General features: G+C 67.4%; 53 protein-coding genes (2 of these 53 cut by a window edge). 26 read left to right on the top strand and 27 right to left on the bottom strand.

Going from position 1 to position 56,416, the window contains the following annotated elements:
* From ACU18_RS03895 to ACU18_RS03915, 5 genes are all read right to left on the bottom strand, one after another.
* Nucleotides 1-1,015, bottom strand: partial view of an MFS transporter gene (locus ACU18_RS03895; protein WP_050684228.1) — the 5' portion only. Its footprint begins 329 nt before the window's first position; only the first 1,015 of its 1,344 coding nucleotides appear in the window; it begins with the start codon at nt 1,013-1,015; the stop codon falls past the left edge of the window.
* Between the two features lie 433 nt (nt 1,016-1,448).
* Nucleotides 1,449-1,751 (bottom strand): winged helix-turn-helix transcriptional regulator, encoded by a 303-nt coding sequence (locus tag ACU18_RS03900; RefSeq protein WP_050684229.1) that lies wholly within the window; start codon nt 1,749-1,751, stop codon nt 1,449-1,451.
* Entirely contained in the window at nt 1,748-2,152 is a 405-nt protein-coding gene (locus ACU18_RS03905; protein ID WP_050684230.1) for a VOC family protein, read from the bottom strand. Before ACU18_RS03905 ends, ACU18_RS03900 begins: the two co-directional genes overlap by 4 nt.
* 317 nt (nt 2,153-2,469) lie before the next feature.
* Entirely contained in the window at nt 2,470-2,964 is a 495-nt protein-coding gene (locus tag ACU18_RS03910) for a hypothetical protein (protein WP_050684231.1), read from the bottom strand.
* A 22-nt stretch (nt 2,965-2,986) separates the two neighbouring features.
* Complete coding sequence (locus tag ACU18_RS03915) at nt 2,987-3,817, bottom strand: IclR family transcriptional regulator (RefSeq protein WP_082178172.1); 831 nt, start codon at nt 3,815-3,817, stop codon at nt 2,987-2,989.
* A gap of 133 nt (nt 3,818-3,950) precedes the next feature.
* Between ACU18_RS03915 and ACU18_RS03920 the strand changes: the two genes are divergently transcribed.
* From ACU18_RS03920 to ACU18_RS03945, 6 genes are all read left to right on the top strand, one after another.
* A complete protein-coding gene (locus tag ACU18_RS03920) occupies nt 3,951-6,389 on the top strand; it encodes a beta-glucosidase family protein (protein ID WP_050684232.1) in 2,439 nt (812 codons plus the stop codon).
* Between the two features lie 148 nt (nt 6,390-6,537).
* A complete protein-coding gene (locus ACU18_RS03925; protein WP_050684233.1) occupies nt 6,538-7,539 on the top strand; it encodes an alpha/beta hydrolase in 1,002 nt (333 codons plus the stop codon).
* Nucleotides 7,536-8,489, top strand: a complete 954-nt coding sequence (locus ACU18_RS03930; RefSeq protein WP_050684234.1) for an alpha/beta hydrolase fold domain-containing protein — start codon at nt 7,536-7,538, stop codon at nt 8,487-8,489. The genes ACU18_RS03925 and ACU18_RS03930 overlap by 4 nt, the downstream gene beginning before the upstream one ends.
* Nucleotides 8,486-9,991 (top strand): glycoside hydrolase family 43 protein, encoded by a 1,506-nt coding sequence (locus tag ACU18_RS03935; RefSeq protein WP_050684235.1) that lies wholly within the window; start codon nt 8,486-8,488, stop codon nt 9,989-9,991. Before ACU18_RS03930 ends, ACU18_RS03935 begins: the two co-directional genes overlap by 4 nt.
* Nucleotides 9,992-10,111: 120 nt before the next feature.
* Nucleotides 10,112-11,110, top strand: coding sequence for a bile acid:sodium symporter family protein (locus ACU18_RS03940; protein ID WP_050684236.1), 999 nt, complete (start codon nt 10,112-10,114; stop codon nt 11,108-11,110).
* Nucleotides 11,111-11,644: 534 nt separating this feature from the next.
* Complete coding sequence (locus ACU18_RS03945; RefSeq protein ID WP_050684237.1) at nt 11,645-12,493, top strand: LysM peptidoglycan-binding domain-containing protein; 849 nt, start codon at nt 11,645-11,647, stop codon at nt 12,491-12,493.
* Nucleotides 12,494-12,567: 74 nt separating this feature from the next.
* On the opposite strand, the gene ACU18_RS03950 is transcribed toward ACU18_RS03945, so the two are convergent.
* The gene (locus tag ACU18_RS03950) at nt 12,568-12,750 is read right to left on the bottom strand and encodes a hypothetical protein (protein WP_050684238.1); all 183 of its coding nucleotides are present in this window, start codon (nt 12,748-12,750) and stop codon (nt 12,568-12,570) included.
* A 165-nt stretch (nt 12,751-12,915) separates the two neighbouring features.
* On the opposite strand from ACU18_RS03950, the gene ACU18_RS03955 reads away from it, so the two are divergent.
* From ACU18_RS03955 to ACU18_RS03965, 3 genes are all read left to right on the top strand, one after another.
* Complete coding sequence (locus tag ACU18_RS03955) at nt 12,916-13,299, top strand: hypothetical protein (protein WP_050684239.1); 384 nt, start codon at nt 12,916-12,918, stop codon at nt 13,297-13,299.
* 345 nt (nt 13,300-13,644) lie between these two features.
* On the top strand, nt 13,645-14,127 hold the full coding sequence (locus ACU18_RS03960; RefSeq protein WP_157407555.1) for an HIT family protein: 483 nt from the start codon (nt 13,645-13,647) through the stop codon (nt 14,125-14,127).
* A gap of 100 nt (nt 14,128-14,227) precedes the next feature.
* Complete coding sequence (locus ACU18_RS03965; RefSeq protein WP_050684241.1) at nt 14,228-14,965, top strand: nucleotidyltransferase domain-containing protein; 738 nt, start codon at nt 14,228-14,230, stop codon at nt 14,963-14,965.
* Between the two features lie 71 nt (nt 14,966-15,036).
* On the opposite strand, the gene ACU18_RS03970 is transcribed toward ACU18_RS03965, so the two are convergent.
* The gene (locus ACU18_RS03970; protein WP_082178174.1) at nt 15,037-15,714 is read right to left on the bottom strand and encodes an ASCH domain-containing protein; all 678 of its coding nucleotides are present in this window, start codon (nt 15,712-15,714) and stop codon (nt 15,037-15,039) included.
* A gap of 390 nt (nt 15,715-16,104) precedes the next feature.
* Here ACU18_RS03970 and ACU18_RS03975 point away from each other — a divergent pair, with 390 nt between their 5' ends.
* The 4 genes from ACU18_RS03975 to ACU18_RS03990 are packed head-to-tail and all read left to right on the top strand — an operon-like array spanning nt 16,105 to nt 20,860.
* Nucleotides 16,105-16,968 (top strand): alpha/beta hydrolase, encoded by an 864-nt coding sequence (locus ACU18_RS03975; protein WP_050684242.1) that lies wholly within the window; start codon nt 16,105-16,107, stop codon nt 16,966-16,968.
* 46 nt (nt 16,969-17,014) lie between these two features.
* Nucleotides 17,015-17,887, top strand: a complete 873-nt coding sequence (locus tag ACU18_RS03980; protein ID WP_050684243.1) for a fumarylacetoacetate hydrolase family protein — start codon at nt 17,015-17,017, stop codon at nt 17,885-17,887.
* Nucleotides 17,887-19,644 carry an FAD-dependent monooxygenase gene (locus tag ACU18_RS03985; protein ID WP_197273509.1) on the top strand — a complete coding sequence of 586 codons (1,758 nt, stop codon included), beginning with the start codon at nt 17,887-17,889 and terminating at the stop codon, nt 19,642-19,644. Before ACU18_RS03980 ends, ACU18_RS03985 begins: the two co-directional genes overlap by 1 nt.
* Nucleotides 19,622-20,860, top strand: coding sequence for a DUF3500 domain-containing protein (locus ACU18_RS03990; RefSeq protein WP_050684244.1), 1,239 nt, complete (start codon nt 19,622-19,624; stop codon nt 20,858-20,860). The genes ACU18_RS03985 and ACU18_RS03990 overlap by 23 nt, the downstream gene beginning before the upstream one ends.
* A gap of 86 nt (nt 20,861-20,946) precedes the next feature.
* Here the strand turns inward: ACU18_RS03990 and ACU18_RS03995 are convergent, their stop codons facing one another.
* The gene (locus ACU18_RS03995) at nt 20,947-22,014 is read right to left on the bottom strand and encodes a quercetin 2,3-dioxygenase (RefSeq protein ID WP_050684245.1); all 1,068 of its coding nucleotides are present in this window, start codon (nt 22,012-22,014) and stop codon (nt 20,947-20,949) included.
* Between the two features lie 127 nt (nt 22,015-22,141).
* Nucleotides 22,142-22,441, bottom strand: coding sequence for a DUF4193 domain-containing protein (locus ACU18_RS04000; RefSeq protein ID WP_050684246.1), 300 nt, complete (start codon nt 22,439-22,441; stop codon nt 22,142-22,144).
* Between the two features lie 147 nt (nt 22,442-22,588).
* Between ACU18_RS04000 and ACU18_RS04005 the strand changes: the two genes are divergently transcribed.
* From ACU18_RS04005 to ACU18_RS04015, 3 genes are read left to right on the top strand one after another with little or no spacing between them, the layout of a single operon-like run.
* A complete protein-coding gene (locus ACU18_RS04005) occupies nt 22,589-23,185 on the top strand; it encodes a TetR/AcrR family transcriptional regulator (RefSeq protein ID WP_050684247.1) in 597 nt (198 codons plus the stop codon).
* Entirely contained in the window at nt 23,182-24,165 is a 984-nt protein-coding gene (locus ACU18_RS04010; RefSeq protein ID WP_197273510.1) for a DMT family transporter, read from the top strand. Before ACU18_RS04005 ends, ACU18_RS04010 begins: the two co-directional genes overlap by 4 nt.
* Before the next feature lie 9 nt (nt 24,166-24,174).
* Nucleotides 24,175-24,474, top strand: a complete 300-nt coding sequence (locus ACU18_RS04015; protein ID WP_050684248.1) for a hypothetical protein — start codon at nt 24,175-24,177, stop codon at nt 24,472-24,474.
* Between the two features lie 21 nt (nt 24,475-24,495).
* Here the strand turns inward: ACU18_RS04015 and ACU18_RS04020 are convergent, their stop codons facing one another.
* Entirely contained in the window at nt 24,496-25,539 is a 1,044-nt protein-coding gene (locus ACU18_RS04020) for an aldo/keto reductase (protein ID WP_050684249.1), read from the bottom strand.
* Nucleotides 25,540-25,947: 408 nt separating this feature from the next.
* Here ACU18_RS04020 and malQ point away from each other — a divergent pair, with 408 nt between their 5' ends.
* On the top strand, nt 25,948-28,191 hold the full coding sequence (gene malQ / locus ACU18_RS04025) for a 4-alpha-glucanotransferase (RefSeq protein WP_082178175.1): 2,244 nt from the start codon (nt 25,948-25,950) through the stop codon (nt 28,189-28,191).
* Here malQ and ACU18_RS04030 read toward each other — a convergent pair.
* A complete protein-coding gene (locus tag ACU18_RS04030) occupies nt 28,188-29,243 on the bottom strand; it encodes a lactonase family protein (protein WP_050684250.1) in 1,056 nt (351 codons plus the stop codon). The genes malQ and ACU18_RS04030 overlap by 4 nt on opposite strands.
* 80 nt (nt 29,244-29,323) lie before the next feature.
* On the opposite strand from ACU18_RS04030, the gene ACU18_RS04035 reads away from it, so the two are divergent.
* The 4 genes from ACU18_RS04035 (at nt 29,324) to ACU18_RS04050 (ending at nt 33,590) form a co-directional block, all read left to right on the top strand.
* Entirely contained in the window at nt 29,324-30,145 is an 822-nt protein-coding gene (locus tag ACU18_RS04035; RefSeq protein WP_050684251.1) for a putative protein N(5)-glutamine methyltransferase, read from the top strand.
* A gap of 52 nt (nt 30,146-30,197) precedes the next feature.
* The gene (locus ACU18_RS04040; protein WP_050684252.1) at nt 30,198-30,875 is read left to right on the top strand and encodes a response regulator transcription factor; all 678 of its coding nucleotides are present in this window, start codon (nt 30,198-30,200) and stop codon (nt 30,873-30,875) included.
* Nucleotides 30,872-32,290: a HAMP domain-containing sensor histidine kinase gene (locus ACU18_RS04045; RefSeq protein ID WP_050684253.1), complete on the top strand. Its 1,419-nt coding sequence runs from the start codon at nt 30,872-30,874 to the stop codon at nt 32,288-32,290. Before ACU18_RS04040 ends, ACU18_RS04045 begins: the two co-directional genes overlap by 4 nt.
* 70 nt (nt 32,291-32,360) lie before the next feature.
* Entirely contained in the window at nt 32,361-33,590 is a 1,230-nt protein-coding gene (locus ACU18_RS04050; RefSeq protein ID WP_050684254.1) for an LCP family protein, read from the top strand.
* A 46-nt stretch (nt 33,591-33,636) separates the two neighbouring features.
* On the opposite strand, the gene ACU18_RS04055 is transcribed toward ACU18_RS04050, so the two are convergent.
* Nucleotides 33,637-34,611, bottom strand: coding sequence for an NAD(P)-dependent alcohol dehydrogenase (locus ACU18_RS04055; RefSeq protein WP_050684255.1), 975 nt, complete (start codon nt 34,609-34,611; stop codon nt 33,637-33,639).
* Between the two features lie 85 nt (nt 34,612-34,696).
* On the opposite strand from ACU18_RS04055, the gene ACU18_RS04060 reads away from it, so the two are divergent.
* The gene (locus ACU18_RS04060; protein WP_082178177.1) at nt 34,697-35,209 is read left to right on the top strand and encodes a GNAT family N-acetyltransferase; all 513 of its coding nucleotides are present in this window, start codon (nt 34,697-34,699) and stop codon (nt 35,207-35,209) included.
* Nucleotides 35,210-35,311: 102 nt separating this feature from the next.
* On the opposite strand, the gene ACU18_RS04065 is transcribed toward ACU18_RS04060, so the two are convergent.
* From ACU18_RS04065 to ACU18_RS04105, 9 genes are all read right to left on the bottom strand, one after another.
* The gene (locus ACU18_RS04065; RefSeq protein ID WP_050684257.1) at nt 35,312-35,770 is read right to left on the bottom strand and encodes a hypothetical protein; all 459 of its coding nucleotides are present in this window, start codon (nt 35,768-35,770) and stop codon (nt 35,312-35,314) included.
* 115 nt (nt 35,771-35,885) lie between these two features.
* Nucleotides 35,886-36,152 carry a GlsB/YeaQ/YmgE family stress response membrane protein gene (locus ACU18_RS04070; RefSeq protein ID WP_050684258.1) on the bottom strand — a complete coding sequence of 89 codons (267 nt, stop codon included), beginning with the start codon at nt 36,150-36,152 and terminating at the stop codon, nt 35,886-35,888.
* A 134-nt stretch (nt 36,153-36,286) separates the two neighbouring features.
* A complete protein-coding gene (locus ACU18_RS04075) occupies nt 36,287-37,120 on the bottom strand; it encodes an aldo/keto reductase (RefSeq protein WP_050684259.1) in 834 nt (277 codons plus the stop codon).
* Between the two features lie 24 nt (nt 37,121-37,144).
* Nucleotides 37,145-39,697 carry a rhamnogalacturonan lyase gene (locus tag ACU18_RS04080; RefSeq protein ID WP_050684260.1) on the bottom strand — a complete coding sequence of 851 codons (2,553 nt, stop codon included), beginning with the start codon at nt 39,695-39,697 and terminating at the stop codon, nt 37,145-37,147.
* A gap of 157 nt (nt 39,698-39,854) precedes the next feature.
* Nucleotides 39,855-40,451, bottom strand: coding sequence for a DUF1349 domain-containing protein (locus tag ACU18_RS04085; RefSeq protein WP_050684261.1), 597 nt, complete (start codon nt 40,449-40,451; stop codon nt 39,855-39,857).
* 102 nt (nt 40,452-40,553) lie between these two features.
* Entirely contained in the window at nt 40,554-41,570 is a 1,017-nt protein-coding gene (locus ACU18_RS04090) for a LacI family DNA-binding transcriptional regulator (protein ID WP_082178178.1), read from the bottom strand.
* A 19-nt stretch (nt 41,571-41,589) separates the two neighbouring features.
* On the bottom strand, nt 41,590-42,441 hold the full coding sequence (locus tag ACU18_RS04095) for a carbohydrate ABC transporter permease (RefSeq protein ID WP_432245471.1): 852 nt from the start codon (nt 42,439-42,441) through the stop codon (nt 41,590-41,592).
* Between the two features lie 2 nt (nt 42,442-42,443).
* The gene (locus tag ACU18_RS04100) at nt 42,444-43,418 is read right to left on the bottom strand and encodes a carbohydrate ABC transporter permease (RefSeq protein ID WP_231685994.1); all 975 of its coding nucleotides are present in this window, start codon (nt 43,416-43,418) and stop codon (nt 42,444-42,446) included.
* A 70-nt stretch (nt 43,419-43,488) separates the two neighbouring features.
* Complete coding sequence (locus tag ACU18_RS04105; protein ID WP_050684264.1) at nt 43,489-44,811, bottom strand: ABC transporter substrate-binding protein; 1,323 nt, start codon at nt 44,809-44,811, stop codon at nt 43,489-43,491.
* 194 nt (nt 44,812-45,005) lie between these two features.
* Here ACU18_RS04105 and ACU18_RS04110 point away from each other — a divergent pair, with 194 nt between their 5' ends.
* Nucleotides 45,006-47,045 carry a beta-galactosidase gene (locus ACU18_RS04110; protein WP_050684265.1) on the top strand — a complete coding sequence of 680 codons (2,040 nt, stop codon included), beginning with the start codon at nt 45,006-45,008 and terminating at the stop codon, nt 47,043-47,045.
* Between the two features lie 64 nt (nt 47,046-47,109).
* A complete protein-coding gene (locus ACU18_RS04115) occupies nt 47,110-48,825 on the top strand; it encodes a glycoside hydrolase family 53 protein (protein ID WP_231685995.1) in 1,716 nt (571 codons plus the stop codon).
* A gap of 107 nt (nt 48,826-48,932) precedes the next feature.
* On the opposite strand, the gene ACU18_RS04120 is transcribed toward ACU18_RS04115, so the two are convergent.
* The 3 genes from ACU18_RS04120 to ACU18_RS04130 are packed head-to-tail and all read right to left on the bottom strand — an operon-like array spanning nt 48,933 to nt 51,792.
* Nucleotides 48,933-49,979: an SDR family oxidoreductase gene (locus ACU18_RS04120; RefSeq protein ID WP_050684266.1), complete on the bottom strand. Its 1,047-nt coding sequence runs from the start codon at nt 49,977-49,979 to the stop codon at nt 48,933-48,935.
* Nucleotides 49,973-50,944: an aldo/keto reductase gene (locus tag ACU18_RS04125; RefSeq protein WP_050684267.1), complete on the bottom strand. Its 972-nt coding sequence runs from the start codon at nt 50,942-50,944 to the stop codon at nt 49,973-49,975. Before ACU18_RS04125 ends, ACU18_RS04120 begins: the two co-directional genes overlap by 7 nt.
* A gap of 26 nt (nt 50,945-50,970) precedes the next feature.
* On the bottom strand, nt 50,971-51,792 hold the full coding sequence (locus ACU18_RS04130; protein WP_050684268.1) for an aldo/keto reductase: 822 nt from the start codon (nt 51,790-51,792) through the stop codon (nt 50,971-50,973).
* A 228-nt stretch (nt 51,793-52,020) separates the two neighbouring features.
* Here ACU18_RS04130 and ACU18_RS04135 point away from each other — a divergent pair, with 228 nt between their 5' ends.
* Together ACU18_RS04135 and ACU18_RS04140 are read left to right on the top strand one after the other, a co-directional pair.
* A complete protein-coding gene (locus tag ACU18_RS04135; protein ID WP_050684269.1) occupies nt 52,021-52,977 on the top strand; it encodes a helix-turn-helix transcriptional regulator in 957 nt (318 codons plus the stop codon).
* A gap of 140 nt (nt 52,978-53,117) precedes the next feature.
* Nucleotides 53,118-53,324, top strand: a complete 207-nt coding sequence (locus ACU18_RS04140) for a hypothetical protein (RefSeq protein WP_050684270.1) — start codon at nt 53,118-53,120, stop codon at nt 53,322-53,324.
* A gap of 83 nt (nt 53,325-53,407) precedes the next feature.
* Here the strand turns inward: ACU18_RS04140 and ACU18_RS04145 are convergent, their stop codons facing one another.
* The 3 genes from ACU18_RS04145 to ACU18_RS04155 all read right to left on the bottom strand — a co-directional run.
* Nucleotides 53,408-53,620 (bottom strand): dodecin, encoded by a 213-nt coding sequence (locus tag ACU18_RS04145; protein WP_050684271.1) that lies wholly within the window; start codon nt 53,618-53,620, stop codon nt 53,408-53,410.
* Nucleotides 53,621-53,719: 99 nt separating this feature from the next.
* Nucleotides 53,720-55,180, bottom strand: coding sequence for a pectinesterase family protein (locus ACU18_RS04150; RefSeq protein ID WP_050684272.1), 1,461 nt, complete (start codon nt 55,178-55,180; stop codon nt 53,720-53,722).
* Between the two features lies 1 nt (nt 55,181).
* Nucleotides 55,182-56,416: part of a pectinesterase family protein coding region (locus ACU18_RS04155; RefSeq protein ID WP_050684283.1), annotated on the bottom strand (this coding region is incomplete at its 5' end). The annotated region continues 671 nt past the right edge of the window; the window shows 1,235 of its 1,906 annotated nt.

Below are 56,416 nucleotides of genomic sequence, written 5' to 3' on the forward strand. Positions count from 1 at the left end.
TTCCCTCAAGGGCTATGAAAAAGACGAAGGCCCAGACGGAGGCGCCCACCGCGGCGATGCCGTAGACGAGGCGACGGTTGATCCGGTCTGAGACCGCGCCGGCCAGGGGCATGGTGAAGAGCTGGACGGCCGATCCGATCAGGACGGCCACCAAAACCTGGCCGCGGTCGAAGCCGAGCTTCTGGATGCCGTAGGTGAGTGTGAAAACGGTGCACAGGGCGTAGAGCACGTCCGGGCCGATGCGGCTGAGGATGGCTGCGGCGAGGGGCCGGCGCTGGGTGCGGAGGACTTCCTTGATGGGGGCGTTGGGCTTTTCGCCGCGGGCTTCGAGGGCCTTGAAAACGGGGGTGTCTTCCAGCCGCAGCCGGATCCAGAGTCCGAAGGCCACCAAAACTGCGGAGACCAGGAACGCAATCCGCCAGCCGTAATCCACGAAAGCTTCCTCGGACAGCATCAGCGTCAGTACCGCCAGGGCGCCGTTGGCCATCAGGTTGCCGGCGGGCGGGCCGATCTGGGCGGCGGAGGCCCAGAAACCACGACGACGGGGATCACCGAATTCGCTGGACAGCAGCACGGCGCTGCCCCATTCGCCGCCCACGCCGACTCCCTGGGCGAAGCGGAGCAGTACCAGTGCGATCGGTGCGGCGATGCCGATGGTGCCGTAGGCGGGCAGCAGGCCGATCAGGAACGTGGCCACGCCGATCAGCATCAGTGTGATGACCAGGACCTTTTTCCGGCCGATCTCGTCACCCAGGCGGCCGAAGATGATGCCGCCGACGGGCCGGGAAATGTAGCCCACGGCGTAGGTGGAGAAAGCGAGGAGGGTGCCCGTAAGGGGATCTGCGGCGGGAAAGAAGATGAGCGGGAAAACGATGGCGGCCGCTGCCGAGTAGACGGCGAAATCGTAGAATTCAAGCGCGGTGCCCGTAAGGCTGGCGGCGAAGGCTTTGTACATATCCTTGCGGCGCACCACGGGGGCTGTGGTCTCAGGCGCCGGGGCTGGGTTGGTGGCCATGGGTGTCCTCCAGGGTGGATGCGTTGCTGCGGACCGCCGGGGCGGGAAGGGTGCCTGCGCCGCGGGCCGGGGGGTGCCGAGGGGCAGCGGTGGGGAGTTCCCGGCGGAGTACGGCTGCCGGGCAGTGCTGGTCAGGTTGTTGAACAATCTGAGGTTGTTGAACAATCTAATGTGAAGTGGGCCACTACGTCAAGGGGGTGGCTCCTGGCAGTGGGCGGCGCTCCGGCACGTCACGCGAAGCCTCCGGGCCGGGAACAGCAAATGCCGATGCGTGCAGGACGACTTGGCCCCGCCCTAAGACCGAGGCGAATCCACCCGCCCCCGTTAGCCGTGACTGTTCACGTGGCGGCGATCAGGCGCGCACCTGTAGGCCGATGGGCTTATCCGACTTGCCGCCCAGTCACAAAAGCGATGAACCCGTTGCCTGAAGGCCTCAGGTTTTCGGGGCACTCCGAGCCTGCTGCTCGCCGCCCCAGCGTTCCAGTGCGTTGATCGCCTCGCGCAGGGTGAGGCCCTTGTCGGTCAACGCGTAGGCCCGTGTGTTGTGCCGAAGGGGTAGGCGGGACAATAGGCCGGCGGCCTCGAGCTCACGCAGGCGGGTCGCAAGCATGTTGGTTGGCACTCCCAGGTCGCGCTGCAGATCGCCGTAGCGCTGCGGCCCGTCGAGCAGCTGCCCCACGATAAGCAGGGCCCACCGCGCTCCGACGACGTCGAGGGCCGCGGCGAGGTCGCTCACGCGGTCGGATCGACGTCCGGCTTCATCCAAAACGGCGAGTAGTGGTAGCCGTCGGGGTCGTCGAACTGGCGCTGGTACATGAAGGGGTAGTCGTCGGTGTCGCCGATCCGCCCGCCGGCGGCGCCGGCGCGTTCGATGAGCCCGTCCACTGCCTCCCGGCTGCCGAGGTCGAAGGAGACGGTGACCTTCGAGGGGGTGTCCGGCCCGCCGACCAGCTCCTCAGCGCCACCGACGCTCGCGTACATCTCGCGGCTGCCGAGCATGACGTACTGCTCGGGCGCGATCGCGAAGCAGGACACGTTGTGGTCTGACATCTCGGTGTTGAGGTTCCAGCCAAGGGCGGTATAGAAGGCTGTGGAGCGCTCGACGTTCTCAACCGGGCAGGTGATGAAAAGGCTCATGACGTCATACTTGCATTTTGCAAGTATGACGTCAAGACCCAGCCGCGCTTTGCAACCTTGGGGGACGATGGAGCCTACTTAGCGCTAGGCCCGGGTGATCCGGGACCAGATCATGCGTTCGGCATGCCAACCCGGGGGGCATAGCGCACCGCCAACTATCAGCCCTGACCCAGGAAGCTGCCCTCCGCTGACGGATCGGAGGAGAAAAGGCGAACCTCCGCTTTTGTCCCTCCGCGCACGGTGAGCAGGGTCGGGTCCCGCCACACGTCCCGGGCGCACCTATAGGCAACGCAACGCAACGGTTCCGGGACGTGCTCTCAGCGTGCGGGAATCTCAGGGTACTGCTCCCGCGCGGCCCACGCGCTGCTCGTGGATACATTCCCCCGGATCGCCCACCGGCCCACGGCAGCGGCAGCCCCCACAGTGGCCCATAACCCCAGCAAACCCGGGTGCCAGCCCAGTCCCAGCAACCCGCCCAGCCCCCAAAAGACCAGGGTGGGCGCGGCAAAAAATGCACCGACATGGATCCACTGGCGCCGCACGGGACGGAGCAGGAAGGCCAACACCCACGCGAGCGGAGCGCCCGCCAAAAGGGCGGTCCCATAACCGTAAAAGAGCGCCAGCGGCACGACTCCCCAGCCGGTCCACGCGTCGGTCCCGGAGCGGAAGGCCGTGACCACGTGGGATATGGCGATGATGGTGGCCAACAGGCCCACCCACAGAGTGGTGGTGATCAGCCAGCCCTTGATGAAGGCAGGCGCCTGCAGGACCACCTGCTCTTTCGCCGGCCCCGGCACGTCCCCCAACGTCATGCCCCTAGCCTAGTGCCGGGCGTCAGCCTTCTGAATGGGTCCGCACGTCTGCGCTGGCTTCCGCCTTGTAACCCAGGTTCCTGGAGACGGCCCTGGCTGCCGCGCGCACCGCCGGGGCCAGGACGTTTGGGGGTGTGGCACCGTCCGGCACCACAATGGACAGCGCCGCCACCACAGTGCCCTGGGCGTCGAAGACCGGCGAGGCCACCGACACCGTGGTGGACGGCAAGGTCCGGCGGATCATGGCAATGCCCGTCCGGCGCACGTCGGACAATGTCCGGCGAACCTGCCCCTCCGGCATAACCGCCACGCCGGGTTCGAGTTCAGGTGGTTTGCGCAGCATGGTTTCCTGGAACTGCTGGTCAGCGCCGGCCAGCAGCACCAGCCCGATGGCCGTGGTCCGCAGCGGGGCCCGCCCGCCAACCCGGTAGGCCACCTCGGTAGCATCCTTTCCGGACAGCCGCTCGATCAGCACCGCCTGTTCGTTGTCCCGCACTGCCAGCAGCACGTGGTGCCGGGTGACCTCAAAAAGGTCCTCCAGGTAAGGCAAAGCGATTTCGCGTACCCCGTGCCCCCGCGGCGACAGGGATGCCACTTCCCAAAGCCTGACCCCCACAACGTACCGGCCGTCGTCGAGCCTCTCCAGCGCGCCCCACGCCACCAGGCGGGCGATCAGCCGCAGCGCTGTGGGGGCCGGCATGTCCGCGTGGCGCGCCAGCTCCGACAGTGTCAGCGCCCGGCGCCGGTCCGAAAAGACAGCGAGCAGGCTCAGGGCGCGGTCCACCACCGGTTCGCCCTGCTTGGGCCGCTTGCCGCGGGCGGGAGGAGCGTCTGAATCCGGAGGGACTGCCATGGCCGCCTTCGATGCTGGGGGATACGTGAGCTGTCCCACAATACTATTCCAACCAATGAAAGCTCCCTGTGGTGAAGATGCTGCGGGAACGGAAGCTGGAACTCCCAGCACCCCACGCCCAGGAGCCTGCCGCATGACCGCCACCAGTCTCGACGCCGACGTCGAACACGCCCTTTCCACGCTGCCGCTTGAAGACAAGGTTGCGCTGATCAGCGGCGACGGGCTCTGGTCCACCCGCGCGGACGCCCGGCTGGGACTGCCGCGGGTGATCGTCTCGGACGGTCCCGTGGGCGTGCGCGGGCACAGGGAGAACGAACAGCACGGCTCGGCCAACTTCCCGTCCGGAACCGGGCTGGCGGCGTCGTGGGACCGGAGCCTCCTGGAGCGCATCGGACGCCAGCTCGCCGCCGAAGCCCGCCGCGCGGAGGTGGATGTGGTCCTGGGCCCCACCATCAACCTGCACCGTTCACCCCTGGCCGGCCGCAACTTCGAGTGCTATTCGGAGGATCCGCTGCTGACCGGCGACCTGGCCGCCGCGTACGTGACCGGCATCCAGTCCCTGGGGATCGGTGCCTGCCCGAAGCATTTTGTAGCCAACGAGGCCGAAACTGACCGGACGAAAGTGAACAACGTGCTCGCGGCCCGAACCCTTCGCGAGGCCTACCTGGCGCCGTTCGAAAATGTGGTCCGGAACGCGCGGCCGTGGATGGTCATGGCCGCGTACAACGGCGTCAACGGTGCGCCCATGACCGAGAACGCGCTGGTGGCGGAGCCGCTGAAGGGGGAGTGGGGCTTCGACGGTGCCGTAGTCTCCGACTGGCACGCCGTGTATTCCACCACCGGATCGGCGCTTGCGGCCACGGACCTGGCCATGCCCGGACCGGAGAAGCTGTGGGGTGCGGCGCTGGTTGAGGCCGTCCGGTGCGGGCAGGTCGCGGAGGCGGAGATCGACCGGAAAATCCGCCGCCTGCTGACGCTGGGCCGCAGGGTCACCGCCGGCCGGAACCAAGCGATTAACCCGTCCGACGCCGGTCCGCTGGCCCGGGCGGCCGCCGCTGCAGGGACGGTCCTGCTGGAGAACCGGGACGGCGTGCTGCCCTTGCGGCCGGCAGGGCCCACCTCGATCGCACTGATCGGGCCGGCAGCACTGGAACCCCGCACGCAGGGCGGCGGCAGCGCCTCGGTGTATCCCGACTACACGGTTCCACCCGCGGCAGGGCTCCGGAACGCGCTGGGCGAAGGCGTCCGGGTCACCACCACGCAGGGTGCCTGGCTCGCCGATGGCCTCCGCGAACCCCGGCCCGGTGAGTGCACCTTTGATGGCGCACCCGTGCAGCTGCGCTGGCTGGACGCTGCCGGTGCCGTCCTGGAAACGCAGGCAGGCCGGCTGACCACGCTGACGCGGGGCCGGACCGGCGTCCCCGCCGGGGCGGCCGCCGTCGAACTTTCCACCCTGTTCACCCCGCACCTGTCCGGGAGCTGGCAACTCGGCTACAAGGGGATCGGCCTGGGCGAGGTGACGGTGGACGGCGTTCCCGTAGCCACCGCCGATTCCAGGGACCGTGCCGGCAACCTCGAGGAGGTGCTCATTGGCGCCCCTGACGTCAGCGGCCCCGTTGAACTGACGGCGGGCACGGCCATCCACGTGGCCCTCCGCTTCACCTGGGCCGGCGACTTTATGCTTTTCCGCGTGGGGCTGGGTGTGGCCGAGCCCCGCCTCTCGCAGGACGCGGAAATTGCCGCCGCCGTGCAGGCCGCCCGGGAGGCTGAGGTGGCCGTGGTGATGGTGGGGACTTCCGGCGCCGTGGAAAGTGAGGGCTTCGACAGGACCTCCCTCCGGCTTCCCGGCGCCCAGGATGAATTGGTGGCCGCGGTGATCGCAGCCAATCCGCGCACCGTGGTGGTGGTCAATGCGGGCGCCCCGGTGGAAATGCCCTGGCGCCATGACGCGGCGGCGGTGCTGCTGGTCTGGTTCCCGGGCATGGAAATGGGCAACGCCCTGGCGGATGTTCTGCTGGGCGCAGTGGAGCCCGGCGGGCACCTGCCCACCACCTGGCCCGCGGTGCTGGCGGACGCGCCCGTCACCACTACCGCCCCCCGGGACGGCGAACTGGCTTATACGGAAGGAGTGCACCTGGGCCATCGCGGCTGGGCGCGGCAGGAGCCAGCCCCCGCGTACTGGTTCGGCCATGGGCTGTCCTACACCACGTTCGCCGTGTCCGCCTTTTCGCTGCGGCACGCGGGCGCCGGTGTTTCCGCTGTCCTCACCGTTAAGAACACCGGCACCAGGGCCGGCAAATACGTGGCGCAGGTTTACGCCTCGGCGCCCGGCTCCGAGGTTGACCGGCCGGCGTTCTGGCTGGCCGGTTTCGGGACCGTTCAGCTCGCCGCCGGGGAATCGGCCGACCTTGAGGTGCTCCTGCCCGTCCGGAGTTTCGAGTACTGGGACGAGGAAACGGGCTGGGTGCTGGAACCGACCCTGTTCCAGCTGGCCCCGGCCTCCGACGCCGGTCAGGCCGCCGGCGCCCTGGCAGGACCTCTGGCCGCCCACTGGGACGGGGCCATCGCATGACCCGCCCGCCCGGGCTGCGGGGCGTTGCACGAACAACCGTGCCGCGCCCGTCCCCGGCGCCTCCCTCCCTCCGGTCTAGACCCGGCACCCAGCCTTTCGTTGCCGCCGCCGGCGGCAACCGGACCACAGCACCCGCAAGGAGCACCCCATGACCCGCAGCGACACGGCTGTCCAGCCGTCCCTGAACGACCCGGCCCTGAATGACCCGGCCCGCCCCGGCGGGGCGCCGGTCCCGCCGTTCCCCGTCTTTGACGCCCCAGGAATCCCGGTGGAGGTGTCGGACGTTTCCGCGGTGCACAGCGAAGTGACCTACGCCCGCATCCTCGGCTTCCGGCCCCTGAAAATGGACATCTGGCTGCCCCGGCACGCCACCGGCCCTGTACCGCTGGTGCTGTGGGTGCACGGCGGCGCCTTCCAACTGGGGGACCGGCGGGAACTGCCGCCCACGTTCGCCCCGGACTCGGTGTTCCGGCTGCTCAACGAGGCAGGCCTTGCCTGCGCCACGGTGGACTACCGGCACAGCCTCGAAGCACCGTTCCCTGCCCAGCTCCACGACCTCAAAGCCGCCGTCCGGTACCTCCGCGCCTTCGCCGGGGACCTGGGGGTGGATCCCGGCCGGTTCGGCGCCTGGGGCGAATCCGCCGGTGGGCACCTGGTGGCGCTGCTGGGCCTCACCGGCGACCGGGAGGACCTGCACGGCGGCCTTGGTGCGCAGGGGCACTCAAGCGCCGTGCACGCCGTCGTCGATTTCTACGGCGTCTCCTCGCTGGTGGACATCCCGCCCATGCACATGCCGGCCGGAATGTTCCCGGCGGCCCTGACCGCTGCCGTGCCGCCGGGCATGTCCCTGCAGCCCGAACAGATGCTGGTGGGGGGCTCCGCCGACCCGGCACTGCTGGCCGCTGCCAGCCCGGTCAGCTACGTGACCGCGGATTCAGCGCCGTTCCTGCTGGTCCACGGCGACAGTGACGGCCTGGTGCCGCATTCCCAGACGGACCTCCTGGCGGCTGCGCTCGCCGGCGCCGGGGTGGAGCACGAGGTGGTCACGGTCCAGGGTGGTGACCACTGCTTCTTCGGCGCCGAGGACCAGTTGGACGCCATCCTGGCCACCGCGGTGTCCTACTTCTCCCGGAAGCTCGGCCGGCAGTGACGGTGCCTGAGCCGTCGCGTCAACCGGAGCCTGACACCGGCCCGGCGCCCGATGCAGGCTTCGCCCAATACCTGGCCTCGCCGGCCGGCCCCCTGGTCCTGGACTCCGGCGCGCTCCGGCTGGCAGGGCCGGACGTCCCCATCCGCACCGTCACCGCCGAGGGCAGGCACGGCCCCGTCAACATCCGGATCTACGGCCATCCTGCCGGCTCCGGCGCCGCCGGGCTGGTGTGGCTGCACGGCGGCGGGTTCGTCAGCGGCACCGTGGACATGCCGGAATCCGACTACCTCGCCCGGGTTTTAGCGGCGGCCGGCACCCCGGTGCTGTCAGTGGATTACCGGCTGGCGCGCGATGGTGTGTGCTTCCCCGTCCCCCATGATGACGCCCTGGCCGGCTGGTTCTGGGCGCGCCGGAACGCTGAAAGCCTGGGCCTGGCCCCGGAGCTTCTGTGCCTGGGCGGTGCCGGCGCCGGTGGGAACCTGGCGGTTGGGGCTGCGCTGTACCTGGTGGATGCAGGCAAACCGCTGCCCGCCAAGCTCCTGCTCGCGTACCCGTTCCTGCATCCGGACCTGCCCGCCCCGGCCGGCGGGCTGGCCGCGGACGTGATGGCCGGGCTGCCGCGCCAACTGCGGTTCACCCTGGAGGACTGCATCCGGACCGCCGAGAACTACGTGGGCGGACCGGTGAGCATGGCACCGTCCTACGCGATGCCCGGCTACGCGGACCCCACGGGACTTCCACCCACTGCGCTGCTGGCCTGCGAGTTTGACGATGCCCGCGGTTCCGCCGAGGTGTTTGCCGCCGCCTTGGAACAGGCAGGCGTTCCAGTTTCCTACTTCCTGGCCCGCGGCGCCGTCCATGGCCACCTCAACCATGCGGCAGGTCTCCCCGAAGGTAGACCGGCGCTGGATTTCCTGGCTGCGGAACTGGCCCTGGCGGGCGCAGCGTGAGCCCGTCCGCGGCCGGCACCCCCGTGATCCCGGGGTTCTTTCCCGACCCCACCGTCTGCCGGGTGGGCGGGGACTACTACCTGGCCTCCTCAAGCTTCGAATACTTTCCCGGGGCGCCTGTCTTCCACAGCCGTGACCTCGTGGCGTGGGAGCAGGTGGGCAACATCCTGACCCGCCGCACCCAGTTCGCCGCGGGTGACCGCCGTGGGTCCGGCGGGATCTTCGGTTCAACGCTCCGCCACCACAACGGGCAGTTCTGGTTCATCACCACAAACATGAGCGACTTCGGCGGCGGCCACCTGCTGTTCCGTGCCACAGACCCGGCAGGGCCCTGGAGCGAGCCTGTCCAGATCGCCGGGACGCTGGGGATCGACCCGGACATCGCCTGGGACCAGGCCGGAAACTGCTACCTCACCTGGGTGGGTTTTGGCCCGGGTCCCGAAGCGTCGGGCATCGTCCAGGCCCGTCTCGACACTGCCGGCGGGCACCTGCTCGAAGCTCCCCGAAAGGTTTGGCAGGGCACCGGGCTGGCGTTCCCCGAAGGTCCGCACCTCTACCAGGTGGGGGACTGGTGGTACCTGATGCTGGCCGAAGGCGGCACCGAGCGGGGCCATGCGGTGTCCATCAGCCGCAGTACCTCACCTGCCGGGCCGTTCGAAGCCTGTCCCGGCAACCCCATCCTGAGCCACCGCAGCCTTGACACCCCGGTGCAGAACACCGGGCATGCGGACCTTGTGCAAAAGCCGGACGGGACCTGGGCTGCGGTTTACCTGGGCGTCCGGACCGGCGGGGCCAGCCCGGGATATCACGTCCTGGGCCGGGAAACGTTCCTTTCCGGCGTCACCTGGCAGGACGGTTGGCCCGGTTTCGACCAGGCCGGCTACCAGGTTCCGGCGTCGGACCATTCGTTTGTGGAGGACTTCGCCGCACCGGAACTGCACCCGCGCTGGGTATCACCGGGCGACGAACCGGCATCATTCATATCCCGTCCGGCGGCGGACGGCGGCCTGGAGTTGGCTGCCGGCGGGCCGGACAGCCCGCGACTGCTGGCAACCCGCCTCCGGGATGCGGACTGGACCTGCCGGGCCGCGTTCCGTGCCGTCGATGCCGGCGCCGAACTGGTGCTGCGGATCGACAGCAGGCACTGGTACGCGGTCCGGCTGGGGCAGGGCCTGGTGCAGGCCGTCGCCCGGATCGGGCCCCTCACGCAGGAACTCGCGACGGCGGCCCCCCACCCGGGTGAAGCCGTGCAGTTGGAGATAAGCTCCGCGCCGCCCGCCCGGGCCGGGCAGCCCGGCCAAAACGTTGGACCCGACGAGGTGGTCCTCGGCTTCCGGCAGGCAGGACACCTCACCGAGCTGGCCAGGCTGGATGGCCGCTATCTTTCCACCGAGGTGGCCGGCGGCTTCACGGGCAGGGTCATTGGTGTGTCCGCGCTGGGCGGGCCGGCGGTTCTTGACCGGTTCGAGTATCTGTCCGCGGCTGCTGCGCCCGGAACCTGATCCACTGGCCTGCAGCCGGTGGGGTGCCGGCTGCCTGCCTGCAGGCAGCCGGTGGCGTGCTTCGTGACCGGATGCCGTCACGAACTGGCGGCCGGTGCCCGGCAGTGGCACCATAATTTGATGCTTGAGGCAACTAAATCCCCGTCCCGACCCGAAGAGGGACCCCTGAACCCCGCGTTGGCGGCCGAAGCCAAAATCGCCAGGATCGCGGTCACCGTGTTCCCCCTCCTGGTGGTGGCCGCCGGCCTGGCCGGGTTTTTTGCCCCGGGGGCCTTCAAGCCCATGGCGCCCAGTGTCCCGTACCTGCTGGGCATCATCATGTTCTGCATGGGCCTCACCCTGACGCCGCCGGACTTCGCTGCAGTGATCCGCCGCCCCTGGGCCGTGGCGCTGGGGATCGTGGCCCACTACGTGATCATGCCGGGTGCCGGCTGGCTGATTGCCACGGCACTGAATCTGAGCCCCGAACTGGCGGTGGGCCTGATCCTGGTGGGCTGCGCGCCGTCCGGCACCGCGTCGAATGTGATGGCTTTCCTTGCCAAGGGCGATGTGGCGCTTTCGGTGGCCGTGGCGTCGGTGTCCACCCTCATCGCCCCGATCGTCACCCCGCTGCTGGTCTTGTTCCTGGCCGGCTCCTACCTCCAGATCGATGCCGGCAGCATGGTCCTGGATATCCTGAAGACGGTGCTGCTGCCGGTGATCGCCGGGCTGCTGGCCCGGCTGCTGCTCAGGAAAGCCGTGGCGAAGGTCCTCCCCGCACTGCCCTGGGCGTCCGCCGTCGTAATTTCACTGATTGTTGCCATTGTGGTGGCGGGCAGCGCGGACAAGATCGTGGCCGCGGGCGGGATCGTGTTCCTTGCTGTGGTGCTGCATAACGGCTTCGGACTGGGGCTGGGCTACCTCGCCGGCAAGGTGGGCAGGCTCGATGCGCGGGCCCGCCGCGCCCTGGCGTTCGAGGTGGGAATGCAGAACTCCGGCCTCGCCGCCACGCTTGCCACCGCCCATTTCGGGGCCCTGGCCGCCCTGCCATCCGCCGTCTTCTCGCTGTGGCATAACGTTTCCGGCGCTGTTGTGGCTGCCTGGCTGGCGCGGCGTCCGCTGCCGGACCCGCAGGCCTGACCAAACAACGGACGACGGCGGCCTGCGCCGGCGGTGCCGACGCTGCGGGAAGGATAACTCCAGGGTAGGGGCGAGGGTTGTGCTCTGACCATGTGGTGGCGGGCCAAGCCCCGACCGTTCCGCGGACCTGCGGCTTAAGGGCAGAGCCGGACCAGGGCTTCGTGCAGGGCGGATTTCATCCGCCATAAAGACGCCTGGAAACACGCCCTGGCCCAGAACGAAGGCTGGCGAGAGCAGCTCCCCGTGAAGGGCCGCTACCGGCGCGGCTCACTGTTCATCCGTTAGGCTCGATTTTGGTCCGCTGGGGGCCCTTGACTCTGCTATGGGGGCATAACCATCGTGGGAACTGTTAGTAGATCAACAACGTGGACAGGCCTGCGCCTGGTTCCGCCAGCGCTGCTTTTTGGGCTGCTGCTGGGGCTGGCGGGATGCACTTACGCGGGCGCGCCAACCCAGGAGGAGCCGGCCACCGTCCGGGCCACGAACGCTGCAGTTGCGTCTTCCGCCGCTACGCCTGCCCTGGGTGGAGAAACCGTGCGGGACTCGTTTGGCAACGCGGACTTCTACACCACCGTGCCAGGCGATACCCTCGCGGCGGTGGCGAAGACGTACGGGCTATCCGAGGTGAAGGTCGCCGGGTTCAACGGACTCCAGCCCGGAACTCCCCTCGCTCCGGGGACACGGCTCCGGCTAATTCCGGCCGGTCCCATGCCGGGCGCCCAGGGCACTGCCACGATTGACGCAAACGGCATTCCAACGGGATACACGATAGAGCCCGAAGACAGCTTGGCGGGCATCACCTACAGGTTCAATCTGACCGCTGAGCAGTTGGCGGAAGCGAACAAGGTCCCGTTCACCTACGAAAAGGGGAACGTCTTTTTCATCCAGGCCGGCAAGGTCATCCAGCTGCAGAAGAATCCCGTGGACAGCCGCTCAGGGGCCGGTACAGGGGTCACCAACTCGTTCGGCCAAACGGTCTTCTACACCACGGCAGACGGTGACTCATTCGACAGCCTGGGCTACAAGTTTCGCTCAACCACGGCACAGATCCTGATGTACAACCGCTCGCTGTCCGTGGATCAGCCCATCCCTGCCGGTACGAAGCTTCGCTTGATACCCGGCGAACTGAAGATCGAGGGCGCTCAGGGGACGTCCACCGCTGACGCCCAGGGCATTCCACTGACATACACCACCGCGCCGGGAGACATCGAACGCCAAGTTTCGTTCCGCTTCGGCGTGACTGACCTGCGCTCGGCCAATCGTCCCAGCACAGGCACCGCCGGGGCCTGGTATGACTTCTCAGACCTGCCCAACGGCGAACTTGCGCCCGGGCAGACCATCAGCGTGGCGCTGGACAAGCCCATTAACAAACCCGGCCCCTGACGTTCGCCCGTTTGCAGTGGGCGCCCTGGGGAAGCGTCCAAATCGGGGTAACGCGGGCGCCGCGCAGTAAGCAGCTACTGGGGCTCGGGGTCCCTCATATCAGCGGCCCTTCTCTCATCGGCGCTGAGGATGCCGTCACGAACAGCCGTTCTAATCACGAGGTAGAGAACATAGAAAAAGACGGCTGCAACCACCGCCGAGAGGATAACGAGATTCAGCGGACCAGCATCCATAATTTTCCCCCCAAGGATGTTCACATTCGTTCAGACCAGAATTAGCTTAGCGACAAGCGGGCTGACAGTAGCGTCAAAGCAACCAGGTGAGTGCCCGTTGAAGAATCTCCTCACCTGCATTTGGAAAGCGGCAACCGAGGCCTCGCTGCCTGCTCGGTAACCTAGGTAGAGGACAAAAAAGGGGGCATTGTGGACGAAAATATTCAGGACCGACGGCGGATCGTCCGGGATTTCGGGGTCCGCATATCGATTCCCGCCGTGCTTTTCGCCGGGTTGCTTGTCTTTCTCATCTCCTCCCTACCGCTTGGTGTGCTTCCGCCTGCAGTGTTGGTCGTAGGAGCTGCTCTCCTGATCGGGGGCACCATCGGATTCTTCACGGGCGTTCGCGGGCCGCACTGGCCGATCTACGCTTCGATCTTGACCGGAACGGCGGTACTTCTCCTGCTGCCCGACCCCTGGCAGGGGCTCGCTCTCCTGCCGATCCCTGCATCGGCAGTCGCCTACGCGTTGGGTAAGGAGACCGCGTTCTTCCGGCTAAACCTTGGGCAAGCTGTTTCGCTGGCCGGCAAGTGACACTTTCGCGTCCATGGGCCCGGTAAGACGCCCATTGCTCGTACGTTGAAATGAGAAGGAGTGGAACCTGCAGTAGGCATTTTTATGGTTATTGGTGTGGTCGGAATGATCTACGCAACGATGGCACATTACAAAAACCGGAAGTAGCACCCGCATCTGCTTGCTTGGCGCGTCCCCAACGCTGGCTAATCGTGAGCTGTTGTCAATCGAGTGAGAGATGGGGGTAATACCGGTTTGCTTGAATTGTTCAATTGGGCCGCACGATGACAGCAGCGTCCGGTAAGGATCCCTGAACGGACGCCGGAGCGTGCGTTGATTCCCCGGCTTACGGCCCACAGTCCAGTCGTGTACACATGGAACATGGGACTAGAGGTTCAAGAATCCGACCGGGAAAACTGTCTGTTCTGCGGCATCGTTGAGCGCGATCCTGGAGACCAAATTTTCTTTGCCGACAATGATGTGGTGGCTTTTCTCGATATCGCTCCAGCGACTCAAGGACACACCCTGGTCGTGCCCCGCATACACGCGGCCAACGTGTTCGATGTGGGAGGTGATGAATTTTCAGCCACAATGCGAGGCGTCTGGAGCGTTGCCAGCATCCTCAAGCGACAGCTGAATCCCCAAGGAATGACCCTGATTCAGAGCAGCGGCGAGGCGGCCTGGCAGGACGTTTCCCACCTGCATGTGCACCTCATTCCTCGATATCAAGGAGACGGTCTCGTCCGCCCTTGGGGTCAGGTTCCGAGCCAGCCGGAGGCGGTTGGACAGACAGCTGATTCCCGCGCTCTAACAGGGGAATTGCGCCGAGCAAGCGGCTACGAGGAGTAACCGCTTGCTGCTGAAGGATTGTCCACGGGAAAGGTCCAGTCCCATGCTGGTTTGTGCCACCTGGACAGCCGTCATGCGGCCGGGCTGAAACACTGGAGCTATGGACATGCCTCTCGCCCGTGACTCTGGACATGTGGACCAAAAGAACATCTGTAACGTCGCCCGAGCCTTCGTGGAGGAAAACCATCCTGAAGCATGTGCCTCGATTCTCGGCGGAAGCGCTGCGGCGGGAACAGCAACGTCGACCTCGGATCTCGACATCGCACTGCTGTATCCGACCGGTCACTCCAACTACGCCCAGACCACCCGGTACCGGGGCTGGCTGGTAGAAACCTTCGTACATACACCGGAGAGCCTCCAGTTCTGGTACCGCAAGGAAGCCCAGGATCGTAGACCGGTGATAGCAGCGATATGCGCGAAGGGACTGCTTCTAACAGACGACGGAAGCGGTGCTGCTTGGCAAGAGGGAGCTCAAGCTGAAACGGCCCGAGGGCCTGAACCGCTCACAGACCAAGAACGAGATTCCCGTCGCTACAACCTCAGCGCTCTTGTAGACGACCTCGAAGGCAGCGAGTCGGCAGCGGAAGATCTCATACTGACTGCAGAGGTGCTCCGCGAGGCGGCCGATCTGTTGCTCCTCGAGAACGGGAACTGGCTCGGCGCCGGTAAATGGGTCATTCGCAGGCTCGCCCAGAGTGACCATCACTTGGCGGTCCGCCTGCTGGCATGGGCGAGGGACCCGAACCGCGACCCAAAGAATCTCATAGCTCTCGCAAAGGAGGTACTCGGCATATCAGGTGGGTACCTCCAAGAAGGCTTTGTTCGAGGCGCCCTCTGACGAGACTCCCCAAATCATCCTCGCTGCCAATCCACATGGATGCCGGCCAGGGGCGCACAATTGCCTTGGAGCTAGGACGTGCTGAGGCGAAAGGTCACACGCGACAGCTCGGCGTCTTGGGGCATGGTCGGATAGTGCGACTGGAGGCCGGCAGCGTGATCCGCATCGAGGTCGATCAAACGGATCCGCTCCACTGAGAGAACCTCGCCCTCAGCGTGGGCAAAATCAGGGTGGTCCTCGAAGACGAATGTCGCAGGTCCCACCGTGATCGGGTCATCCCAGCGGATGGTTGTGGTCTTCTCGCCTGACATCACGGCGTCGTGATACCGCTTGTTGAATCGAACAATTCGTCGCTCATTAGCATCTGGGAAGAAGTACGTGTCCGGCAGGAGTTTGCGAACCGGCCGGACGACCGGACCGGATTCTGCCGGTACTGCGACCAGTATGTCGGGATGGTGATCGAGGAGCACCTGCCGGCATCGTCCGCACGGGGGGATAAGACCGCGCCCCCTGTCGCCAGCCGCTGCTATCGTGAGCAGTTGCTTCGCCCCTGCGGTTGCCGCAACGCCCAGGGCGACCAGCTCGGCACACGGGCCACCGTTGAAGTGGTAGACGTTCACTGCCTGATGAATGTTTCCGTCAATATCCATCGTGACCGCGGCGACGGTGTGATTGTCGCTCGCCCCGAGGGTTCGCGCTAAGGCCTCTGCGGCATCGATGACACGGCGCTCAGGTTCAAGTGGTTCCACAACTGATCACGCTAACAGGCGCGGTCCTGAGGAGTGGATGGATAGAAGCATTTACAGGAATTCTGGACGCCCGGTACAGATCCCCTTGCGGGCTGCCCGATGCGCCAAACAGCGCGGTGAAAACGCCGCCATTTACTGCTAAAAGCCACATCGGGGGCGGAACCAGAGTGATTAGAGGCTCGCGACCTTTTTAGGTGACAGGAGAAAATGTTTGGCCGCCGCCCATTCTGACCGGGGGCAGGGCCTTTACCCAACCGTGAAGGCCCGGTCCGGACAACCTCTTTCATTGAGTGAAACCAGCGGGCGCCGGCAAGGCGCTGATGCCGCAAAGTTGAGTCAGGACGTGGCCCGCAACACAGGGCCCGCAGGACAGGACGGCGCGGTACACACATGGAGTCGACGACGACGGCAGGCCGGGTCATCAAGGGCCTTGAGTTTGCCCGTCCCGAGGGGGCGGCGCCGCTGCTGCTGGACCTTCACCTTCCGGCGGAGGCGCAGATCGGCGGCAGCAGCCCTGCCATCGTCCACTTCCACGGCGGGGGTTGGCGGACCGGCGAACGGTCCTCCCTGGGCCCGTCAGTGGACGGCACCGGCATCAACCCGATCGGCGCCCTGGTGGCGGCCGGTTTTGTGGTGGCCTCCGCGGACTACCGCCTCAGCGGAACCGCCGTCTTCCCCGCCCAGCTGCAGGACGCCAAAGCCGCCGTTCGCTGGCTGCGGACCAACGCCGCCGCCTATGGTGTGGACCCGGACCGGATCTACGCCTGGGGTGACTCCGCCGGCGGGCACCTGGCGAGCCTCGTCGCGCTCACTGCGGACGCCAACACCACCGCTGCAGACCGGGTCGCTGCCGTCGCCGCGTGGTACCCGCCCACCGATTTGGTGAAGATGGGCAGCCAGGCCCTGCCTGACGCCGTGGCCAGTGCCGACGATCCAGGCTCCCGCGAGGCGCTCCTGCTCGGCGCCCAACCCGCCGACGCGCCGGAGAAAGCCGCTGCAGCCAGCCCGCTCAGCTACGTCCATCGCGACGCCCCGCCGTTTTTCCTGGCCCACGGAACCGCCGACAGGTTCGTTCCGGCCGCCCAGTCCGCCAGCCTCGCCGACGCGCTGGAAGCCGCGGGCGCCGCCGTCGAACTCCTCCTGATCGAGGGGGCCGACCACATGTGGGGCGGCCCCGACGGATCCACCGCCGCAGCCGCCCAGGCCACCGCCGCCACCGTTGACTTTTTCCGCCGCCAGGCGACCCACCACTGAACCAGCACGGCCGGCGCCCCGCCCGGCCACACCTGAAAGGCCCCCCATGCATTTCATCGGCATCACCCACCTCGGCACGCCCTGGGCCGCGGCCCTGGCCGGCGCCCGCGTCCTTCCCCTTGCCCCGGTGGCCGACTTCTGGGCCGACCCCACGGGTTGGCAGGACAAGGCCGCCTCCCTGGTGACGGACACGGAAGCGGCCGACGGCGGCACTTTCCTTGAGCGCGCAGGCGTCACCGAAGTGCCTCTGGTCCCGGCCTCTGCCAGGGTCATCTGCGTGGGCCTGAACTACAAAGCCCATGTCGCCGAGGGCAGCTACAAGAACCAGGACCTGCCGCCGTATCCCACCCTGTTCGGGCGCTGGACGGCTTCCCTGTCCGTGGGCAACGTCCCTGTCCCGGTCCCCACCGGCGAAGCAGGCCTGGACTGGGAGGGTGAAGTCGCGGCGTACATCGGCCAGCGGGTGGAGTCCGTGGACGAGGAAACAGCTGCCGGCGCCGTTTTCGGCTACTCCACCTTCAACGACATCACCTCCCGGACCGCCCAGAAGCTCACCTCGCAGTGGACCCTTGGCAAAAACGGCGACTTCAGCGGCCCGCTGGGCCCGCTGGTGAGCCGCGATGAGGTGGGCGACCTGCGGGACGGCCTCCAGGTCCGCACCCGCGTCAACGGTGTGGAGGCCCAGAACGGCAACACCCGGGACATGATCTTCTCCGTGCCGGCCATCATCGCCCTGATCAGCCAAACGTTCACCCTGCATCCGGGCGATGTCATAGCCACCGGAACGCCGGAGGGTGTGGGCTATGCCCGCACACCGCAGTGGCTGCTCCAGCCCGGCGACACCGTCGAAGTGGAAATCGACAAGCTCGGCACCCTCACCACCCCCGTGGGCGACGTGTCCCTGCGGAGCCGTGCCTGATGGCTGACACGCCCATTGCCACCCCGGCCGGCCGGGCCGCCATGGCCGGGCTGCCGGGGGAGGTGCAGGTCCTCATTTCCGGCGGCGGCCCCAGCGGACTCTTCCTGGCCCTGGACCTTGCCGGCCGCGGCATCCCCAGCCTGGTGATCGAGCCCCGGGACGCCGTGGACCACACCCGGCCCCGGGCCAAAACCACCAATGCCCGCACCATGACGCACTTACGCCGCCTGGGCCTGGCGGACGCCGTCCGCGCCGCCGCGCCCCTTCCCGTTGGGTACTCCCAGGATGTCGCGTTCTGCACCGGCCTCACCGGGCCCGCCGCCTATGAGCTGCGCCGGTTCCGCAACGCCTTCCAGCTGGTCCCCGGGCGGTACGGCCCGCAGCCTGAGGCGGGCCAGCAGATCCCGCAGCCTGCACTTGAGGAAGTCCTGCGCGCCGCAGCCGGCCGGCATCCGCTGATCACCCTGGCCTACGGCCTCACTGTGCAGCATGTCGAGGGGGCGCACGCGCCGCACTCCGTGCTGGTCGCGACCCCTGCAGGTGAGCAACGAACCGTCGTGGCCAACTACGTCATCGGGGCCGACGGCGGCACCTCCGCAGTACGCCGCAGCCTGGGGATCCGCCTGGCGGGCGGGTCCGCGGCGCTGTCCAACATCAGCGTCCTGTTCCGCTCCAGGCAGCTGGCCGGCGCCGTGGCGCTGGAACCGGCAGTCCATTACTGGGTGGTGGGTCAGGACGCCTCGGGCATGGTGGGTCCCATGGACCTGGCCAACACGTGGTGGGCCATCGTCCAGGGCGTGGATCCCGACGTTTCGGTGGACAACGCCGCCGCGGAAAAACTGGTCCATTCCCTGGTCGGCGCCGAAGTGGATGTGGAAGTCCTGGCCACCGACCCCTGGACGGCCCGGATGCTCCTGGCACCGGACTACAGCCTCGGCAACATCTTCCTGGTGGGCGACGCCGCCCACCTGAACCCGCCCTGGGGCGGCCACGGCTTCAACACCTGCATCGGCGACGCCGCCAACCTCGCCTGGAAACTGGCCGCCTCGATCAACGGCTGGGCCGGGCCCGGCCTCCTGCCCAGCTACGGCGCTGAACGCCGCCCGGTTGCTGCCCGGACCATCAGCGATGCCGCCGCCAACGGCCAGGCCCTGGCGTACCACTTCGCTGATCCGGCTCTGGCGGCGGCGGGCCCGGCCGGGGATGCCGCCCGTGCCGCAGCCCACCAGGCCCTCGCCGTGAAGCAGAGCGAGTTTGATTCCCTGGGCCTGGTGCTGGGCTACTCGTACGCGGGCTCGCCGGTGGTGGTCCCGGATGGCCTGCCCATCCCGCCGGATGACCCCATCAGCTATGTCCCGTCCGCCAGTCCCGGCGCGCTGCTGCCGCACACCTGGCTGGCCGATGCCACCTCGGTGTACAGCAGCCTGGGCACCGGCTTCACCTTGCTGGCCGACGCCGGCACCTTGGCCGGGGTGCCGGAAACCGACGTTTTCGCCCCGGTCCTGGCAGCGGCCGCCCGGCAGGGCATTCCGGTGACCGTTGCCGCCGTCGGCCCGTCCGACGACGGGACCGCCATGGCCGAACTTTGGGGCGCGGGCGCGGTGCTGGTCCGGCCCGACCAGCACGTGGCCTGGCGCGGGAACGCCGCAGAAGCCGCCGCGGCCGCCCTGTCCGTCGCGGCCGGTTGGACCGCCGACGCCGCTGCAACATCCCCCAACGACTCCAGGAGTGCCCGTGTCGACGCCGTCCTTCCGTGATTTCCTGTACGCCCCGGACCACCCACGGGTGGCGGCCATCAGGGGGCTGGACGCCCGCGGGTACGCCGAGGCGGCCACGCGGGATTCCTTCGCCGGGCCCATGATCGAGGGCTGGAAAAAGCTCTACCCCCGGCCGTTCCGCGGGATCACCAGTGACGGCGTGATGCAAGAAGGCCTGTTTCCGTTGGCCCCCGCCCGGCCCGGCGAAGAGGCGCCCACCGCGCAGATGGTGGCAGCGGCCGGGAAACTCCTGGCCGTGGTGAGTGATCAGCAGGCCGGGAAGCTCCGCTACGCCGTGGACGCGGTGGAGTGGCAGAGCTGGGCCAACCCCGAGTTTATGCAGCACGATACCGGGCTCCGGCTGGACGAACTGGACGCCCCCGTCCGGGATGCCGCACTGGCCCTGGTGGAAGCCACGCTCAGCCCGGAAGGCTTCGAGTTGGTGCGCGGGCTGATGCGGATCAACGGCTTCCTGGGCGACCTGGTGGAGCTGCCCCTGCTGATGAACGAGTTCAGCTACAACTTCTCCCTCTTCGGCGAACCGTCCGGGACGGAGCCGTGGGGGTGGCAGCTTTTTGGCCACCACGCGGCCGTGAACGCTTTGGTGGCAGGCACCCAGCTGGTCATCTCGCCGGTGTTCCTCGGCGCCGAACCGGACCTGATCGACGCCGGCCCGCACCGCGGCGTCCAGGTGTTCAAGGAGCGGATCGGGCTGGCCCGGCAGCTGATGGAAGCCTTGCCCGCTGAGCTACGCGACGCGGCCACGGTCTATGCGGCCATGGTTGACCCTGCCATGCCTGAGGGCCGGCTCCACTCCGGCGACGAGCGGCACCTTGGCGGCTGCTTCCAGGACAACCGGGTGATCCCGTACGAGGGGATCAAGGTCTCCGCCATGCCCACCGAAGCCCTCGAAGTGCTGGATGCCTTGGTGGCGGATTTCCTGGTGTACCTGCCGGCCGGGCCGCGTGCCGCCCGGCTCCGGGAGATCCGCAGTCATTACAGTGAGACCTTCTTCAGCTGGATCGGCGGCTGGGAGGGTGCGGAGGCGTTTTACCTGCGCGTGCAGAGTCCGGTGGTAATCCTGGAGCTTGACCATCACACCGGGGTGTTCCTGGACAATGACGAGCCGGCGCCATTCCACATGCACACGGTGGTCCGGACCCCCAACGGAAACGACTACGGCCGCGGGCTGGTCAAGCAGGCCCTGACCCCTTAAACCCAACTGACTCGCAGTTGTTGTCGTTTTGGGGGCTCAAAACGACAACAACTGCGAGTCAGTTGGGTGGGGGCACCGCGGGGCGGTTAGAGCTCCAGGGCGGCGCGGCGCTGCGGCGGGGGTCCCACCACGGTGAGGTCCATCTCCGCCTGGGCCCGGCCGAAGCCTTCCATGTCCATGTAGGGCTGGCCGCCTTCGGTGTACATGTAGTCCTCGGTGGGCTTGTTGAAGTATTCGAAGAACCCGTTGAACACCGAGGGAGTCAGGAAGCCCACCATCTGGGTGTTGTGCGCATCGAACGCGAAGGAATGGATGGTGCCGGCGGGGGCATGCACAAAGTCCCCCTTGGTCAGCAGCATTTCGCGGCCGTTGGCGTACAGCCACATCCGGCCCTCGGTGCACAGGAAGTTCTCGGTGTGTTCGGAGTGGAAGTGCAGCGGAATGTACGGTGATTTTGCACCCTTGGTGTGCACGGCGAAGTAGTTGGACCCGGTGTTGGCGGGCCGGGACAGGTAGGTGAACATGGTCTGGTAGCTGACCAGCCGCTCACCTTCGCCGGCGCTGAGGAAGTACGGGCTTTCCGACGGCGGCAGGCCGGCGTCGTGCTTGAAGGCGGGCGCCACCCGTTCCACGTCCGGGAAGGTGATGCCGAATTCGGCACCGATTTCCGCCTGCTCCTGCAGCCCCGCGGTGCGGCCGGCGCGGACCGGGGGCACGTGCGAGTCGATGGGGGTGCCCACGCGTTCGTAGTAGGCCTCGGCGCCACCGGGCGTCATCCAGTTCAGGAAGCGGGTGTAGTGGCTGGCCATGCGGTAGGCGTGCGGGGTTCCCGGCGGGATGACCACGGAGTCGCCCGGGGTCAGGATGCGGCTTTCGCCCGGGAGCCAGACGTGCAGGATCCCGTCGAAGACGTAGAGGGTCTTGTGCTCAACCTGGTGCGTGACGAAGGGCGACTCCGCGCCCATGCCGCCGGAGATGTAGGCCGCACTGAAGATCCCGCCGGTATCGGCTGCCCGCGCGATCACGGTGACCAGCTGGCCGTTGAGCTCGTAGCGCGCGCCTTCGCCTGATGCCATGTAATACGGCAGGGCCTCGCCGGGCAGGGCGTTGGCAACCGGGAGCTGCCTGTTCATTTCCTCAACGCTGAGGGACATGGGTTCCTTCTTTCCAGTCGGCCGGCCAGTGCCGGAGCGTGACCTACAGCATGGCTGGCCGCCGGTCCTGCTACGAGGCTGGATTCCAATGGTTGGAAGCCGAAGTGGGTCACGCCGTGCGGGGTCCTTAGGACTCGCACTCCCGGCAGTACTTCTTGCCGTCCTTTTCCCGGGCCAGTTGGCTGCGGTGGTGGACCAGGAAGCAGGACATGCACGTGAACTCGTCCAGCTGCACGGGGACCACCTGAACCTGCAGCTCCTCGTTGGAGAGGTCAGCGCCGGGCAGTTCGAAGCCTTCGGCAAGGTCTGTTTCGTCCACGTCCACCACCGCTTCGCGGCGGTTGGACTTGTCGTTCTTCAGCTCGTCCAGGGCGGTGTTCGGCTCGTCGCCGGGGGTCACCCGGGGGGCGTCGTAGTCAACTGACATTGGTGCTTTCTCCTGTCGGCTTTCACGCGCGGATTGTTCCGGACAGAGCCACAACGGGTCACGGTCTGCAGATATTCCCGCTACTCTACGCGATTGCAGTGCAGGGTAAGTAGACTGGTCTAACTACCTACGATTCCGGAGCCCCACATGCCTGCAACAATTCCCGCCGGTTCCACGCGGCGCCCCGCGCGCACGCTGCTCCTTGAAGCCGCCGCCCCGCTCTTTTACGCCCACGGAATCACGGCCACAGGGATCGATGCCATCACCGCCGGTGCGGGCGTGGCCAAAAAGAGCCTGTACAACAACTTCCGTTCCAAGGCGGACCTGGTGGCTGCCTACCTGGAGGCACGCCACGAGGAATGGCTGGACCTGTACCGTGCCCGCCTGGATGCCGCAGCGGACCCCGGGGAGCAGGTGCTGGCGGTGTTTGACGCGTACCGCGACCACGCCAACTTCGCCTACCAGGACGGGTTCCGCGGCTGCGGGCTCCTGAACGCCGCAGCCGAACTCCCGGCCGGTGATCCCGGCCGCCAGGCCGTCCGGCAACACAAGGAAGACGTGGAGGACCTCCTCCGCGGGCCACTGCAAACGTTGCTGCCGGGGGAGCCGGGCCGGGCAGCGCAACTGGCGCGGCACCTGGCGTTCCTCCTGGAGGGCGCCATGGCCCGCGCCGGGCTGCAGGGCGACGACGGCCCGCTCCTTGAAGCCCGGAAGCTTGCCGCCGGACTCCTGGAAGCCCTGTGACGGCCGCCCGGGTTCAGGCTCCGGCGGCCACAGCCCGGCCAACCGGCGGACACAGCCGCGGAGCCCTTGCCGTGGTGGCTGCCTCCGTCCTGTGGGGCACCACCGGGACAGCTGCCACCTTCGCCCCCGGCGCCGGTCCGCTGGCCATCGGCGCCGTGGCCATGGGGGTGGGTGGGCTGCTGCAGGCCCTTTTTGCGCTGTCATCGATCCGGCGCCACCGCACCGGGCTGTTGGCCCGCTGGCCGCTGCTGCTGATGGGCGCCGCAGCGGTGGCCGTCTATCCGCTGGCGTTCTATTCCGCCATGCACCTGTCCGGCGTGGCCGTTGGGACGGTGGTTTCCATCGGTTCCGCCCCCATTGCGGCCGCGCTGATCGAGCGGCTTGTGGATGGACAGCGGCTTCGCCGCCGGTGGATCGTGGGCGCGCTGCTGGGCATCTCCGGAGCCGCAGTGCTGTCGTTTGCGGGCCACGGTGGAGGGGCCGCAGCAGGCGGAGACGGGTCGCCGTGGCTGTCGACGACGGGAATCCTGCTGGGCCTGCTCGCCGGCGCCACCTATGCCCTGTATTCCTGGGCCGCGCACCGCATCATCGGCACCGGCATCCCGTCCAAGGCGGCAATGGGCGCAGTTTTCGGGTTGGGCGGCCTGCTGCTGATGCCGGTGCTGGCCGTCACCGGAGGTGCCCTGCTGGAGTCGTGGACGGCTGCGGCGGTTGGCGCCTACATGGCCCTGGTCCCGATGTTTGCGGGCTACCTGCTGTTCGGCTGGGGCCTGGGGCGGGTCGGGGCCAGCACAGCCACCGGAATCTCGCTGCTGGAGACGGTGGTGGCGGCCGTCCTTGCCGTGCTGGTGGTGGGGGAACGGTTGCCGGCCGCGGGCTGGCTCGGGGCCGCAGTGGTCCTGGGGAGCCTCTTTATCCTGGGGCCGGGCAGGACGGCGGAGAAACAGGCCCCCATCCCGGCGACGGGCCTGCGCCGGTAGGCTGGGCGCATGACTTCGGGGGAAAGCAGCAATCCAGGACGCACCGCCAAAACGCTCCAACGGTGGCTGGTGCCCTTGCTGGCAGTGGCGGCCACGGTGGCGGGGCTGGTTATCCTCAATGCACCACGGGAAATCGGTTGGGTTGCCTACGCGCCCCTGAGCAATACATCCTTCGCCTCGTCAGGCCCTGAGCTGGTGGTGGTGGACGGCACGTCCCTGTCCGGCGTGGCCCTGGTGGGCGCCGGACTGCTGGCCCTGGCGTTCTGGGCCGGCTTCCGCGTGGGCCGGCAGCGCATAGCCCGGGCGTAACAAACCAGGTCCGGCAGGGGCTCAGTGCCGGCGCAGCTCAGCGAATTCGATGGACGGCACGATCGCACCGGCGTCGCGCTCCACAAAGTTGGTACCCGGCGGCACCAGCTCATCGATGGCGTCCAGGACGGCCTCGCTGAGCCGGACGTCCGCCGCGGCCAGGTACGCGGCGAGGTGTTCCCCGCTGCGCGGCCCGATGATGACGCTGCTGATGGCCGGGTGGGCCAGGGTGAACCCCACGGCGAGGTCCACGAGGGACAGCTCGAGCTTGTCGGCGAGCCGCGCCAGGGCGTCGGCGGCGTGCAGCTTGCGTTCACTGGTGGGGCCGGAGATGTCGTACCGGCCGGGCAGTGAGTGCACCTTGGACGCTGTGCCCTCCTTCAGCACAAAACTTCCGGACAGCCAGCCGCCCGCCAGTGGGCCGTACGCCAGGACACCCAGGCCGTACTGCTGCGCAATGGGCAGCACGTCGCGTTCGTTGCCGCGCACCAGCATGGAGTACGGCACCTGGTTGCCCAGCGGCGGAATGAGGTGGTTGGTGTTGGCCAGCCACTGCGCCTCCACCAGCTGCGCCGGGGTGAACACGGACGTGCCGTAGTAGAGGATCTTGCCCTGCCGGATGAGGTCGTTGAGGGTGGTAATGGTCTCCAGGACGTCGGTGTTGTAGTCCGGCCGGTGCGCCTGGTACAGGTCGATCCGGTCGGTTTGCAGCCGGCGGAGGCTGCCTTCCACCGCCTGCGTGATCCAGCGCCGGGAGTTTCCGGAGTGCGCCGGGTTGGCGCTCATCTGGCCGTGGAACTTGGTGGCCAGGAAAACGTCGTCGCGGCGGCCGCGCAGCGCCCGGCCCACCACCTGCTCCGACTCGCCCTGGGAGTAGACGTCCGCGGTGTCCACGGCGGTGATTCCGGCATCGAGTGCGGCGTTGATGATGCGGATGCTTTCATCGGCGCCCGTGGGGGCGCCCTGCTGCCCGCCGGTGCCTTCGCCGAAGTTCATGGTGCCCAGGGTGAGTGGGCTGATGGGCGTGCCCGACCGCCCAAACACCCGCAGTTCGCTCAGGCTCATCCCGGGTTTCCTCCACAATCCGTGCCGTTTATGTCCTCGATCGTCACGACGCTACACAGATTGGCCGGGGGGCCGCAGAATCCCGCCTTAGTCCTTCTCTTTTCGTCGCACAAGGTAACGGGACGGGCCGGGCGTGACGAAATGTGGCGGCCCGGGCAGGGTATGCGGTGGAACGACCGACGGCGGGACGCGGGGCAGGTGCCGCCGGAACCAGCAGCAGGGGCCGGCTTCGCCGTGCTGACCCCGGTTCCGTTGGGCAGGGAGGGCCGTGCCCATGCGGCCAGGTTTCGTCCCCGGCGCCTCCTGCCATAATCTGGAGCGACGGTTGTGCGCGGGGGTGCAGGCGCCCGGTGCGACACGCCAGCTTTTGTAAGTTCGGTCCCATCACACCAGGCGAGGCGGACATCCATGACGGCAACAGAGCAGCAGCAGTCCCACCCAGCGGGCGGCCCGGCGGCCCCTCCCGGAGCGGCTGCCGGCATCGGATCCCCCCTGGCCGACGCCGTGGATCCTGCCCTCCTCCAGCAGTTGGCCGATGCGCACGGCGTTGGCACCACTTTCCAGGGCTGGGACGGCCTGCCCCATACTGTGGCGGCCGCGACGCTGATCAAGGTGCTGCATTCCCTGGGCGTCCAGGCGCACACCAACCAGCAGATCCAGGCGGCGCTCGCCGCCGCGGAACTGGCGCCCTGGCAGCGGATGCTTCCGCCCGCCGTCGTTATCAGGCAGGGCAAGGCGGCGGACGTTCCGGTCCACGTGCCGGACGGCGCGGCGGTCAGCCTGGCCATCAGCCTGGAGGACGGTGCCAGCAGGCAAGCCACCCAACAGGATGCCTGGGTCCAGCCGCGCGAGGTGGACGGCGTCCTGACGGGCCGCGCCACCTTCGCCCTGCCGGCGGACCTGCCGCTGGGCTGGCACACCCTGCACGCCACGTCAGGGGACGCCACCGCCACCGCAACACTGGTGGTGGTCCCCGAACGGCTGGAAACAGCCCGGCACCTGGAGGAACGCCGTGGCTGGGGGCTGGCCGCGCAGCTGTACTCCGTGCGGTCCAAACGGTCCTGGGGGATCGGCGACTTTGCGGACCTGGCAGACCTCGCCGCCATCAGCGGGCAGCGCGGTGCCGACTACGTGCTGGTGAACCCGCTGCACGCGGCCGAGCCGGTGCCGCCGGTCCAGCCCTCGCCGTACTCACCGTCCACCCGCCGTTTCTTCAACCCGCTCTACATCCGGGTGGAGGACATCCCCGAGTTGGCCTACCTGAAACCCCGCAAGCGGGCCACGGTGGAGCGGCTCCGCGAAGAAGTGGCGGGCCTGAACCACAACGCTGACCGCCTGGACCGGGACGCCGTTTACGCGGCCAAGCTGCAGGCGCTCGAGCTCCTATACCACGCGCGCCGCGCGCCCGCCCGGCAGGCAGCCTTCGACGAATTCTGCCGGATCTCCGGTACGGGCCTGGACCATTTTGCGCTGTGGTCTGCGATCCGTGAGGACGCGGCACCCGATGATCCGTTGTGGACGGACCCCGGCTTCGCGGTGGGCACCTCCGGCGCTGCGGCCCTGCAGGAGAAGCTCGCGGACCGGATCGGGTTCCACCGCTGGCTGCAGTGGATCTGCGACGAACAGCTTGAATCGGCGCAGCAGTCGGCGCGCCGTGCGGGCATGCGGCTGGGCGTGGTCCACGACCTGGCCGTGGGCGTGGACCTGAACAGCGCCGATGCCTGGACGCTGCGCGGCGTCCTGGCGCCGGAGACCAGCGTGGGTGCGCCGCCGGACATGTACAACCAGCAGGGCCAGGACTGGGGCCAGCCGCCGTGGCACCCCTCCCGGTTGGCCGAGGCCGGCTACGCGCCGTTCCGGAACATGCTGGCCACCGTGCTCCGGCATGCGGGCGGTATCCGGGTGGACCACGTGCTGGGCCTGTTCCGGCTCTGGTGGGTTCCGGCCGGCAACGCGCCGGGGGATGGCGCCTACGTCCGCTATGACCATGAGGCGCTGATCGGCATCCTGGCGCTGGAGGCGCACCGCGCCGGCGCCGTGGTGATTGGTGAGGACCTGGGCACCTTCGAGCCGTGGGTCCGGGACTACCTGGCCGCGCGCGGCATCCTGGGAACATCCATCCTGTGGTTCGAGTACGACGGCGATTCGCCCCTTCCGCCGGAAAAGTACCGCGTGCAGGCGCTCGCCAGCGTCAACACCCACGACCTTCCACCTACCGCCGGCTACCTCGCGGGGGACCACGTGGCGCTCCGCAGCCGGCTGGGCCTGCTGGAACGGTCCGAGGCCGAGGAACGGGAAGAGCACAACGCCTCGCTGGAGAAGATGTTTGCGCTGCTCCGCGAACGGGGATACCTTTCCGGCGACGGTCCCGGCGGAACCGCCGGCCGTGGGGATTCCGAGGCCAAAACCATCGAGGCGCTGCACCTGCTGCTGACGGAGGCGCCGTCGGTCCTGCTGGGGGTGGCGCTGGTGGATGCGGTGGGGGAGCGGCGGGTCCAGAACCAGCCCGGAACCACCGAAGTGCTCTACCCGAATTGGCAGGTGCCGCTCGGCGGTCCGGACGGCAAACCGGTGTTCCTGGACGATCTGCCCAGCAACAGCCGCTTTACGTCGCTGCTCGACTCGGTGGAGCGCGCGTTGCGGAACCCCTAGGCCGAAGCGGGGACCAGCGCAGTGGGTGACGCCACGCGGACTGTCCGGACCAACGGTCCCGGCAGTCCCGTGGCGGGATCCAGGGCGAAGGTGGCCACAGTGTCTGAACGTTCGTGGGCCACATGCAGCCAGGGGCCCAGGACAACGTGGTGGCGCGGCCAGTCGCCGCCGCAGTCCACGTCCTTGACGGGAACCAGGCCGGCGCCGCCATCCACCACCTCCAGGACACTGATGAGGTTGGACCCGCGGACACCGGCGTAGGCATGGCGGTCGCCGGGGCCAAGGCAGATCTCCGCGGCCGAATCGCCGGGCCCACTGCCGCCGGCAGTGGCCGGCCCCTGGAACGCCAGGGAAAAGGTGCCCGCAACGGGCCGGACCACAAAAACCTCAATGGAGTATTCGGACACCACAAAGACGCTGCCGCTGATGTGCTGGACCAGGTGGCGCGGTCCGCTCCCGAACGGCAGCACCACCTCCCCGTCCAAAACCAGCCCGGTGCCGGGCACATACTTCCAGATCCGCAGGATGTCGTGGCCCAGGTCAGTGGTCATGATCCGGCCGTCCGCCAGCATCAGGCTGGCGTGGGCGCGGCTCTGCCGCGGCGCGTCCACGGCCTGCCCGGCATACGGGTCGGTGCAGGCAGCGGCGGGGAACCGGCCGGTGATCGCCCCCGCCGGATCGAGTTCGTAGAGGATGACCTGGCCGTCGCCCCAACAGGTGGCGGTGAGGAACCTGCCCTGCGGGTCCACCGCCACGTGGCAGGTGGCATCGCCGGCCTCCACTGGTCCACCGGCTGGGGCCAGGCCAAAGCTGCCGGTGCGCGCATATACCTGGACCATACGACGCTGCTCGGCCACGGCATACACCACCGGGAGCGTGGGATGGGCGGCCACAAACGACGGCGATTCTGCCGTTACCGCTGTTCCCAGCCATTCGAGTGTTCCGTCTACGTTGGTTTTGAGCGCGCCGATGCCCTCCGCCCGGCCGCCGCCGTCAGGGGTGTAGGTGCCGGTCCAGAGAATGGTGCTGGAATCGCTTGAGGTGTACGCCATGAACCCATCCTGCCAAGACAATGCGGGTTCCGGGAGCACCCGCGCGGTGTCCGATAGCATGGAATTCCCAGCCCGCGCCGATGGAGGAAGGGGGCGCCATTCCCACCCCGGAAGTTTTATCAGGTGAGGGCATCGCGTCCATGCTCCGCGGGGCCGGCTGCGTATTTGCCGAGGACGAGGCCCGGCTGCTCCTCGCTGAGGCGTCCGGGCCGGCCGAGCTGGCGGACTACGTCCGGCAACGGCTTGCCGGGATCCCGCTGGAGTACATCGTGGGGTGGGCCGACTTTGCGGGCCGGCGCATCGCCGTCGTCCCCGGCGTTTTTGTGCCCCGCCGCCGGACCGGGCTCCTGGTGCAGGAGGCGGCGGAATTCCTGGCCGCCAGGGGTGCCGCCGGGGCGGTGGTGGTTGACCTGTGCTGCGGCTCCGGGGCGGTAGGTGCGGGCATCGCCGCGAAGGTACGGGGCATCGAGCTGCACGCCGCGGACATCGACCAGGTTGCGGTGGACTGCGCCCGCCGCAATATCGGACCGCTGGGCGGGCAGGTTCACCAGGGTGACCTCTTTGAAGCGTTGCCGCCGGAGCTGCGGGGCAGGGTCCGGGTCCTCGCGGTCAACGCCCCCTATGTTCCCACCGCGGCCATCGCGACCATGCCCCCGGAGGCGCGCCTGCACGAAACCCTGGCCTGCCTGGATGGCGGCGCCGACGGCCTGGACGTGCACCGGCGGGTTGCCGCGGGAGCGCTGGACTGGCTGGAACCGGGCGGCCGGCTGATCATGGAAACCAGTGGACGCCAGGCGGCCGGGACGGCATCGATCCTGGCCGCGGCAGGGCTGGCGGTCCGCACGGTCCGGTCCGCTGACGTGGACGGGACGGCTGTTGCGGGCACGGCACCGCTAGCATAAACAGGGCGGCCGCCGCCTGGCCGCGCAGACACCTCCGGAGCGAAAGGCACGTGTGCGAATCCTGCTGGTGGATGACGACGCCGGGATCCTGCTCGGCTTCAGCACTGCCCTCGGGCGGCGCGGCCATGAAGTCCTGGCCGCAGGAACGGTCGCAGCGGCCCTCGACTGCGCGCGGACGGGCCAGCCGGATATCGGGGTCATCGACGTGATGCTGCCCGACGGCGACGGGTTTGGCCTGTGCCGGCGCATCGCGGCCGAGTGGGGGTTCCCCACCGTCCTTCTCACGGCCCGCGATGATGATGCGGACGTGGTGGGCGGCCTCGAAGCCGGAGCCGACGACTATGTGGTGAAGCCGGTGGCGCCGGACGTTCTGGAAGCCCGGTTGCGGGCCGTGCTGCGGCGCGGGCGCCGGATGCAGGACACCGGCCCTGCAGGTCCGGTCCAACTGGGCCAGCTGCGCATTGACGATTCCGCCAAGGAAGTGCTCGCGGGGGATTCGGTCCTGTCCCTGTCCGCCACGGAATTCCGGCTGCTCCTGGAACTGGCCGGCAGGCCAGGCCATGCCCTGAGCCGGAGCCAGCTGATTGACTCCGTGTGGGCCGATTCGCCGCCCGAATCGCCGCGGGTGGTGGACACCACCATCCAACGCCTGCGTGCCAAACTCACCGAAGCGGAAGTGACGGAACCCGCGCTCGAAACTCTCCGGGGCATCGGATACCGGCTCCGGTGAGGCGGCTGAGCCTGCGGTGGGCGCTGGTGCTTGCCCTGACCACCACCGCCGTCCTGGTCAGTGTCCTGGTGACAGTGGTCCTGGTGGGCATCACCCGGGACGCCACGTATGCGTCCCGGCAGGAGGCGCTGCTGGCCGACTTCCGCGAAAGTACCGCGCCTTTCAGCCGGGCGGTCACCCTGGCCGCGCCCGATGCCGAGTGGGACCTGTACGGTGAGGTGCTGCCCGGCCGCACCGTCATCTTTGACCTGCAGGGCACCCGGAGCGCCGGGGACCTGGGCCGGGCAGACATCCCGGCTCCGTTCCTGGGCGCGTTGGGCCCGGAGACCACTGACTTGCAGTTCCGCCGCGGCACCCTGAACGGTGACGAGGTGTTTTTTGTGGGCGGAGTGCTGCCCGCCCGAGGCGAGGATCAGCAGCCCAGGCTTGCCGTTGTCACCGCCTATTCCCTGGAACCGGAACGCAGGCAGCTCCTCCAGCTGGTGGGCGCGGGCGTTGCGATCGGCGGCATCGCGGTTGCCCTGGCCATCGTCCTGGGCCTGTTCCTGGGTACCGCGCTGACCCGGCCGCTGCGGCGGCTGGCCCGGATGGCCCAGCAGGTGGGCGACGGCGCCGTCCCCGAGCCGGCAAGGTCAGCGTTTCCCGACATCGACAAGGTGGCCGGGACCCTGGCCGAGTCTTCGCGCAGCCTGTCCGTGAGCATGGCCCAGCTTGCCCGCCGTGAGCAGGAAGCCCGCCGGCTGGTGGGGGACGTGGCGCATGAACTCCGGACACCGCTGGCGTCCATGGCCGCCGTCAGCGAAATCCTGGCCGACTTCCGGCAGGCCACTCCGGAGGAGCAGGCCGCAGCCGTCCGGATCACCACCGACGGAACCCGGCGACTGTCCGTGCTGGTGGCGGAGGTCCTGGAGCTGTCCCGGATGGAAGCCGGCGCCGCGCGGATCAGCGTCTCCCGCGGCCGGCTCCTGGCTGCCCTACAGGAAGCAGTGCTCGACGCTGATCCGGAGCGCAGTGGCTCTGTGGCACTTTCCTGCCCCCGCAGCCTGGTCCTGGTCACCGACTTTGCCCGGGTGCGGACGGTGGTCAGCAACCTGCTCACCAACGCCCTCCGCTATGGTGCCGCCCCCATCCGGGTCAGCGCAGCGGAACGCGGCGGCGGCATCATCATCACGGTCCAGGACCACGGGCCAGGTATCCCCGCAGACCGGCGCGAGCACATCTTTGAGCGTTTCACGGTGCTTGACCCGGCCCGCCGCAGGCCGGACAGCAGCGGGCTGGGGCTCGCCATCGCCAGGGAAAACGCCAGGCTCCTTGGCGGGACGCTGGCCCTGGCAGGCACGGAAACGGGCGCCACCTTTGTCCTTGCGCTGCCCGCGGCACCCGCTTCCTGGACAGTAGACGCCGCGATGGTGTGACGGTCCTGTGACATAGCCGGGGAACCATGTGGAGCGACCTTTCGCCTGCACCCAGAATTGGAGGCCCGTTATGGACGGCTCCCCGCCCCACGTTCCCCCCTACCCGGACCGGTTGCCGCGCGGCGGACGGCCCGGCAGGCGGATGCGCAGGCTCGTGGCCCTCTCGGCGTTGGCGGTCGCGCTGATGGTCATTGCCGTTGTTGGGGTCGGTGCTGTCCGGCTGGCGGCCAATATCGACACAGTGGACCTGGCCGCCGGTCCAGGTGCCGCCGCTGAACACGCAGGCAGCTTCAACGTGCTGGTGGTGGGATCGGACGGCAGGGACGGCCAGGGGGAGTCCTTCGGCGAAGGAGACATCGAGGGAGCCCGTAACGACGTCACCATGGTCCTGCACGTCAATGAGGCCCATACCGAAGCCACTGTCCTGTCGATTCCCCGGGACCTGCTGGTTGACTTCCCGGACTGCCGGAACCCCCACACTGGCGCCGTGACGGCCGGCGGGGCCGGGGTGCCCTTCAACGAGGCGCTGGGCCGGGGCGGGCTGCCCTGCACCGTGGCGGTGGCCGAGTCGCTCACGGACCTGGACATCCAGTACGCGGCAAGTTTGTCCTTCCAGGGCATGATTGACCTTTCCAACGCCGTGGGCGGTGTGCCCATGTGCTTTGCGGGACCCATTGACGACCCCGATTCCGGGCTGGCCATCCCGGCGGCAGGAACCTACGACCTGCAGGGCGGGCAGGCACTTGCCGTCCTCCGTTCCCGGCACGGCGTGGGCGATGGCAGCGACCTGGCCCGGATCTCATCGCAGCAGGCATTCGCTTCCTCGCTGATGCGCAAACTGCAGGACGAGTCCACCCTCACCAACATCCCGCGCCTCTATGCCATCGCCGAGGCGGCCACGCGGAACACCACGCTCTCCAGCAGCCTGGCGGACCTGCCCGCTTTGGTCTCCCTGGCTGGCGCCTTCCGTGACATCCCGCTCCAGGACCTGAACCTGGTGACCTACCCGTACATCCCCGCCGGCAACCGGCTCCTGCCTGACACCGTGGCCGCGCAGGCGCTGATGGAGGTGGTGACTTCCAGCGAACAGCTGGTCCTTGGCGGGGACAACGCGGGCCGGGGCGTCCAGGCAGGAACGGATGGAGGGGATAACGACGACGGCGGCACGGCGGGTGCGTCCGTGGTCCCGGAGGACCCGGCGTCACCGTCGGACGGCTCAACCGGCCTCCCGTCCGCGCCCGAAAACGTCGAAGGACAAAGTGCGGCGCAGGACAACTGCATCGTTCCCTACTCCTGGTAGTGCCGCCGTCGTAATCCTGCTGGCGATGGCCGTTCCCGAACCTGGTTCAGGCCGGGACGGTAATCACCACCTTGCCGATCGCCAGGTGTTCCTCCACGCGGCGCATTCCCTCCGCGGTCCGGGCCAGCGGGTACGTCGAGTCGATGACCGGCCGGAGCGTGCCCATCTCCACCATGGTCCGCAACTGGAGCAGGTCCGCCTCCTTGGTCACGGAGATCAAACCCCTGATTTTCTGCTGCGAGAACAGGCCTGCGAACGGGGCCAGCAGTGAACGCCCGAACCCGCCCAGGATTCTGCCGCCACCTTCCCCGCCGACAATCACGATGGTTCCTGTTGGCCTCAGCGCGCGTCGCAGCTGTTTCATCGGCCGGCGGCCGCCCATGTCGATGATCAGGTCGTAGCGCTGGTCCATCGTGGTGAAGTCCTCGCGCTGGTAGTCCAGGACGCTGTCCGCCCCGAGGGACCGGACCAGGTCCAGTTTTGGCCCGCTGCACACGCCGGTGACGTGGCCGCCCAGCGCTTTGGCGATCTGCACGGCGAAGATTCCCACCCCGCCGGCCGCGCCCAGGACCAGGACCCGTTGGCCGGGCTGCAGGCCACCGGCATCACGGACGGCGTGCAGTGCCGTGGCCGCCGACGTGGGGATGGCCGCCGCCTGGTTGGCTGTGGCATTGGACGGGGTCCGGACAACCGATCCCGCAGGTGCCACCGCGAACTCGGCGAAAGCCCCCTTGGCGACGCCAAACACCGCATCCCCCACCATGTGCCCGGTGACGGCGGAACCCGTCCCGACGATCCGCCCGGCAACGTCCATTCCGCGCACCCTGTCCCGGGGGACCCGGAATCCGAGGGCCAGCCGGGCCAGCAGCGGAAGGCCGGTCATCACGTGCCAGTCACCGATGTGGATGGACGCCGCCTCGACCTCGATCAGCACGTCCCCGGGACCGGGTGAGGGCTTGCCGACGTCGTCCACCCGAAGGACGGCGGATGTTCCATAGGTATCCTGCAGCACAGCCTTCATGGCATGCCTCCTCTGTTATGGAAACCCTGTCCCTAACGGAATGCCTTGTCCAGCATCGCCCGGCCCCGCGTGCGAAAATAACTGGATGCCCGCAGGACTCCAGCCCCCCACTGTTCGCAGGGCCCGCCTGGATGGCCCGGACGCGGCTGCGGTGACGCGGCTGGTAGGGGATTACCTGGGCCAGACGGAACGGGAGAAAGCACGGCATCTGGGCGGAACTGCCCATCCCGCGCACGGACTGCCGGCGGTCTATGGGCCGGAACTCCGGGATCCCGCCGCAGCCTACGCCGGCGCAGCGGTGTACCTCGCGGAAATCGACGGCGAACCCGTGGGCGTCGCCATCCTCAACCGCGTTGGCCCGTTCCTGGAGATCAAACGGCTCTGGGCCGATCCCGCTGCCCGAGGCCGGGGCGTGGGCGGGGCGCTGCTGGATACCGTCGTGGCAGCGGGCCCCGGTGTGGTCCGCTTATCCGTCTGGGACTGGCGTGAAGCGGCCATCAAACTCTACGCATCGCGCGGCTTCCGGGCTGTGGAGTCCTGGGATGGCCGCGGAAGGTTGCTCTGCATGGAACGCCACGGCCAGGTTCGGCTGCGTTAAATGCAGCTGGCCGACGCGTCCCCCAAGGATCGCGCCGGCCAGCAAGAATGTTCATTTGTAACCCAAAACCCTGCTGGTAAAACGTTCAGCAGGACAGTGCGCTCAGTCGCGCCTCGGGTCAACGTTGGTGGCCGCTCCCGCCGGGGTTGCGCCGCCTTCATCCGACCAGTCCTGCCCGGTGCTGTCGTTCAGCGCGGGGTCGGAGTCGACGTCCGAGGTGCCCAGGTTGACCGTTTCCGGGTGCGTGCTGTGGGCGGGGATGCTACCGCCCGCAGCACCTGCTGTGGCGGCCGGGGTCCCGGAATCCGCAGCACCGTCCTTATGCATGGCGGAGCCTATGACGGTGCCGGCCCGGCGGGCAGCTTCTCCGAGCTGGTCCACCATCCCGGGTGCCTTGTCCTTGACTGCCTCCGTGGCCACGGCGACTTTGTCCTGGACGGGTTTGCTGTCCCAGACGGCTGCAGCGCGTGCCTTGAGCTTGTCATAGGCTGCGCGTCCTGACCGTGAGCCGAGTACGTACCCGGCGGCGATGCCTACGCCCAAAAGAAGTTTGTTTTTCATGGTGAACTCCTGCTCCGTGAGAAGGTTTTCGTTTTGATCGGCCGGGAGGGCCGGATAGCCGAAACCGGCCTGGGGAAGGATTTCCCCAGACCGGTTTCCTGGCGTGTGCGCCGTGTTAGCTGCGCACGCCGCGCTTGGAGACCATGCCGTAAACCAGCAGTACGATCAGCGAACCGGCGATAGCCAGCAGCCAGGTCTGCAGCGAGAAGAACTCCTGCAGGCCCGTACCGAAGATCATGCCGCCGATCCAGCCGCCCAGCAGTGCGCCAACAACGCCCAGCAGAAGTGTGATCAGCCAGCCGCCGCCCTGCTTGCCCGGGAGGATCGCCTTGGCGATGGCGCCGGCGATAAGTCCAAGAATCAAAAAGCCAATGAAACCCATTTTTTGTTCCTCTTCCTAAGTAAAGGAGGCTTCCGGATTCCGGAAGCACTTCGTCCTTCTCCCTCAATAGTAATCATGCTTACTATCATTTTGCCAACCCCGGAAAGAAAACAGGTGGCTGGGACGGGGTGCGCTCAGTGCCCCGTGGTGTCTGAATCGTTGCCCGCAGCCGGGCCTTCATCAAGAGTGGACAAGTCTGCCAGATCCTGCGGGTCCAACGCGAAATCGAACACGTCCAGGTTCTCCTGCATCCGGTCCGGATCGCCGGTTTTGGGCACGGCAACCAGTCCGCGCTGGACATGCCAGCGAAGCACCAGCTGGCTGGGCGTCTTCCCGTATTTTTCGCCCAGCTGCGCCAGGATGGGAGCGCCCCGCAGGCTTCCGCTGGAGCCGCCCAGCGGGCTGTAGGACTCTGTGATGATGCCGTGCCGGTGGTGGAATTCCTGCTCGGCGGTACGCGTGATGGCAGGGCTCAGCTGGATCTGGTTGACGGCCGGCACCACATCCGTCTCAGCCAGCAGCCGTTCCAGGTGGGCGGGCTTGAAGTTGGATACCCCGATGGAGCGGACCTTCCCGGCTGCCTGGAGTTCCTGGAAGGTCTTCCAGGTGGACACAAACTCGTTCCGGCCCGGGAGCGGCCAGTGGATCAGGAGCAGATCGACGTAGTCCAGTCCAAGGCGTTCCAGGGAGCCTGCCAGTCCTGCAGCGGCCTTGCCGTCCCCCTGGAATTCGCCGTCCAGCTTGGTGGTGATGAAAAGGTCGCCACGGTCCAGCCCCGCCGCGCGGATGCCTTGACCCACGCCCCGCTCGTTGCCGTATTTCACTGCGGTGTCGATGTGCCGGTATCCGGCGTCCAGGGCCTTGGCCACGGCAACGGCCGCCTGTTGGTCATCCAGCGGCCAGGTACCCAGCCCCAGTTGCGGGATGGCGTGTCCGTCGTTCAAGGGAATCAGCGGTGCAAGTGTCATGGCAACAGTCTCTCCCGGGTCCCGTCAGTCCCGGAAGGCCCGGAGGATGTTGTCGGCGTTGTACTGCAGCGCCACCCGGGCGGCAGGGGACACCTGGTCCGGCCCCTTCTGCTGGGCCAGGAACTTAACGAACCGCTGCAGTGTCTTGGCGGCCTTGGCGGGGTCGCCGTCGGCAACGGAGCGGCCGGCCTGCTGGACGGTGGCGGTAAGCTGGCTGGCTACCGGCCCGCCGACGTCGCCCGATTCCACCAGGTCTTCCAGGACATGCTGCAGGGCCTTCACGCTGCCGGGCAGCCAGGCGGCCCGCAGGGGAACGCCGGCAAAGTCCATGTCCGAGGCCAGGTAGAAGTCCGTGTAGGACGGCTGGTTGTAGGTGGTGTTTTGCCGCGCCACCTCTGCGCGGTACTGCGGGTCGTGCATCAGGGTGTACAGCTTGTGGTTGGTGACCTCGGTGCTCATGTACATCCGCAGGGCGGAGCTGTCTGCGGTCCGGACCAGCATTTCCTCTCGCCAGTCGCCCACCACGTCCGCCACCAGGCTGGGGGTGCCCTTGGTGCCGTTGTTGGTGCGCGTGTCCGTGGCGGTGAGCAGCCGGCCCCGCTTCCAGTCATCAATCGTGGGGGTCTGGTCACCCGAGCCGTTGATCAGCTGGGTGGTCATGTCCGCGGCCCAGCGGATGCTCATGTTGGTCCCCGGCGTGGTGGCGGAGATTTTTTCGCCGGCGGCCGACTGCATTCCGATGGCCCAGTTTTCGATGCCCGGAACCGACGGGTCCACGTCTCCGATCATGCCGCGGCCGGTGTCCTTGCCCGAGTAGTCCCCGAACAGGACCTGCCCCGTGGCGGCGTCGCGCATGGCGTAGCCGAAGGGGGCGTAGGTGGCGCCTTCGTGGACGGTGAAGATCTCCTTGCCGGGCCGGGCAGGATCGATGTCGGCCACGTGCATGGCGTCGCCGTGTCCCAGCCGGGCCTCCTGGCCGGGGGCGGCGCTGCCGGGCGGCAGGATGCCGGACGAGCTGTACAGCAGCGACCCGTCGTCGTCGAGCGTGGCGGAACCGTAGACAATCTCCTGCCGGCCGTCGCCGTCCACATCAGCGGCGCTGAGTGAGTGGAACCCCTGTGTGGTGAGTTTGCCGTACACAGGGTCGGTGCCGTCGCGGCCGTGCGGGGAATCGTTGAACGGGTTGGTCATGGGTGTCCAGCCCGAGCCGACGTCCCAGACGGGGGCCAGGTTCCGGCCGTCCCACGTATACGCGGCAACAGTGGTGCGCGTGTAGTAGCCGCGGGCAAACACGGCAGCTGGCTTTTTGCCGTCCAGGTAGGCGACGCCGGCCAGGAACCTGTCCACGCGGTTGCCCGGCTCAATGCGGGCCATGGCGTAATCGCCCCACATCAGGCCGTCGTCGTGCCGTCCCGGCTCGTAGGCAACCGTTTTGAGTTCCTTGCCCGTGGCACCTTCGAACACTGTGAGGTACTCGGGGCCCGAAACGATGAAGCCCTCGAAGGCGCGGAGGTTGTTCCGGGCGCTGCGGGCCGGTGCGTAGACGTCCATGAAGTAGTTGGTCAGCGACGCGGCGTCGGCTTCCGAGAGCGGGTACTGGTACCGCGCCGGGATCCCGAAGGCTTCCTCCAGGGTGGCGGGCCAGCGGCCGGACTTGACCTCGGGATGAGCGGTCCAGCCCTGGAACGTGGCCACCATGTGCCGGTAGTAGTCGGCCGCGCTCATGCGGTAGTCGTCAGCGTTGGTGTGGCCGGCGGCCAGGTCCCCGGCCAGCAGGGTGATGAAGGATTCCGCGGCCACGCTGCCGTCCGCGTTGAAGTTGGTGCTTTTGGTGCCGGGAGCTGTTTTTATCATAAGTTCGGCGCGGCCGTCGCCGTCGAAGTCGTTGACCAGCAGCTGGGTGTAATGGGCGCCGGAGCGGATGTTCACGCCCAGGTCGATCCGGTGCAGGAGGGTGCCGTCCGCCTTGTAGGTGTCCACGTAGGTGTTCCCGGTGTAGCCCACCTGGGAGACGTCCTTTGAGTTGTTCGGGTCCCATTTGACGATGAATTCGTACTGCCCGTCGCCGTCCACGTCGCCCACCGAGGCGTCATTTGCCGAGTAGGTGTAGGCCTGCCCCGCGGGGGTGACGCCGTCGGCCGGCTTTTTCAGGGGAATGTCGACGAAATTGCTGTTCCAAGCGGTGGCGGGGGCGCTGGCGTCCACTTCCACGCCGCCGACGACGGCCCGCACCGTATAGGCCGCACCGGAGGTTCCGCTGGGGTCGAGGTAGTTGGTGCTGTCCGTGACGGTGGCGAGCCTGGTGCCATCCCGGTAGACGTTGAAGTCGGCGCCGGTCAGGCCGGTTTCTGACGAGCCCGTGGCTTCGGGGCCCAGGAGCCGCCAGCTCAGGAACACACCTTCGGAGGTGCCCGCGGCCACCAGGCCGCGGTCCAGCTGGTCCAGTTGGATGCCGGGATTTCCCGTTGCGGTGGAGGGCCCGACGGCGGACGCCGGGGCTGCCAGGCAGCCAAGGGTCAGTGCGGCGCCGAGTGCGCCGACGGAGAGGAGGCGCGCGGGTGTCCTTATCGGATTCATCAGTGAATCCTTTCAATCCGGAAATGGGAAAACGCTTCCCCAGTAACCTAAGGGGCCTGCGGGCACAATGCAACCCTTGCCGCAGGTCCTCCGATGAGGTATGTAAAACGTTGTAGAAGCCCGGGGTCCCAGGCGACACATGACGTCGGAGGGTTTCCTACTGCGCTCCCGCTTCGGGGTGCAGGCTGACGTCCACGGCAGCCGTTCGCCAGGACGTGAAATGCACGGTGAGGTCATCGCGCGAAGGGGCACAGCAGAACGGGCCCGCGGTGACGACAGCATCCGTCTCAAGCGGTGCCACCCGCACCAGGCGCCACGGCTCGTCGTCCACCCGGGCCCTGACAGTCAGAGCATCGCCGGACCTGCTGGCCCGGACAGTGACGTGCCGGCCTTCCCAGCCAGGCACCGGAGACAGCGACCAGTCCGATGCTCCCCGCGTCACAACCGCGCCGAGGCTCTCCTCACCATCGCTCCACTCGATACCGGCCTTGATCCACGTTGCCTCATTGACACGGACAAAGATCCCGGCCTGGTCAAACTGGGCGGAAAAATCGAGATAAAAGGAGACCTCCACGGCCGTCTCCTGCTCAAAAGGCGCAAGGAGGGCGTGTTCGGTGTTGTGGATGAATCCATAGGAAGTGATGCGCCACGCATCACTTTTCTCGGCGGCGGTCACCCGCATGCCGTCCCCGGCAAACTCCACGCGGGCCGGTTTGGTTGTCCAGGTCCCCTCGGTCCAGGCAATATCAGTCATTGTGGCAACTCCTTTTTGGTGCGCAGCGAAGGCGTCAGGACGCACTGGAAAAAGCTGAGGATCTCCCGGCGGTTGGTACCAGGTGTTGCGGAGACCTCGAACCTAGGCGGACTCCCGGACCACCATTTCGGTGGGAATGGTGATGGCGGCGTGGTTTTTGCCGGCAATCACGTCCAGGAGCAGCCGGACCATTTCCCCGCTGATCCGTTCGAAGGGCTGACGGACCGTGGTGAGTGGGGGAGTGGCGCCCGCCGCGGCGGCGATGTCGTCAAACCCCACCACTGCCACGTCCTCGGGCGTGCGCCGGCCGGCGTCGTGCAGTACGTCCAGGGCGCCCAGCGCCATCAGGTCGTTTGCGGCAAAAACGGCGTCCACGTCCGGCACCCGTGCCAGGAGTTCCCGCATTGCCCTGGAGCCGCTTTCGCGGCTGTAGTCGCCGTTCGCCACCAGGGCGGCATCAAAGTGTTCCCCCTGGTGGGCGCGGTAGGCCTCCAGGCGCCGGATGCCGCCGGAGGTGTCCTGCGGCCCGGTGATGGTGGCAATCCGCTGCCGGCCGCCGTCGCGCAGGTACCGGAGGAGGTCAAGCGCTCCTTCGTAGTCGTCGGCCGCCACGTAGCCCATCTTCTTTTCGAACCCCAGGGGAACGCCGCAGGCAATGGCGGGGACGCCGGCGGCGATGATATCCGCGATGATGCCTTTCCTGCTGCCGTGTGAGGACACCAGCAGGACCCCATCCACATGGCCCGCGGTAAGGAAGTCGGTGGCCCGGCGCTGTTCGTCGTCCGTGCCGGCCATGATCAGGACCAGCGGGATGTCATGTTCGGCCAGGGCATCCGCGGCGCCGCGCATCAGGACGGCAAAATTGGGATCCTCGAACAGCCTGTCATGCGTTTCGGTCAGCAGGAACGCCACCGAGTTGGCCTTGTTGGTGGCCAGGTTCCGGGCATGCGGGTTAACCCGGTACCCGGTTTTTTTGATGGCGGCGTTGACGGCGGCCAGGGCCGGCGGGCTGACCCAGTGCCCGCCGTTGAGTACCCGCGAGACCGTCCCGCGGGACACTCCGGCTTCCCTGGCGACGTCGTCGATCTTGGGCCTGGGCCGGCCCTGCGGTTGGTTCATTGTCAGAGCCTATCCAGCCCTAGGCCTTCACGGCGCCAGCAGCGAGGTCAACGCGCCAGTAGCGCTGCAGGAACAGGAACATGATCACCAGCGGAATGATGGACAGCAATGCACCGGCCAGCACCAGGGTGTAGAGCGCCGGGGCAGTGGCGCCCTGGTTCAGCAGCCCGTTCAGGCCCACCGTCAGCGGGAACAGGGTGTCGTCGCCCAGCATGATGTACGGCAGCATGAAGTTGTTCCAGATGGCCACGAACTGGAAGAGGAAGATGGTCACCAGGCCGGGCAGCATCATGGGCAGGGCGATCCGGTTGAAGATGTACATCTCCTTGGCGCCTTCGGTCCTGGCTGCCTCGATCACGTCACCGGGCACCGAGGCGGCGGCGTAGATCCGAGCCAGGTAGATGCCGTAGGGGCTGATGATCTGCGGCAGCAGGACGGACCAGTAGGTGTTGGTCAGTCCCAGCTGGGCCAGCATGAGGTACTGCGGGATCGCGAGGATCACGCCGGGCACCAGGACGCCCATCAGCAGGACCTTGAAAACACCGTTCTTTCCGGGGAAATCGTATTTGGCCAGAACGTAGCCGGACAGCGCCGAAACCCAGGTGGAGAGGAGGGCGCCCACACCGGCGTAGAGGGCCGTGTTGAGCATCCAGCGCCAGAATACGCCGTCGCGGTAGGCGGTCAGCTCCACGATGTTGCTCCAGAGGTGCACGCTGGGGGTGAACGTGAAGGTGGAGAACAGTTCGTCGCTGCCCTTGGTGGCGGCGGCCACCACCCAGATCACGGGGAAGAGGCAGTAGAGCGCGCCGATGATCAGGATGCCGGTGGAAAGGTAACTCGGCTTCTCGCGGATTTCCGTGGGGGTGGACACGGTCAGTTCTCCTGTCCGAAGGCCCGCTTCTGCACTACACGCAGGAAGAGGAAGGATATGGCAAAGGTGGCAAGGGCTATGACGATGCTGGTGGCGGCGGCGGAGTACACGTCATTGCGGGTGAAGGCGTCGCGGTACACCAGCATCAGCGGGGACCAGCTGGTGGAGAGGCTGTTGGCCAGCGGCCGGAGCGTGGTGGGTTCGGCGAAGACCTGCAGCGTGGCAATCATGGAGAACAGCGCCGTCATCACCACGGACGGAGCAATGATGGGGATCTTGATGCGCAGCGCGGTCTGGATCTCCGACGCACCGTCCAGCTTGGCGGCCTCGTAGATCTCCTGCGGCACTGCCTTCAGGGACGTGTACATAACGATCATGTTGAAGCCCACGCCGCCCCACAGGGCAATGTTGGCGATGGCGAAGATGATCAGGTCCGGGTTCAGCAGTGACGGCAGCGCGATGCCCAGTTTGTCTGCCACGAAGTGGAAGGGGCTGACGCCGGGCAGGTACAGGAAGCCCCACAGGAGCGAGCTGATCACGGCCGGGACGGCGTACGGCAGGAAGATGGCGGTCCGCGAGAAGCTGCCGGCCCGGGTCCGCCGGGAATCCAGGAGCAGCGCGAAAAGCAGGGCGAAGCCGAGCATCAGCGGGATCAGGATGGCCCCGTAGGTCAGCACGCGCAGCACGCTGGCCCCGAACTCGGGGTCCGTCAGGGACCGGACGTAGTTGTCGAACCCGGCAAACACGGTGCTCTGCGCGCCCTTGCCGAGGCCCAGGCCGCTGACCTTTTTCTGCTGGAAGCTCAGGACCAGCGTGTAGATGATGGGTGCTGCCATGAACAGCAGGAACAGGACAATGCCCGGTGCCAGCATCGCGTAGGGGGTCAGGACCCGCTGTTTGAAGTTCTTCGCCTTCCGGGGCCGCCCGGGGGCCGCGGTTTTTTCCGCACTGCCTGGCATGGTCGCTGTTGCCGCCATGGTGCACTTCCTTGGGTTGTTGGGGCCAGTAAGCCGGGAGGACGCTGCTGCGTCCTCCCGGCCGGTGGGGTTACTTGACCGTGAAGCCGGTCTTCTTCAGGTCCTCGACGGTGACCTGCTGCATGCTGTCCACGGCCTCGAGGAAGGCGCTCCGGGATTTGGCCTGCGCGGCCTTGGCGAACTGGTCGTTGTAGGCGTTGAAAGCGACATTCACATTGGGGCCGTAGTTGAAGGAGCCCACGTTCTGGGCGGCCTTGCCGATCACGTCGTAGAAGTCAGGCTGGTTGCTGAAGAACTCCGGAGCAGCGGTCAGCGCCGTCTTGGCCCCTTCGGTGTCCGCCGGGTAGATGTTGGACACCTTGACCAGGGCGTCAACGGCTTCGGGGGAGGTGTTCAGCCACGTGGCGAACTTCGCGGCTGCGGCCACGTTCTTGGATTGGGTGGTGACGGCGGTGGAAGAGCCGCCCCAGTTGCCGGTGGCCGGCTTCGCGGCATCCCACTGCGGCATGGGGGCCACTTTCCACTTGCCGGCCGTGGCGCCGGCGTTGCCGGCGAGTACGCCCGGGGCCCAAGCCGCGCTCAGCCAGCCCACCTGCTTGCCGCTGTTCAGTGCGGCGTTCCACTCGGGGGTGTACATGGGCTTGTTGTCGATGGTGCCCTGCTCCACGAGGCCGCCCCAGTAGCCGGCGACTTTTTCGGTGGGCTCTTCGGCGATCTTGACGCTCCAGGCGTCACCGTCGATGCCCCACCAGGATGCGCCGGCCTGCTGGGCCATGCCGGTGAACCAGCCGGCGTCGTTGGAGGAGAACGTCCCCAGGTAGGCTTCGGGATCTGCGTCGTGGATGGTTTTGGCTGCCGCGGCGTATTCATCCCAGGTGGTGGGTACGGCCAGGCCGAGGCCTTCAAAGATGTCGGCGCGGTAGTAGAACGCCATGGGGCCGGTGTCCTGGGGGACGGCGTAGAGGGCCTCGCCGCCCAGGGTCACTGAGTTCCACACGCCTTCGGGGAAGTTGTCCTTGGTCTCTTTGGCCTCGGTGTCAGCGAGGTCAACCAGCGCATCGGCGGCCACCAGGGTGGGGATCTTCTGGTATTCGGCCTGGATCAGGTCCGGCGCGCCGGAGCCGGCGTTGACGGCGGTCAGCAGCTTGGTGATGGCCGGGTCGCCGCCGTCCTGCTTGTTGACGGTGACGTGGATGTTGGGGTTTTTCTCGTTCCAGAGGTCCACCACCTTGTCCAGGTTGGGGGCCCAGGCCCAGTAGGTCAGTTCGACCTTCTGGTTGGGGTCGGTGTTCTGCTCCGCCGAGCCGGTGCCTGATCCTGTGGAACAACCTGCAGTGAGCAGTGCTGCGGCGGCAATCATTGCCACGGCGCCTGCACGAAATGACCTGCGCATTCCGTCCTCCTTGTCGAAAAGCTGAATGTGTCTCTGGCTGATTTTCACCGCTCATCCAACCGAAGCCGTATGACTGTGAGCGGTTCCAGTAATCCACATCAATGTGACCAATGTCAATAAGAACTGTCCTCTAGCCACAGTCAAATAGCCTGTGATACTACTGGGAGCGCACACAGTTCTAAGGAGATCACTCGATGACAGACGTCCTGCAGGCCCCCGCCCCCGCACCGGCGCCGTGGGTCCAGCGCCCCGCAGGCCTTTGCTATGGCGGGGACTACAACCCCGAGCAATGGCCCCGCGAGGTGTGGGTCGAGGACATCGCCCTGATGCAGGAAGCCGGGATCAACCTGGTCAGCGTGGGGATCTTCTCCTGGGTACTGCTGGAACCGCGTGAAGGCGAATACGATTTTGAGTGGCTGGACCACCTGGTGGACCTGCTGACCGATGCCGGCATCAGCATCGACCTGGGCACCCCCACGGCCGCTCCGCCGGCCTGGTTCTGGAAAAAGTACCCGCAGGCCCATCCCGTCACCCGCGACGGAATCACCCTGGGCAACGGCTCCCGCGGGATGGCCAGCCCCAGCTCCCCGGACTACCGCCGGGCCGCCGCCAACATCACCGAACAGCTGGCCCGGCGCTACGGGTCCCACCCAGGCGTGGTCCTGTGGCACGTGCACAACGAATACGGCGCCCCCGTCAGCGATTCGTACGACGACGCCTCCGTGGCCGCCTTCCGCACCTGGCTGGAGGCCCGTTACGGCACCCTCGACGCGCTGAACAGCGCCTGGGGCACTCTGTTCTGGGGCCAGAAGTACGGTGCCTGGGACGAAATCGACGCCCCCCGGCTCTCGGCCAGCGTCAGCAACCAGGGCCAGCGGCTGGACTTCGCCCGGTTCACCTCGAACGCCATGCTGGAGTGCTTCACCGCCGAGCGCGACATCATCCGCCGTCACGCCCCCAACACTCCTGTCACCACCAACTTCATGGCCACCAACTGCCTCTCCCCGGACTACTGGGCCTGGAGCAAGGAAGTGGACATTGTTGCCAACGACCATTACCTGGTGGCGCAGCGCACCGACAACCACATCCTGCTGGCCATGGACGCCGACCTCACCCGGTCACTGGCGGGCAATAAGCCGTGGATGCTGATGGAACACTCCACCAGCGCCGTGAACTGGCAGGGCCGCAACATCGCCAAGCGCCCTGGTGAACTGGCCCGCAACAGCCTTTCCCACGTGGCCCGCGGCGCGGACGCCGTTATGTTCTTCCAGTTCCGGGCCTCCCGCTACGGGGCCGAAAAGTTCCACTCCGCCATGCTGCCGCACGCCGGCACCGGTTCCCGGATCTGGCGCGAAGTCCTGGACCTCGGGGATGACCTGCGCAAGCTCAGCCCCGTCAAGGGTTCCACCGTCAACGCCCGGGTGGCCATCCTGTGGGATGTGGAATCCTTCTGGGCCCAGGACCTCGAATGGCGGCCCAGCAGCGAACTGGACCACCGGGAACGGATCGAGGCCTATTACTCGGTGCTCTGGAACCGGGGCGTGGCCGTGGACTTCGCGCACCCGGAAGCCGACCTTTCCGGCTACGACCTGGTCCTGGCGCCGGCTCTGTACCTGGTGGGCGATGCTTCTGCGGCCAACCTGGGCCGCTACGTTTCCGGCGGTGGGCACCTCATGGTGTCCTACTTCTCCGGCATCGTGGACGCCACCGACACTGTCCCGCCCGGAGCTTCCCCGGGGCCCCTCCGCGACCTCCTGGGCCTGGAAATCCACGAATTCCTGCCGCTGCGCGAACACCAGGCCGTTGAGCTGAGCAACGGCATGGGCACGGGCACCATCTGGTCCGAGGAAATCCACCCCACCACGGCCAGCGTGGTGGCACGGTACCAGGACGGCCCGGCCGCCGCCGGCCCGGCCATCACCCGCAACAGCTTCGGTGCCGGCACCGCCTGGTACGTCTCCACCAACCTCGACGGCGGCGACCTGGCCGCCGTCGTGATGGCCGCGGTGACCGGGGCCGGCGTGCCTGCCGCGCCCACGCACCCGGCAGGGCTTGAGGTGATGGCCCGCAGCAACGGGGAGGACCGCTTCACGTTCTTGATCAACCATGCGGAGAACGACGCCGACTATCCGGCAGCCGGTCTGGACATGTTCTCCGGGGAACAGGTCAGCGGTACCGCCCACGTGCCTGCCGGCACCGTCCGCGTGATCCGGGCCCCCGAAGGAACCAGCTAGCACCACAGACCACCGGCCGGGACCAACAGGTCCCGGCCGGTTTCCACGTCAAGGAGGACGCCCCGTGAAACACCCCCGCAGCATCGGCAGTACCCGTAAACGGCCACCCGGCCGGACGTTGGCCGCCATCACGGCCCTGGCACTGGCCGGCGTGCTGCTGGGGGCAGCGCCGGCAATTGCCGGCCCCGGCGGGAGCCCGGGCCCAGGCAGCAACCAAGGCAACAACCCGGGCCGCGGCAACAACCCAGGCAGCAACACCGGCCGCGGCCCGGCCGCCGTGGCCAACCCTGGTTTTGAATCCGGCCTGTCCGGCTGGACCACGGCAGGAGCCGCGGGCGCCGCCAAGGTGGAAGCGGGCGGCGCGGATTCAGCCAACAGGCTGACGCAGTGGCTGGAGTCGGCGGAAACGGTCACTACATCCCAGACCATTACCGGGCTCAAGAAGGGCTGGTGGACGTTCCGTGCAGCCATTAAGTCCGGTGGGCCCGTGAACTCGTCCAGCCTGGTCCTTACGGGCTGCGGGACCGGCGGCGCCACCGTGCTGCCTTCTACGGAGACGGATGACCAGTGGCTGAGCATTGCGGTCAGCGCCAACGTGGCCGGCAAGTGCACTGTTTCCGTCAGCACCACAGGGGCGGGCGCCTGGGCCAGCATCGACAATGTGAGCTTCACAGAGGGCAAGGTGGAGCGGACCATCCGCGGGGCCGATCTGTCCGGGGTGCCCAAGAACGAGGACCACGGGGCGGCCTATTTCACGGCCGCCGGCCAGCGGGTGGACCCGGTGCGGGCCTTCGCCGATGCAGGCACCAACCTGGTCCGGCTCAAGGTCTGGGTTGACCCTGCCGACGGATACAACCGCAAGCAGCAGGTGGCGGCCATGGCCAAACGGGCCCAGGCGCAGGGCGTACGGGTCCTGGTGGATTTCCACTACTCGGACCGATGGACCGACCCGGGGGCGCAAGGCACGCCCGCGGCGTGGACGGACTTGCCCGCCACGGACATGGCGGCTGCGCTATACGCGCATACAAAAGACGTGATGGAAGCCATCAGGGCAGCCGGGGTCACACCGTACGCCGCGCAGATCGGCAACGAGATCAACCCAGGGATGCTGTGGCCGCACGGTCAAACCTGGGATGTGGACGCCAACGATAACGTGACGGGCGCGCAGTGGGACAACCTGGCGATGTTCCTCAAGGCCGGTACCCGCGCCGTCACCGAGGTCAGCCCCGGTACCAAAACTGTGCTGCACCTGACCAATATCAATAACGGCATTGGTGGCCTGACCTGGTGGTTCGACGAAGTGACCGCTCGCGGGGTTGCCTTCGATATTGTGGGTCTGTCCTACTACGGGTTCTGGCACGGCACCCTTGCCGATCTGCAGGAAGCAGTTAGCACCCTGTCCGGGCGGTACAACAAGGACGTCCTGGTGGTGGAAACCTCGTACCCGTTCACGCTTGAGGACAACCCGAACGCTCCGTGGGAAAACGTGGTGGCCAAGGCGTCGCAGCTGGTCAAGGGATACCCGGCCACACCTGCCGGCCAGGCCGCCAATTTCCGGGCCGTGCAGGATGTGGTGGCCTCAGCGCCGGGTGGCCGTGGGCTGGGCGCCGTGTACTGGGAACCGGCCTGGACATCCGTCCCGGGCAACGGCTGGGATCCCGCCGATCCCACTTCCGGCAACGCGTGGGAAAACCAGGCTGTCTTCGACTACGCCGGCAAGGCGCTGCCGGCACTGGCGGAATTCGGACCCGACGCCGGTGGCACCGGCCCGCTCCGGTAGGTCAACCAGGCTGGGGTTTCGCCGGCCTCCGGAACGCCCGACGGCGGCAGCTGCCTGCCGCCGTCGGGCGCCCATGAAGTGCTTCCGTTGCACACCGGGCATGGGCATTAACCCCCGGCTGGTCGCTGCCCGCTGCGGGCCCAGGTTGTCAGCCGATCGGTGAGGTCCATATAGTCCTGGTTCAGGACCTGCGAGGCCGGGTTGGCGTCGAACCACGCCACGATTTCCCGGGCGCCGTCGGCGAACGGGATGGTGGCCGTGTAGTCCGGCACCAGTGCCTTGATCTTGGTGTTGTCGAACACCACCGAATGGGACCTGTCGCCCAGCAGGTTGGGTCCCAGCTCCGGGCTGGCGGCGGCGATGGTTTCCGAAGCCACATGGACCAGCTCCGGCTCGGCCACCCCGGCAGCGCGCGCGAACAACCGGTAGATCTGGTTCCACGGCAGGTATTCGTCCGAGGTGATGGTGTAGCTCTCACCCACTGCCTGTGGCCGGCCCAGCAGGCCCACAAAGGCCTTGGCAAAATCCTTGCTGTGCGTGAGCGTCCACAGGGAGGTGCCGTCGCCGTGGACCATGACGGGGAGTCCGGCGCGCATCCGGTGGACATCCGTCCAGCCGCCCACCATGGCGATCTTGGTGCGGTCGTAGGTGTGCGAGGGCCGCACCACTGTCACCGGGAAGTCGCGCTCGCGGTACGCAGCGAAAAGTACTTCCTCACAGGCGATCTTGTCCCGGGAGTACTGCCAGAACGGGTTCTTCAACGGGGTGGACTCCAGGATGGGCAGCCGGGTAGGCGGCTTCTGGTAGGCCGAGGCCGAGCTGATGAATACATACTGGCCGGTCCTGCCGGCGAACAGGTCCACGGCCGCGGCCGCCTGGTCCGGGGTGTACGAGATGAAGTCCGCGACGGCGTCGAACCCGCGGGTGCCAAGCGCTTCCCGGACCGAAGCCCGGTTGCGGATGTCCGCGTGCAGTACCTCAACGCCGTCCGGCACCGGCCGCGCTGCGGACTGTCCGCGGTTGAGGACGGTGACCCGGTGACCCAGCGCCGCCGCGCGCTCGGTGGCCGCCGCGCTGATAACCCCGGTGCCGCCCACAAGGAGGATGCTCCGGGGCGCAACGGTGGCTGCTTCCGGCGCGAGTGGACTCACCATGCGTAGTCCTCCGGCGCCGTCTTGTGCCCCGGGAAAATGTCGTCGAGGCGCTTGAGGGCATCGGCGTCGAGCGTGACGTCCAAGGCCCGGATGCCGGCGTCGAGCTGGTCCTGGGTCCGGGGTCCCACGATGGGTGCCGTGACCGCGGGCTGGTGGAGCAGCCAGGCCAGGGCAACGTCGCCGGGTTCGTGGCCCAGCTCATCGGCGAAATCCTCGTACTGCCGGATCTGGTCCTGGTGCTTCTTCAGGGTTTCCAGGGCCCGGCCTTCTGCCCGGCGGATGCCCTGCTCCTGCTTTTTCAGAACCCCGCCCAGCAGGCCACCCTGCAGGGGCGACCAGGGGATCAGGCCCAGCCCGTACTGCTGGGCTGCTGGAATGACCTCGAGCTCCACCTCGCGGCGGAACAGGTTGTAGATGGACTGCTCGCTCACCAGTCCGGTGTAGTTCCTGCGCCGGGCGGCTTCCTGCGCCTGCGCGAGGTGCCAGCCGGCGAAGTTGCTGCTGCCCGAATAGAGGATCTTGCCCTGTTGGACGGCCACCTCGATGGCCTGCCAGATCTCGTCCCAAGGGGTGTTCCGGTCGATATGGTGGAACTGGTAGACGTCGATGTAGTCCGTCTGCAGGCGCTTGAGGCTGGCATCGAGGGCCCGGCGGATGTTCAGTGCGGAAAGTTTGGACTCGTTGGGCCGGTCCGTCATGGTGCCGTAGAGCTTGGTGGCCAGGACTGTCTGCTCGCGGCGGCCCTCTCCCTTGGCGAACCAGCGGCCAATGATTTCCTCGGTCCAGCCGCGGTGGCCTTCGCCGCCGTAGACGTTGGCGGTGTCGAAGAAGTTGATGCCCTGCGACTTCGCAGAGTCCATGATGGCGTGCGCGTCGGCTTCTTCGGTCTGCGGGCCGAAGTTCATTGTCCCCAGGCAGAGGCGGGAGACTTTCAGGCCGGAGCGGCCCAGATGGGTGTACTGCATGGCGGGAATCCTTTGGTTGGGAGCTGTTAGAGCTGCGTGAAGGATGCGACGGCGGGATCGGAACCGATGCGGGCACCGGATTCCAGCGCCGTGAGGGCTGCCAGCTCGTCGGAGGACAGCTGCAGGGACGTCGCGGCGAAGTTTTCCCGGATCCGGCCCGGGTCCACCGACTTGGGAATGGCGATGGTGCCGGCGGCGAGGTGCCAGGCGATGACCACCTGCGCGGTGGTGGCGTTGTGCGCTGCGGCGATTGCCGTGACCGCGTTGCCGTTCAGGTCCCCGCCCTGGCCCAGCGGGCTGTAGGCCTCAACTGCGATGCCAAGGTCCCGGCACTTCGCGGCGAGGGCGGCCTGCTGGTAGCTGGGGTGCAGCTCGATCTGGTTCACTGCCGGGACGATCTCTGCGGTCTCCAGCAGGGTGTCCAGGTGCTCTGCGAGGAAATTGGAGACGCCGATGGCGCGGATCTGCTTGTTTTCGTACAGCCGCTCCAGTTCCTTCCAGGCCTGGACGTACAGGCCCTGTGACGGGACCGGCCAGTGGATCAGGTACAGGTCCACGAAGTCCAGGCCCAGCGCCTTACGGCTGTTCTGGAAGGCCTCCTGGGCCCGGCCCTGTTCCCCGTTGCGCAGCTTGGTGGTCACGAAAATGTCCCCGCGGTCAATGCCGGTGGCGGCGATCGCCGCGCCCACCCCGGCCTCGTTCCGGTAGCCGGCGGCGGTGTCGATGTGGCGGTATCCGGCTTCAAAGGCGTCTTCGACGATCCGCTGCGTGTCTTCCGGCGGAACCTGGAAAACTCCGAGGCCAAGCTGGGGGATGGTGACGCCGTTGTTCAGTGTCAGCTCTGACATGGGTACTCCTTGGCTGGTGCTGGTGCTGGTGCTGGTGCTGGGGCGTGCTGCCGGGTGAATGGCTGCCGTTGGCTTGACGCCGAGAAAGCGGTTTCCGCTGGCTCACTCCTGAGCCTATGCACTTTTGGCCGCCAAGTCAGCAAAGCAGCGTGATTCCGTTTTTCCTAGGACTGCCAGTCCTACCCACGGGCGGTCCACACCCTTGCGGGCCGGGGCAGAATGGATGGCATGGGTCAAAGCGCCGAATTCGGATTGTTCCTCAAAGCCATGCGGTCCCGGTTGAGCCCGGATGACGCGGCGGCAGCTCCCACTGCGGGCGCGCGCCGTGTCCCTGGCCTGCGCCGGGAGGAAGTTGCACGGCTGGCAGGGGTCAGCACCGACTATTACGTCCGCCTGGAACAAGGCAGGAATATCCATCCGTCCCGTACCGTCCTGGCGGCCGTCTCCCGCGCGCTTCGCCTGGATTCCACCGAGCATGCCCACATGCTGGATCTACTGGAGAACTGTGCCGGCAGTGCCGCTGCCGGCGGCACAGGGGTCCAGGGCGTGCGGCCGGCACTGCGCCAGCTGCTTGGGGCCGTGGGGGAGGTGCCGGCCTTGGTGCTGGGCCGCCGCGGCGATGTCCTGGCGGGAAATCCCTTGGCGAACAGCCTGTTTGCTGACTTTCCGGCCATGCCGGCAGCCCAACGGAACCTGACGCGCTGGCTGATCCTCGATCCGGCGGCACGGACGCTGTTCCGGGACTGGGAGACCGTGGCCGCGGAGGCGGCCGGCGCGCTCCGGCTGGATGTGGGCCGGCACCCCAACGATCCACAGGCCAACCAGCTGGTGGGCGAGCTGGCCGTGAACAGCGAGCACTTCCGGCAGTGGTGGGCCGGGCACCATGTGGCCACTCCCTCGGCCGGCAGCGTCAGGCTGCACCACCCTGCTGTGGGACAGCTGGAACTGAACTTCGAAAACCTGGTCCTGCCGGACGATCCGGACCAGACGCTCAGGGTGTACTCGGCACGACCGGAGTCGCCGTCGTCGGATGCGTTGTTGTTGTTGGGGAGCCTCGGCGCGGAACCTGCCGCACCTGGGCGCGAGATGGCAGTTGACCGCAATCCCGGGCAGCGCGACTGCCGCGAAGTGCCATCTCGCGGGGGACCCGCGGCGGAGGCCCCGCCGCCTGCACCCGATCGGTAACCGCGGACCGTCAGTTGCGCCGGCTGTGCGATTGGACAGCGGTGCGGCACTTTTCTGGCCTGCAGTCCATTGGGGCGCCGGGCGGCTCTTAATAAGCTGGAGGGACGCACAAAATTTCGCCGCCAAGGATGGTCTCAACGATGAAACGCATCGCCCTTTTGAAGGAACGCGCCGCAGCCCCGGCCGGTTCGTCCACCACCACCGGTTCCCACTGCCCGGCCTCCGGCCTGTGGAGCCCGGACCGCGACCCGCACACGGTCCTTTCGTTCTTTGAAGGACACGTCTTCCCGGCGTTCCAAGGCGTCCCCACGGTGTGGCGGCGGCGGACTGCCGGCAGCCTGGGCTGACCCGGGCACATACCCCCTCAAACATGCAAAAGGCCGTGGAACCAAAGGTTCCACGGCCTTTCAGCTTCCGCCGGACGTGGGCGTCAGTGCTCTTCCAGCCGGAAACCGAGCTTGATGGTCACCTGCCAGTCCGCGATTTTTCCTTCTTCAAGATGGCCGCGGATCTCCTTCACCTCGAACCAGTCGAGGTTGCGCAGCGTTTTGGAAGCCTGCGCGATCCCGTTGCGGACAGCGTCATCCACACCCTGGTCCGACGTGCCGACAATTTCAGAAATGCTGTACGTGTGGTTGGACAACTTCGCTCCTCGTGATCATCGTTGTTCCCGGTTGCGGGCCGTTCCTGAAGACTAGTGCCGCGCCGGCAGGGTTGGCCAGACCTTAGCCCGACGTTCCCCTTAGCCCGACGTTCCGTTGAGCACCACCACGTTGCTGTAGCGGACCCGGCGGCCTGCGGTCACCAGCACCGGCCCGGACTGCTGGACGTCCGAGGTGACGGTGAGGTCCCTGACCGTAGCGCCGTCCGCTGCCACCGTCAGGGTGGCGCCTTCGCTCGTGGTCAGGACCACGTCCGCGGCAAGGCCCGTGGCGCCGGCAAGCGTGATGTTCGGCCGGTCCGCCCACAGAACCGACGGCTCGTGGTAGGTCCCGGGGCTGACCAGCACCGTCACGGGACGGGGCTGTGCGGAGGGGATGGCCCCCACCGCTGCACGGATGCTGGCGTAATCGCCGGTGCCGTCCAAAGCAACCGTGACCACATCTGCCGGCCGGCTGACCGTTCCGCCCAGCGGTCCCGCCTGGCTTTTCACCAGCGCCGGAACGGCGGCCGCAGGCCAAAGCCCGTAGGAGTACTCCGGCACAAAAGCGTTTCCGCGCTCCTGACCGGAATTCCCCGTGCAGTCCTTGAAGATGTTGCCCCGTGCCACCAGGCCCCCACCCGGTCCCTGATGGTGCAGCGGGTTCAGGACGTCCCGGAAATAATTGTTCTCCGCCACGATCAAGGCACCGTTCCGGCCCAGCATGCCGTAACTGGAGATGTCCTCGAGGTAGTTGTTGAAAACGTGCGACGCAGCGGTGTTGTCCAGGCTGGCGTTGCGCTGGTGGGTGTTCCGGAACCAGTTGTGGTGCAGGGTGATCCGGGTGACCACGTTCTGGGTCCAGCCTTCACCCAGGGCCTTGTTATGGTCCGCGAAAACATTCCAGGAGAGCGTGACGTTGTCGCAGTCCTTCCGGACGTCCACCAGGCCATCACCAAGCCGGGCGAAGTGCATGTGGTCCACCCAGATGTGGTGGGAGGTGTCCATCTGGATGCCGTCCCGGTCGTTGTCCGGGCGTTTGCCGATGAAGTCACCCGGGATGTAGGAATCCCGCACGGTGAAATTGCGGAAAATCACGTTGGCCACGTTAATCAGCCGGAACCCGGCGTTCACCACGGTGGCCCCGGCGCCTGCCCCCAGGAATGATTTGTTCGAAGCGACGGGAAGCTTCTCATACGCGGCAAACGCCAGCACCCCGTGCAGGATCACCACCAGCGGTTCCGGGCTGGCGGCGAACTCCCGCAGCTGGTCCGGAGTGGCGGCATGGACCACCCTGCCGCCGGCGCCGCCGGTGGTGGTGGCAACGCCATTCCCATTGATGCCGGCAAAGCCCACCGGCACGTCCGGCCAGGCCGGCCCGGCGGCGCTTCCGGCCGGTAGCCCGGCGTCGGAAAACCCGCTGGAACTGCCTGCGGAAGGGACCGGGGGAGCCGCGTGGGCTGCGGTTCCCCCGGCCAGCCCGGAAGCGAGGGCACCAGCTGCGAGGCCCGCTGCGGTCAGGACGGTGCGGCGGGGAACGCCCGCTGTTGCCATGTCAGTCATCTCAACCACGCCCCGCCGGGGTCCAGTCGCCGAGGAAGGCTTCCGTGGTGAACCTGGTGGCCTCGTCGGGGCTGAGCTGCGGGTGGAATTCGTTGACGAACGCGCCAGGACCGGTGTTGTTGTACTCGGCAAACCGCCCCTCGTTCCAGGCATGGCCGCCCATGTCGGCCCAGCCCTGTTCGGCGATGTGCGCACCGAGGACGGAATCGCGGATGACGGCCATGGGGTGGGCGTCCGGATCACTGCTGGCGAACCACGGCCGGCCCAGGCTGACGGTGCCGGCAGCGGCGTCTGAGGTCAGGGTGCTGTTGATGATCAGGAAGCCATAGGGGTTTGAGTTTTTGGTGCTGGGCGCCACGATGTAGCCGTTGTTGGTGTTGCTGCCACGGTCCACGGAATGGATGGTGCAGCCGTCAAACACCGCGGTGCCCCGGCCGTAGAGGAAGTCCACGTCGCCTTCGACGTAGCAGTCCTTCAGGTAGGTCCGGGCGGTGGCATCGCGGCCGGTGGTGTCCGCCAGGTACGTGTCCTGGTTGCCCAGGAAGCGGGTGCCCTCGAACGTGACCTTGTCGGCAACGCTCCGCACCGCCAGCGCCTGGCTCCCGCCGTTGGCGGCTTCGTCGTAGGCGTTTTCCACCGTCAGGTTCTTCACTGTGGTCCCGGTGGCTGCGACGGTCAGGGTGGCGCTGCCCACGGCGCCCCACGTGCCGCCGAAGAATTTCGCGCCGCTGGCCGGGAGATCGTAGGTGATAACGACGTCGGACGGGTTGGCTGTTGCGCCCTGGATGGTCAGGTTGGGGCGGTCGGCCCAGACGTTGACCACTTCGCGGTAGACGCCGGGCTTGACGGTAATGGTGCGGGGCTTGGTGCTGCCGTGCGGGATGGAGCCGATCGCCGCCTGCAGGCTGCCGAAGTCGCCGGTTCCATCCAGGGCCACCGTGATGGTGTCTGCGGTGTTGGGTGCGTTGTTCTCCCGCGGTCCCGCCCCGGCGCTGACGGTGTCCGGGACGCGGGCTGCGTCATCCGCCTGGTAGGCGTAGGACGCGGCGGGGTCAAAGGCGGCGCCCACGTTGTCTTTGCGGCCGCGGACTGATTCGAAGATGTTGTCCCGGTTGACCACCTCGGTGCCGGGGTCCTTGGCCACGATGGGGTCCTGGACGGCGGTGAAGTAATTGGCCTCCAGGACCACTTTGGCGTTGTTGCGGCCCATCATGCCGTACTGGCCGACGTCCTGCA

It is taken from the genome of Arthrobacter sp. ZBG10 (genome assembly GCF_001238605.1).
GTDB lineage: Bacteria > Actinomycetota > Actinomycetes > Actinomycetales > Micrococcaceae > Arthrobacter.

Excerpts from the sequence above, each read along its gene's own strand:
- ACU18_RS03905 (WP_050684230.1), bottom strand. The coding sequence starts at position 2,152 with ATGAGCCTTTTCATCACCTGCCCGGTTGAGAACGTCGAGCGCTCCACA.
- ACU18_RS03910 (WP_050684231.1), bottom strand. The coding sequence starts at position 2,964 with ATGACGTTGGGGGACGTGCCGGGGCCGGCGAAAGAGCAGGTGGTCCTG.
- ACU18_RS03915 (WP_082178172.1), bottom strand. The coding sequence starts at position 3,817 with ATGGCAGTCCCTCCGGATTCAGACGCTCCTCCCGCCCGCGGCAAGCGG.
- ACU18_RS03920 (WP_050684232.1), top strand. The coding sequence starts at position 3,951 with ATGACCGCCACCAGTCTCGACGCCGACGTCGAACACGCCCTTTCCACG.
- ACU18_RS03925 (WP_050684233.1), top strand. The coding sequence starts at position 6,538 with ATGACCCGCAGCGACACGGCTGTCCAGCCGTCCCTGAACGACCCGGCC.
- ACU18_RS03940 (WP_050684236.1), top strand. The coding sequence starts at position 10,112 with ATGCTTGAGGCAACTAAATCCCCGTCCCGACCCGAAGAGGGACCCCTG.
- ACU18_RS03965 (WP_050684241.1), top strand. The coding sequence starts at position 14,228 with ATGGACATGCCTCTCGCCCGTGACTCTGGACATGTGGACCAAAAGAAC.
- ACU18_RS03975 (WP_050684242.1), top strand. The coding sequence starts at position 16,105 with ATGGAGTCGACGACGACGGCAGGCCGGGTCATCAAGGGCCTTGAGTTT.
- ACU18_RS03980 (WP_050684243.1), top strand. The coding sequence starts at position 17,015 with ATGCATTTCATCGGCATCACCCACCTCGGCACGCCCTGGGCCGCGGCC.
- ACU18_RS03985 (WP_197273509.1), top strand. The coding sequence starts at position 17,887 with ATGGCTGACACGCCCATTGCCACCCCGGCCGGCCGGGCCGCCATGGCC.
- ACU18_RS03995 (WP_050684245.1), bottom strand. The coding sequence starts at position 22,014 with ATGTCCCTCAGCGTTGAGGAAATGAACAGGCAGCTCCCGGTTGCCAAC.
- ACU18_RS04000 (WP_050684246.1), bottom strand. The coding sequence starts at position 22,441 with ATGTCAGTTGACTACGACGCCCCCCGGGTGACCCCCGGCGACGAGCCG.
- ACU18_RS04005 (WP_050684247.1), top strand. The coding sequence starts at position 22,589 with ATGCCTGCAACAATTCCCGCCGGTTCCACGCGGCGCCCCGCGCGCACG.
- ACU18_RS04015 (WP_050684248.1), top strand. The coding sequence starts at position 24,175 with ATGACTTCGGGGGAAAGCAGCAATCCAGGACGCACCGCCAAAACGCTC.
- ACU18_RS04020 (WP_050684249.1), bottom strand. The coding sequence starts at position 25,539 with ATGAGCCTGAGCGAACTGCGGGTGTTTGGGCGGTCGGGCACGCCCATC.
- malQ (WP_082178175.1), top strand. The coding sequence starts at position 25,948 with ATGACGGCAACAGAGCAGCAGCAGTCCCACCCAGCGGGCGGCCCGGCG.
- ACU18_RS04030 (WP_050684250.1), bottom strand. The coding sequence starts at position 29,243 with ATGGCGTACACCTCAAGCGATTCCAGCACCATTCTCTGGACCGGCACC.
- ACU18_RS04035 (WP_050684251.1), top strand. The coding sequence starts at position 29,324 with ATGGAGGAAGGGGGCGCCATTCCCACCCCGGAAGTTTTATCAGGTGAG.
- ACU18_RS04050 (WP_050684254.1), top strand. The coding sequence starts at position 32,361 with ATGGACGGCTCCCCGCCCCACGTTCCCCCCTACCCGGACCGGTTGCCG.
- ACU18_RS04055 (WP_050684255.1), bottom strand. The coding sequence starts at position 34,611 with ATGAAGGCTGTGCTGCAGGATACCTATGGAACATCCGCCGTCCTTCGG.
- ACU18_RS04060 (WP_082178177.1), top strand. The coding sequence starts at position 34,697 with ATGCCCGCAGGACTCCAGCCCCCCACTGTTCGCAGGGCCCGCCTGGAT.
- ACU18_RS04065 (WP_050684257.1), bottom strand. The coding sequence starts at position 35,770 with ATGAAAAACAAACTTCTTTTGGGCGTAGGCATCGCCGCCGGGTACGTA.
- ACU18_RS04070 (WP_050684258.1), bottom strand. The coding sequence starts at position 36,152 with ATGGGTTTCATTGGCTTTTTGATTCTTGGACTTATCGCCGGCGCCATC.
- ACU18_RS04075 (WP_050684259.1), bottom strand. The coding sequence starts at position 37,120 with ATGACACTTGCACCGCTGATTCCCTTGAACGACGGACACGCCATCCCG.
- ACU18_RS04080 (WP_050684260.1), bottom strand. The coding sequence starts at position 39,697 with ATGAATCCGATAAGGACACCCGCGCGCCTCCTCTCCGTCGGCGCACTC.
- ACU18_RS04085 (WP_050684261.1), bottom strand. The coding sequence starts at position 40,451 with ATGACTGATATTGCCTGGACCGAGGGGACCTGGACAACCAAACCGGCC.
- ACU18_RS04090 (WP_082178178.1), bottom strand. The coding sequence starts at position 41,570 with ATGAACCAACCGCAGGGCCGGCCCAGGCCCAAGATCGACGACGTCGCC.
- ACU18_RS04100 (WP_231685994.1), bottom strand. The coding sequence starts at position 43,418 with ATGGCGGCAACAGCGACCATGCCAGGCAGTGCGGAAAAAACCGCGGCC.
- ACU18_RS04105 (WP_050684264.1), bottom strand. The coding sequence starts at position 44,811 with ATGCGCAGGTCATTTCGTGCAGGCGCCGTGGCAATGATTGCCGCCGCA.
- ACU18_RS04110 (WP_050684265.1), top strand. The coding sequence starts at position 45,006 with ATGACAGACGTCCTGCAGGCCCCCGCCCCCGCACCGGCGCCGTGGGTC.
- ACU18_RS04120 (WP_050684266.1), bottom strand. The coding sequence starts at position 49,979 with ATGGTGAGTCCACTCGCGCCGGAAGCAGCCACCGTTGCGCCCCGGAGC.
- ACU18_RS04125 (WP_050684267.1), bottom strand. The coding sequence starts at position 50,944 with ATGCAGTACACCCATCTGGGCCGCTCCGGCCTGAAAGTCTCCCGCCTC.
- ACU18_RS04130 (WP_050684268.1), bottom strand. The coding sequence starts at position 51,792 with ATGTCAGAGCTGACACTGAACAACGGCGTCACCATCCCCCAGCTTGGC.
- ACU18_RS04135 (WP_050684269.1), top strand. The coding sequence starts at position 52,021 with ATGGGTCAAAGCGCCGAATTCGGATTGTTCCTCAAAGCCATGCGGTCC.
- ACU18_RS04140 (WP_050684270.1), top strand. The coding sequence starts at position 53,118 with ATGAAACGCATCGCCCTTTTGAAGGAACGCGCCGCAGCCCCGGCCGGT.
- ACU18_RS04150 (WP_050684272.1), bottom strand. The coding sequence starts at position 55,180 with ATGACTGACATGGCAACAGCGGGCGTTCCCCGCCGCACCGTCCTGACC.